Raw genomic sequence first — 42,152 nt, forward strand, 5'->3', positions numbered from 1 at the left:
TAAGCGGCTTACTAACTTCTCCAAGAAAATAATATCGATTTTCTCGGATTCGTGTCGTAACCCGCTAAGAAAATTTCGTTGAATATGCGACGAAGTCGCAAGGGGATAGTTTCCGCCGTGGTGAAAGTCATAGAATGTTTACATTCTATGACTAGGGCTTGGCAAGACTTAGGTTTGCCAAAAAGAAATGGAACTCCGCAGGAGATCGCTTTCGGCCTGCACCACTTCAGGAAACTATCGGAAAACAGAAATTCTTAGCAAACAAGATTTATTTAAAAGGGGGACATTTTTATGTCAGAACGTAAGTTGTTTACGTCTGAGTCAGTTTCGGAGGGGCATCCGGATAAGATTGCTGACCAGATTTCAGATGCTATTTTGGATGCTATTTTAGCCCAGGATCCAGATGCCCACGTGGCAGCAGAGACAGCTGTTTACACAGGTTCTGTCCATGTGTTTGGCGAAATTTCGACCACAGCCTATGTGGACATTAACCGCGTGGTGCGCGATACCATTGCTGAGATTGGCTATACCAAGGGCGAATACGGTTTTGCTGCAGAATCAGTCGGGGTGCACCCGTCATTGGTGGAGCAATCACCGGATATTGCGCAAGGGGTTAATGAAGCCTTGGAGGCACGTCAAGATGCCAGTCAAGATCCACTCGATTTGATTGGGGCAGGTGACCAAGGGCTCATGTTTGGTTTTGCGGTAGATGAAACGCCGGAACTCATGCCTTTGCCAATTTCACTGAGTCATCAGTTGGTTCGTCGCTTGGCAGAGTTGAGAAAATCAGGCGAAATTGCTTATCTTCGTCCAGATGCCAAGTCTCAAGTAACTGTTGAGTATGATGAAAATAATCAGCCTGTTCGTGTTGATACAGTAGTTATTTCGACCCAGCACGACCCAGAAATCAGTCAAGAACAAATTCGTCAAGATGTGATTGAGCAGGTCGTTAAAGCGATTATTCCGGCAAATTATCTGGATGATCAAACTAAGTTCTTTATCAATCCTACAGGGCGCTTTGTGATCGGTGGTCCGCAAGGTGACTCTGGTTTGACTGGTCGTAAAATCATTGTGGATACCTATGGCGGTTTTGCTCGTCATGGTGGGGGTGCCTTTTCTGGTAAAGATGCGACCAAGGTTGACCGTTCAGCATCCTATGCAGCCCGTTATATTGCCAAAAATATTGTCGCGGCAGGATTTGCCAAGAAGGCAGAAGTCCAGCTAGCCTATGCTATCGGTGTGGCCCAGCCTGTTTCTGTCCGTATTGATACCTTTGGCACCAGCACTGTTTCTGAAAGCAAATTAGAGGCGGCTGTGCGTCAGATTTTCGACCTGCGCCCAGCGGGAATTATCCAAATGTTAGACCTCAAGCGTCCGATTTATAAGCAGACGGCGGCTTATGGACACATGGGACGGACAGACATTGATCTTCCGTGGGAACGACTGGATAAGGTGGATGCTTTGAAAGAGGCCTTGGCCTAGTTGATAGGGAGGTCTTGTGATGAAAAAAGCCCTGATTGTATTTGCCCATCCTCGAAAAGAAAGTTTTACCCATGCCTTGGTGGCACGGGTTGAGCAGGCTTTACGCAAAAATGGGATAGAAGTGACTGTGCGTGATTTGTATGCGCTGGGTTTTGATCCTGTATTGCGTGGAGAGGATGCCATCCATATTGAAAATGGTCAGTTTGTTCGCGATGCAGCTGCCTATCCAGCTGATGTTCAAGTTGAGATGGACTTGATTGCGGAGAGTGATTTGCTGGTTTACATTTTTCCGTCTTGGTGGAATGGGATGCCGGCTATCATGAAAGGCTACGTTGACCGTGTTTTTCAGCATGGATTTGCCTACAGCTTTGAATCCGATGAACCGCGCCAGCTATTTTCCACGAAAAAAGCCATGTTCTTTACTCCAACAGGGCAACCGCAGAATACAGATGGCAGCTTGACACCGATTGACCAAGCCATGAAGTTTTTGACCTCTGATTGGCTCTTCAATAGCAATGACGCCCAAGTTCTTGGCCATGTTTTTTATGGCCGTGTGCCTTATTTGACACGGGATGAATTGGAAGTCTACTTGCAAGATGCAGAAGAGCGTATCCAGAAAATATTCGATTAAAGCAAAGGGGGCCTGCAAGGGCTACCCTTTTCATTTCAAATAACTAGCATTTTCACTAAGCTTGTGGTAAAATAAAACGTATGCCTTTTTGGGCAAAGTTAGAAATGAGAAATTCTAGTATGAGAAAAATTGTAATTCAAGGCGGGAAACCTTTAAAAGGGACTGTTACAGTCAGTGGTGCTAAGAACTCTGTTGTAGCATTGATTCCAGCCATTATTTTATCGGATGGGATTGTAACTCTGGATGGTGTGCCAGCTATTTCCGATGTAGATAGTTTGATTGATATTATGGAGACTATGGGGGCAACGGTCAAACGTGACGGCGAAACTCTTGAGATTGACCCGCGTGGTGTGCAAGATATGCCCATGCCTTTCGGGAAAATCAATAGTCTGCGGGCCTCTTATTATTTCTACGGTTCGCTGTTAGGTCGTTTTGGACGGGCAGTGGTCGGTCTACCAGGTGGTTGTGACCTGGGGCCTCGTCCCATTGATTTGCATCTGAAAGCATTTGCTGCTATGGGCGCTGAAACGACCTACGAGGGCGAGTATATGCGTTTGGCGACGGATGGTTCTCGTATCCGTGGGGCTCATATCTTTATGGATGTTGTCAGTGTTGGCGCGACTATCAATACCATTTTGGCGGCTGTCAAGGCTGAAGGGCGGACAGTTATCGAAAATGCGGCGCGTGAGCCAGAAATCATTGACGTAGCAACTCTTTTGAACAACATGGGAGCCCATATTCGCGGTGCTGGTACAGACATCATTACCATCGAAGGTGTTGACCGTTTGAATGGTACCCGTCACCAAGTCATTCCTGACCGGATTGAAGCAGGTTCCTATATCGCACTTGCAGCAGCAGTTGGGGAAGGTATCCGCATTGACAATGTGCTCTACGAACACTTGGAAAGTTTCATTGCCAAATTGGAGGAAATGGGCGTTAGGATGACTGTTTCTGAGGATAGCATCTTTGTTGAAAAACAGGAGCAGCTTAAGGCAGTCAGCATAAAAACAGCGCCTTACCCAGGCTTTGCGACGGATTTGCAGCAACCCATTACCCCACTCTTGCTCAAGGCAGAGGGGACTGGGACAATTACCGATACAATCTATGAAAAACGTGTCGGACATGTTCAGGAATTGTCAAATATGGGTGCCAAAATCATGACCCGCAGCAATCACATTGCCTTTGAAGGTCCAAACAATTTGGTTGGAGCGCCTGTTAAAGCAACGGATTTACGTGCAGGTGCGGCCATGGTCATCGCTGGTTTGATGGCACAAGGGCGGACAGAAATCACCAATATTGAATTTATCCTTCGGGGCTATTCCAATATTATCGAAAAACTAACAGAACTGGGTGCGGACATCCAGCTAGTAGAAGAATAAAAGAAGGAGGCTGGAAGTCATTCCAGCCTCTCAAGATAGATGATGACTATATGGATGGGCTTGGCAGCGACTGCCAGATTTGAAACAGAACGCCTCATCTTACGGCCTTTTCGCTACGAAGATGGGGATGATTTTTACCAGATGGTTTCTAAGCCAGAAAAGATGCCTTTCATTTTTCCGGCTTTGCCCGACAAGAACTTGGCAGTAGCGACCATGGTGGAGAAATTTATGCGCCAACCCTTGGGCAACTGGGCTTTGGTGGACAAGGTTTCCCAGCAGCTAATCGGTGCGCTCTGTTTTGAAAAAATGGACGAGAGCAAGCTGACTGCGGAGCTCAGCTATTTCCTTAAAAAAGAAAAATGGAGGCAGGGTCTGATGACAGAGGCCGTGCGCAACCTAGTCTTTTTGGCCTTTTATGAATTGGGCTTGCGTGAGCTGACCATCATCACCCATCTGGAAAATGCTGCTAGTCAGGCTGTGGCCAGAAAGGCTGGCTTTGTGCAGGTTGACCACTATCGAGGGAGTGACCGTTATAGTCACAAGACGCGGGACTACCTGAAATTTAGCTTGAAAAAAGCAGACTTTAGATTAGAAATCAATGAGGAGAACCAATGATTACCATTAAATCACAGCGTGAAATTGATGCCATGAATCGTGCAGGAGACGTCTTGGCTGGAGTGCATATCGGATTGCGTGAGCTGATTAAGCCGGGCGTAGACATGTGGGAAGTCGAAGAATATGTCCGAAAGACTTGTAAGGAAAAGAATGTTTTGCCCCTTCAAATCGGTGTAGATGGCGAAATCATGGACTATCCTTATGCCACTTGTTGTGGTCTTAATGACGAGGTGGCTCATGCCTTTCCGCGTCATTACAAACTCAAAGAAGGCGATTTGCTCAAGGTGGACATGGTTCTGAGTGAGCCATTGGACAAATCAGTTATCGATGTGTCAAAACTCAATTTTAACGATGTAGCAGCCATGAAGAAAATCACCCAAAGCTATCGCGGTGGTGTGGCGGATTCTTGCTGGGCTTACGCAGTTGGTCAGGTGTCCGAAGAAGTGACTAAGCTGATGGAAGTGACTAAAGAATGTCTCTATCGTGGAATGGAGCAGGCTGTTGTTGGCAATCGGATTGGTGATATTGGCGCAGCGATTCAAGAATATGCCGAAGGTCTCGGCTACGGTGTAGTCCGTGACTTGGTTGGTCACGGGGTTGGTCCAACCTTCCACGAAGAACCAATGGTGCCTCACTACGGAATTAAAGGCCGTGGTCTCCGTTTACGCGAAGGTATGGTCTTGACCATCGAGCCTATGATCAATACAGGTACTTGGGAAATTGACACCGATATGAAAACAGGTTGGGCTCATAAAACTTTGGATGGCGGTTTATCTTGCCAATACGAGCACCAATTTGTCATCACCAAAGATGGTCCTGTTATCTTGACCAGTCAAGGCGAAGAGGGAACTTATTAAACAGACTCATGCTATAAAAAAGGAGGACAGAAGATGAAGGAGGAAACACTTTTTGAGAAGGTCAAGTCCTTTTTCGGGTCCTTCTTTTCTTTTTATCGATCAGCAGAGGTGGATTTGACCAGCGTGGCAGTGGCCTATTATTTGCTGATTTCAGGCTTTCCCATTTTGCTGACTCTGGCTAATCTTCTGCCCTACTTTCCCTTTGATGTGGAAGAAATCCTGGTCATTCTCAAAGAATTTATTCCAAGTCAGTTTTCTGGGACAGTTTTGCCAACGGTGCGGTTGCTCCTGACCCAACGTTCCTCCTCTTGGCTAGGAATTTCAATTATGACAACGCTCTGGACGGTCTCTAAGAGCATGATGATTTTGCAAAAGGCGGTCAACAAGGCCTACGGTGTCACAGACCACCGCAATGTAATTCTTGCACGGATTGTAGGTGTCTTGATGGGGCTTGGTCTCCAAACCATTCTCATTTTGTCCATTACGCTCTTGACCTTTGGCCAAGCCATTGTCCAATTTATCCGGTCCAATCTGGGTATTGCCAATGATTGGTTGCTGGGGATTTTTAGCCAGGTCCAGTGGATTGCTTATCTAGCCCTGGCGGTTAGTTTGATTATGTTTTACTATGTTTTACCTAATGTAAAAATTCCCAAGCTACGCTATGTTTTGCCAGGACCTGCTTTTGTTCTGGGAGTCTTTATTAGTCTGGGGAATATGTTAGCGACCTATGTTCAGCGTTCGGCAGATAAGATGGTCGATGTCCGCCTGGTGACTAGTTTGGTCTTTCTGGTTGTCATGATTTGGTTCATTCTCTTGAGCCATCTTCTCATAGTGGGAGCAGTTCTCAATGCCACTGTCCAGAGCAGACAGGAGGGCGAATTTGAACAGCGGTCGGGAGATATGAAAGAAACCTGGAAGGCCCTGAAAAGATTTTTTACAAGAAAGCAGAGTACATGACCAGCGAGAGTTGGTCTTTTTTGGTGCGTTTTTCTGGATTTTATGAATAATTAGTGATACAGTTATAAAAAAAGTTGGATACAGGAGGTTGATATGAAATTTAGCCGAATTTTATTTTTATCCTTGTTCAGTTTGATCCTTGTAGCCTGCGGGCTTAGTCAAGGTCAGAATTCTGCACAATCATCAGATTCTGAAGCTACTGTTACTGGGACTTCAAGCAGTGGAACAGCTGAAACTTCTAGTCAATTGCCTTCAAAGCAAGCATTAGAGGCTGATCCCACACCCTTGGATATTGCGAGTGTAGTCAATCTTGCAAATTTGGGTCAGAATCTGTCAGACGGAGGCTATGTTTTTGTTTTTCGCTATACAGGGGCTGGCGGAGAGCGGACAGCAGTTCCGGAGAATCTACAAGGTCAGGTTATCGATGATGGCCAGCGGATTTCTGATTCTAGCGTAGAAAAGATGGGACTCTATGGGCAAAAATACCGGGATTTAGGGGTAGAAGCTGACCATATCCTTACTTCTGAATATTACTTCGTCTGGCAGCATGCCCAGGCTGCATTCGGTGATAATTTGGAAATCAATCGAGATTTGACAGGGTCCTTGAATTTTTCTGACGATCAGGAATTGGAGCAATCCTTACAAAACTTGCGGAATCGGACCATTCAAGTCCCTGAAGCTGGAAAATCAACGATTTTATTTACCCACCAGGGCAAGTTTGACAAGGCCTATGGCTACTATATTCCAGCAGGGACGACCCTGGTATTCAAGCCGGATGGCAGCAACTAACCCAAGCTCATTGCTGTTCTGACTTTTGAAGAGTTTTTGAATGTATAAATTAGATACTTAAAGCAAATAGGTTTGGACCCGCCAAACCTATTTTGTATTTTTAAAAATAAATAATTTACTAAGGACATAGTTGAGGACGATGACCAAGACCTGCGAAAGAGCAGTTGCGATAGCATTGACTTTTTGAATGTCCTGTTGAACAAATTGGCCGATGATGTGAGGGAATTTTTCGACCAGGAAATAGGCTAGAGCCATATCGAGGACCAGGGTAGAAATACGGGCACCGATAAATTTGACCAGCCGTCCCTGCCAACCATTTCTTTCCTGCTTGAAGACATAGCGGTCATTGGTCCAAAAGGCAAAGAGAATGGCAACTGTGTTGGCAATCAGAGTGACCATTAAAATGTTGGGCCAGATGTAAAAGAGGCTGGTTCGCGTGATGATATAGACCAGGGTTGCGGCGACGCCTGCGATTAGATAGAGGATGACTTCATTTTCTAAGAATGTTTTTACTAGTTTTTTCATAAGAACTAGTCTATCATTTTTTTGAAAATTATGCTATACTGGAAAACGTTGTAAATACAACCCTTGGGACTTGCTCACTTTACCCAAGCATATTTCAGGCGGTCAACCCGCTAAAGGAGAATTTTTTATGAAGACATCTACCTTTTCTGTCAGAGATCTGGCAGAGATTGCTATCGTTGCGGCCATTTATGTGGCTTTGACCCTCACACCACCCTTGAATGCTATATCCTTCGGTGCCGTTCAATTTCGGATTTCAGAAATGCTGAATTTTCTAGCCTTTTATAATCCTAAATACATCATCGGAGTGACCATCGGTTGCATGATTGCCAATCTGATTGGCTTTGGGGTCATTGATCTATTTGTTGGTGGTTTTTCAACCCTTATCTTCGTGACACTTGGTGTGAAATTATTTTCAAAATACAAGGACCAATATCTTTTCAATGGTTTGATCAATAAGGCTTTCCTCTATTTTTCCTTGTTTTTCTCATTTACCATGTTTACCATTGCTTTAGAGCTAAAGTTCTTGTACGATTTGCCATTTTTCCTTACCTGGTTGACAACAGCGGCTGGGGAATTGGTTTCGCTCTTGGTCGGGGCAGTCATTATGGATAAATTGGCTAAGCGATTGAATTTGTAACAGAACGAGTTAATGTGAGCAGGGTCTGGACTGAAGTCCAGGCTCTTTTTGCATGTAAGATAGAATGAGCTCATTTAGTTAATCAAAGACAATAGGATTTTCTGGACTATAGCAATAAAAATTGCTCCGCAGACCGGATCTTTGGCTCTCTTTTTGAGCTGTTCAGGTCTTTTTTCATGGTATAATAGAGCTTATGGAAGAAAAATACATGAAGATTGCCCAAGAATTGGGTGTAAGTTTGAAACAGATTGATACGGTATTGACCCTGACAGCTGAGGGCAATACCATCCCCTTCATCGCTCGTTACCGCAAGGAAGCAACGGGTAATTTGGACGAGGTTCTTATCAAGGCTATTATTGACCGAGATAAGGCTTTGACGGCTTTGGCTGACCGCAAGGCGACGGTTCTGACCAAAATTGAAGAGCAGGGCAAGCTGACTGACCAGCTCCGTCAGGCCATTGAAGAGGCTGAAAAGTTGGCGGACGTTGAAGAGTTGTACCTGCCATATAAGGAAAAACGTCGGACCAAGGCGACGGTGGCGCGTGAGGCTGGTCTCTTTCCACTGGCACGCTTGATTTTGCAGTATGGTGCAGACTTAGAAACTCAGGCGGCAAGCTTTGTCACTGAAGGCTTCGATACGCCGACCGCTTGCTTGGTCGGTGCAGTGGACATTCTCGTGGAAGCTCTGGCTGAGGACGCCAAACTCCGTTCTTGGGTCTACCATGAAATCCTGACCAATTCCAGACTTATATCAGAAGTCAAGGACCAGGACAGCGATGAGAAGGCTGTCTTTGAAATCTACTATGAATTTGCCGAGAAAATTGCGAAGATGCAAGGCTATCAGACTCTTGCCATCAACCGCGGTGAAAAATTAGGCATTCTCAAGGTCGGTTTCCAGCACAATCTGGACAAGATGATCCGCTTTTTTGAATTGCGCTTTCCGCAGCAAAATGCCTATATTCAAGAAGTTATCAGTCAGGCCCTGAAAAAGAAGATTATCCCAGCTATGGAGCGCCGTATTCGTACGGAATTGACTGAGCAGGCGGAAGAAGGGGCCATCCAACTCTTCTCGAAAAACCTCCGCAACCTGCTTTTGGTTTCACCCCTGAAGGGCAAGGTAGTCCTCGGCTTTGACCCTGCCTTTCGTACAGGGGCAAAACTAGCGGTCGTTGACCAGACAGGAAAACTCCTGACGACACAGGTTATTCACCCCGTCAAGCCGGCCTCACATGCTCAGATTGCCCAAGCCAAGCAGGATTTGGCGAATCTGATTGGTCAATACCAAGTCGAAATCATTGCCATCGGAAACGGTACGGCCAGCCGCGAATCAGAAAGCTTCGTTGCTGATTTGCTCAAGGACTTCCCACAGGTCTCCTACGTCATCGTCAATGAAAGCGGAGCCTCAGTCTACTCTGCCTCCGAACTGGCCCGTCAGGAATTTCCAGACCTAACTGTCGAAAAACGCTCTGCTATTTCCATCGCCCGCAGGCTCCAAGACCCGCTGGCTGAGCTGGTCAAGATTGACCCGAAGTCCATAGGTGTCGGCCAGTACCAGCACGATGTTAATCAGAAACTTCTGTCCGAGAGTCTGGATTTTGTCGTCGATACGGTGGTCAACCAAGTCGGTGTCAATGTCAATACGGCTAGTCCCGCCCTCCTTGCCCATGTGGCTGGTCTCAACAAGACCATTTCGGAGAATATCGTCAAGTACCGCGAGGAGCATGGCGCTCTGACCACCCGTCAAGAGCTCAAAAAGGTGCCGCGTTTGGGCGATAAGGCTTTCGAGCAGGCGGCTGGCTTCTTGCGTATTCCTAACGGCACTAATCTTTTGGATAATACTGGCGTGCATCCCGAGTCTTACAAGGCTGTCGAGAACTTGCTTGCTCATCTAGCTATCGACCACTTGGACTCTGCTGCGCAGGAAAAATTAGCGACGGTGTCAGTTGCGGACATGGCTGAAACCTTGGGCATCGGTCAGGAAACACTGAAAGATATTATCGCAGACTTGCTCAAACCGGGGCGGGATTTACGGGATGATTTCGAGGCCCCTGTTTTGCGTCAGGATGTCTTGGATGTCAAAGACTTGAAAGTCGGTCAAGAATTGCAGGGAACGGTACGTAACATTGTGGACTTCGGTGCCTTTGTCGATATTGGTGTCCATGAAGATGGGCTTATTCACATTTCCCGCATGGTCAAACGTAAGCGTGACGGCAAAGGTCGTCTTATGGCGCAACCTCACCCGAGTGAAATCCTTGCGGTTGGCGAAATTGTCACTGTCTGGGTGACAGAAGTAGATATAAAACGCAACCGCATCGGTCTGAGCCTCTTGAAACCTCATGGACTTGACTAAGTACGTAGAGCTGGTGTCCAGAGAGGACTTCGGCAAGGAATTTCGTCATGTAGCCATCTGGAATCGCCGTCTGCGCTCGACAGGCGGACGCTTTTTCCCGCAGGATGGGCACTTGGACTTCAATCCCAAGCATCTGGAAGAGTTTGGTTTGGAGGTCTTTCGGCAGATTGTCCGCCACGAGCTCTGCCATTATCATCTCTATTTTGCGAAAAAGGGCTATCGCCACGGGGATAGGGATTTTCAAGAACTCTTACAGGCTGTCGATGGACTTCGTTATGCACCTAAATTGGCACAAGCGCAGAAACCAAATCCCCGCTACAGTTGCACGGCCTGTGGTCAAGTCTACATGAGAAAGCGCAGGATTGACCTCAAGAAATACAGGTGCGGCAAGTGCAGGGGGATGCTAAAACAGCTAAAAAACGAATCATGATAGTTTCGTCATCACGATTCGTTTTTCTTTTTATAGGGGTAAAATCAATTCTTCCTCTGTAGGTTCGCCCCCAACGGCCTTGATTTCAATCATGAGGTTGTGGGGCAGGCAGACGGAGAGTTGACCGGGTTTGCTAATCCAGCCTGTCATGACGGCAATCTGGTCCGGGCTATTGTCTTCCTTGACCCGGATACTCTGACCGTCGACTTCGATGATATTGTATTGGCCAGGATTGGGATAATAGGTGATTTCCTGATGTTTGGTATCGGCAGCTAGTTCAAATTCATCCACGACCTCTCCGTTGATGCGGACATAAGCAATGATTTTTGCTTCTTGTCCCTGCTCTGATAGCTCTGCATAGGTGAGGATAGCAGGTGTGAAGGACAGAACCAGGGCCAGTCCGATGAGCAGGTAGTCGAATAGTTTTAGCTGCTTGAGAATAGTCTTGAACGTCATAGCTCTATTGTATAGAAAAAATCCAGCTTTGTAAATTGCTGGATTGATTTTATTCTGGGGACAGCTTTATAACTGAGTAGCTGACTTGATGATGCCTAATCCAACTCATTTTTCATATCCAGGTGTTGGGCCAGGATACTCCAGCTTGGGTTTTCTTGCCAGTTGGCTTCAGCGGTAATTTGGCTAGCCAGGCGCCTAGCTTCTTCTAGGATAGGATAGTCATCAATGATATTGGCAACCTGAAATTCTGGCAGACCGGATTGGCGGGTACCAAAGATCTCACCAGAGCCCCGCATTTTCAGGTCTGCTTCGGATAGGACAAATCCGTCTGTAGTTTCTGTCATCAGTTTCATCCGTTCCTTGCCGGACTCGGTTTTGGGATTGGCGACCAGGATGGCGTAGGATTGCTTGTCTCCCCGACCCACCCGGCCCCTCAGCTGGTGGAGCTGGCTGAGACCAAAACGATCCGCATCCATGATAACCATAATGCTGGCATTGGGAACATTGACACCAACCTCGATCACCGTTGTTGAGACCAGGATATCTGTTTTTCTTTCCTTGAAAGCCTGCATGATACTGTCCTTTTCCTCGGAGGACATCTTACCATGTAGGAGGTCAATCGTGGCCTTCGAGCCGAAATAGTCCCTCAATTCCTCCGTTAAGGCAACCGCATTTTTCAAGTCCAGGGCTTCGGATTCCTCAATCAAGGGAGAAACGAAGTAGACCTGGCTTTCTTTTTTTAGCTCCTTTGTCATCCAATCCAGTACTACTGGTAGCTGCTGGTGTTTGACCCAGCGCGTGATAATGGGTTTTCGTCCGGCTGGAAGTTGGTTGATGATGGAGACGTCCATATCGCCAAAGGCTGTGATGGCTAATGTCCTTGGAATCGGTGTAGCCGTCATCATGAGAACATCTGGATTGCTCCCTTTTTGACGGAGAAGTTTTCGTTGCTTGACCCCAAACCGGTGTTGTTCGTCTGTGATGACCAAGCCTAATTTATGATAAGTGACTGCATCCTGAATCAAAGCATGGGTCCCGACGATCAAGTCGACCTGATTTTCCTCGATAGCCTTGAGCGCGGCCCGTCTAGGGGCAGCCTTCATTTTACCGGTTAACAGGGCTATGGACAAGTTGGGAAAGAGTCCCTGTAGGCTTTGATAATGTTGCTCGGCTAGAATTTCCGTTGGAACCATGAGGGCAGATTGAAAGCCAGCTGTGTGAGTGGCGTAGATGGCCAAGCCTGCCACAACCGTTTTTCCGGAACCGACATCACCTTGCAGTAGCCGATTCATATGGCGACTGGATTTCATATCTTCTAAGATATCCTCCAGGACCTGATTCTGAGCCTGGGTCAGAGAGAAGGGGAGGGCCTGGATGGCTTGCTGGACAGCTGGTTGGTTAAATGGAATGGCTAGTCCCTTAGATTGGTCACGGTTTTGCGCCTTGAGTTGCTGGAGCTGTAGCTGGAAATAGAAGAGTTCTTCAAATTTAATACGGCGCAGGGCTTGTCTATACTGGTCTAAGTCTTCTGGGAAATGCATGGCCCGTACAGCGTCGACCCGTCCCATGAGCTTGTAGCGTTCCAGTATAGGGCTGGGGAGATTCTCAGTCAGGAGGTCTAAATAGCCTAGGTCTACGGCGGATTTGACCAGTTTGACCAGCTGGGTCTGACTAATTCCTTGGGCGACATGATAGACAGGCTGCAAATCATCTGCTTGCTGGGACAAGATTTTCATTCCCGTCAAGCTAGCCTTGGCTTTATCCCATTTACCCCAAATGACTATATCTTGTCCTACTTCCACCTTGTCGGCCAAATAGGGTTGATTGAAAAAAGAAACGGATACCACCACCTGGTCCTGCTTGATAGAAAAACGAAGGCGGTTGCGTTTGAAGCCATAATATTGCACATTGGCTGGAGTGACGACCTGCCCCATAATCACGGCCTTTTCGCCGTCCATAAGCTCTAAGATGGACTTTGTCTCGTAATCTTCGTAGCGGAAGGGATAGTAGCACAGGACATCTTCCACGCTATAGAGGTCTAGTTTTGTAAATTTCTCTGCTGACTTGGGTCCAATTCCAGGCAAGACAGACAGCGGGTCCTTCAAGTGTTTCATGCTTGTATTATAGCAAAAGTTTGACCAATTTCCCAAAACAAAAACACCCAGTGTCGAACTAGGTGTTTGCCATGGCTTGTTTAAGCCGTTTTCTGTAAATTAGGCTACTAGGTATGAGGACGAGAATGCTGCCAATCCAGGCTGCAGGATTAGCGGCCGCAACGCCATTGAAGCCAAAATAGTGGAGGCCAACAATGGCCACGAGAGCCCGCATGATCAATTCTCCGAAACCAGCCAGCATAGGTACGGCACCATTTCCCAGCCCCTGGATGAAGCTCCTAAGGATAAAGAGGCTGGCCACAATCCAATAACAGGAGGCATTGATAATGTAGTAGGCCAGTGCTAAGTCAAGAACGGTCTCGCTGGCGTCTGCGATGAAGAGACCTGAGAAGAACCGATTTCCCCAGATAAGAACAAGAGCGAACAAGATAGACCAGGCCAAACTGATATAGAGGGTCTTTTTGACCCCTTCCAAAATGCGGTCATATAGTTTAGCACCATAGTTTTGGGCCGTAAAGGTTGAGATAGCCAGTCCCAGATTCACCATGGGCAACATGGCCAATTGGTCCGTCCGTAGGGCAATAGATTGGGCAGCGATGGCATCGGTTCCCAACTGGTTCATCATGACCTGGAAGGTCAAGGAGCCAATGGCAATAACGCTGGCCTGTAATCCCATTGGAAAGCCAATATTGGCATGTTTGATTAACTCCTCTTTTTCAAGTTTCAAATCGCCTGGTTTTAAGTGGTAATGGGGAATTTTTCTCTTGATGTAAATGATGAGGAATATAACGGAGAAGGCCTGGGCCAAGACTGTTGCAAAGCCAGCTCCGAAGACGCCCCATTTCATGGTTAAAATAAAGAAAAAGTCAAGGCCGATATTGATGATGCAGGCGATGATGAGGGCGATAAGCGGAGTTCGCGAATCTCCCAGACTACGGATGGCACTGGACAAATAGTTATAAAAGATGGTAAAGGTCATTCCGCCATAGATAGCTAGAAGGAAGTCGTGGGCGTGCTCGATGATATCAGCAGGTGTCTGCATGAGTTCCAGGGTTGGGCGGAGAAAAAGAAGGGAGACCGTCGTCAGTACCAAACTAACGATGGCAGCATAGAAAAGTCCGTGAACAAAGCTTTTTTTGAGGCCAATCAAGTCCCCTGCACCAAAGCGTTGGGCACTAATAATGGTGAGGCCATTAGTTAAGCCTTGGGCAAAGCCTAGAATCAAAAATGTCAGCCCAACAGTGGCTCCTACACTTGCAAAGGCCGTTGTCCCAAGGGTATGGCCAACAATCATGCTATCAGCAAAATTGTAGGTTAACTGGAAAAAGGAGCCGATTAAGAGAGGGATAGCAAATTGTAAAATAACAGTTAAGGGTTTCCCCTTGGTCAAATCGTTCATATAATCTCCTTAAAATATGAATGATAAATCAGTCAAAACTTGTCACCTTAACCTGTGAACTCTTCAAAATGATCGACCGTGTTGTGGTCCGTTACAGCCATAACGACCTCGTCTTCATTGAAAACATAGTCAGGCGATAACTGGATATTGAGTTCCTTGGTGGTTTTGAGGCGGTAGCCGATAATGTTCATCTTGTAGTTCTGACGCAGCTGCAACTCTGCCAAAGTCTTGCCCAGCCATTTTTTAGGCGGGTAAAACTCAACAATGGACACGTTACCATCCAGCTGGACTAGGTCCGTCGTATTGCGGTGGAGGAGGTGCTTGGCCAGGGAAACGCCTGTTTCTCTTTCTGGTGAAATAATCTTATCAGCACCAATTTTTAAGAGGACCTCTTTAGCGGTCTTGCTCTTCACCTTTGCGATGACCTTTGGAACACCCAGTGCCTTACAGTGGAGGACGGCTAGGACGCTAGACTCCAGATTGTCACCTGTTGCGACGACGACGGTATCACAGCTGTCAATACCTGCGGCCCGCAAGAGGGATTTATCAGTGATATCTCCGACAATACCGCGGGACAGGATAGACTCCAATTGGTTGATTTGATTTTCATGATTATCGACGGCGATAATGTTGCAGTTGTAAGGATGTAGAGTCTTAGCGATAGTGGTACCAAAAACACCTAGACCTAAAATACCGATAGTAAATGATGACATGGTTTCTCCTTTAAACAATCATGGTTGATTTTGCATATTGCAATTTATCCTTCTTGTCAGGTTTGTGACTAGATAGACTGACTAGAATGGAGATAGGGCCGATTCTGCCAAAGAACATCAGGAACATGATGATAACTTTTCCAGCCAAACTGAGGAAGGGGGTTAAATTGGCTGTCACACCGACCGTTGCCAGGGCTGACATGACCTCAAACATGAGGAAAATCAAAGGTTGCTTAGCATCTGTCACACTGAGTCCAGCCAAGCCTAAGATAAAGACAGACGTAAAGACGATGAAGGTTGCAAATGCCTTGCGGATGGTCAGATGGTCAATGGTATGGTGGTTGAAATTAGTATGGGGAAGCCCCAGAATTTCGCTGCGTGCATAGAGTAAAAGCGTTAGGAAGGCTGTGATTTTAATACCTCCTGCCGTACCACCAGGGGCTCCTCCCAGCATCATTTGGAAGATATAGAGGAGGAGGGTGATAGGTTCGGCCTTGGTATAATCAATACTGGCAAAGCCTGCTGTCCGCATGGTCACCGTTTGGAAAAAACTGGTCAATAGTTTGTTGCCCAGCGACATGGAGCCAATAGTGGCAGGATTATTGTATTCTGTGATAAAGGTTAAGACTGTCCCCGCTGCAAGAATGAGTACAGTCAGAGCCAGCACTACCTTGGTATGGAAATGGAGTTTTCTGTGGTGGAATTTCTTGCCTATTTGAGAACGTAAGTCAAACCAGACGGAAAATCCCAATCCTCCCATGATAATCAGAGCAGCCAAGGTTAGATTGATGAGGGGATTTTCAGCGTACTGGACGATGCTGCTGGCCCCTAAATTATCAAAACCAGCATTACAGAAGGCAGAGACAGCCACAAAGACAGAAGAAAATAGACCGTCCTTCCAGCCGTATTCTGGAACAAATTGAAAGGCCAGGAAGAAGGCGCCCAGGGCCTCACTGGCAAAGGTAAAGGCAAAGACAGATTTGATAAAGCTGGAAAAATGCTTGGTGTCCGTTCGCGACAGGGCCTCCTGTAAGGTAGAAGCATTGACAAAACTCAATTTCCGTCCTCCTCGAAGGGAGAAGAGACCGATAAAACTAATTAAGCTCAATCCGCCGATTTGAATCAGGACCATACAAATCAATTGTCCAAACATGTTGTAGGTTTCAGCCACAGGCTTGGTAAATAACCCCGTCACGCAGACCATGGATACCGTAGTAAACAAATGGTCCAGGTAGCTAGCAGTAGAGCTAGCCTTTTGAGCAATTGGTAAACTGAGCAAAAATGAGCCAACCAGAATTACAGCTAGGAAACTGGCGATAATCCGTTGACTAGGTGAAAATTTCATTTTCAAAGCCCCATTCTATTCTATAAAATATGAAGCCATTTTAGCATAATTTTTCCAAAAAGTAAGGAAAGAAGTGGCGAGAAAGCAGAAGAACCAGCATTTTGGAAGAAATAATTCATTAAATTTTCAGAATATTTAATAAAATCCTTTACAAGTCCATGAAAATGGGTATAATAGGGAGTATAGAAAAAATTAGGAGGTTTAGGTATGAAGAAAAATTTCATTCATCAGCAAGAGGAGATTTCTTTCGTCAAGAATACATTTACCCAGTATTTGAAAGACAAGCTAGAAATCGTTGAAGTGCAGGGACCGATTTTGAGTCGTGTCGGGGATGGTATGCAGGATAATTTGTCTGGCGTGGAAAATGCCGTTACCGTTAATGTCAAATTGATTCCAGATGCGACCTACGAGGTAGTGCATTCCCTTGCAAAATGGAAGCGTCATACCTTGGCTCGTTTCGGTTTCAATGAAGGCGAGGGACTCTTTGTCCACATGAAGGCCCTCCGCCCGGATGAAGAAGATTTGGATGCCATCCACTCGGTCTATGTAGACCAGTGGGATTGGGAAAAGGTTATTCCAGCTGGTCGGAGAAATCTGGCTTATCTGAAGGAAACAGTTGAGCAGATTTACAAGGCCATCCGCCTGACGGAGTTGGCAGTCGAGGCGCGTTACGATATCGAATCTGTCTTACCGAAGAAAATCACCTTTATCCACACAGAAGATTTGGTCAAGAATTTCCCTGATTTGACACCTAAGGAACGTGAAAATGTTGTTGCCAAAGAATACGGCGCTGTTTTCCTCATCGGTATCGGTGGTGAATTGGCCGATGGCAAGCCACATGATGGTCGCGCACCTGACTACGATGACTGGACGACACCGTCAGAAGGTTCTTACAAGGGTCTCAACGGAGATATTTTGGTCTGGAATGAAGCTCTAGGTTCTGCCTTTGAATTGTCCTCAATGGGCATTCGGGTGGACCAAGATGCTCTCAAACGCCAAGTAGCTATTACCGGCGATGAGGCTCGTTTGGCCTATGATTGGCACCGTGCTCTCTTGGACGGCCAGTTTCCGCTATCTATCGGTGGTGGTATTGGACAATCGCGTCTGGCCATGTTTCTCCTTCGTAAAAAACATATCGGTGAGGTTCAATCCAGCGTCTGGCCACAAGAAGTCCGAGATAGATTTGAAAATATTTTGTAAGAGATTGGTGACAATCTCTTTTCTTTCGCTTTCATTGACTCATTGAAAACATTTACAACATGATTATCTGTGATTTTTGCGCCAAACTGTGATATACTTTTTTAGTTACATTAAATGATTTAGAGGATAATATGACAAAACTTAGAGAAGACATCCGTAACGTTGCTATTATTGCCCACGTTGACCACGGAAAAACAACCCTCGTTGATGAGCTTTTGAAGCAGTCACAAACCCTTGATGAGCGTACGCAGTTAGACGAGCGTGCCATGGACTCAAACGACATCGAAAAAGAGCGTGGGATTACTATCCTTGCTAAAAACACTGCTGTAGCTTATAACGGTACTCGTATCAACATCATGGACACACCAGGACACGCGGACTTTGGTGGTGAGGTTGAGCGAATCATGAAAATGGTTGACGGTGTTGTGCTTGTCGTAGATGCTTACGAAGGTACCATGCCACAGACTCGTTTCGTATTGAAAAAAGCCCTTGAACAAAACCTGACACCAATCGTTGTTGTCAACAAGATTGACAAGCCTTCAGCTCGTCCAGAAGAAGTAGTGGACGAAGTGCTTGAGCTCTTCATCGAGCTTGGTGCGGATGATGACCAGTTGGAATTCCCAGTTGTTTACGCATCTGCTATCAACGGAACATCTTCTCTGTCAGACAATCCAGCTGACCAAGAAGAAACAATGGCACCAATATTCGATACCATCATCGAGCACATTCCAGCTCCAGTTGATAATTCAGACGAGCCACTTCAGTTCCAGGTTTCGCTCTTGGATTATAACGACTTCGTTGGTCGTATCGGTATCGGCCGTGTCTTCCGTGGTACGGTAAAAGTTGGTGACCAAGTTACCCTTTCTAAACTCGACGGTACAACGAAGAACTTCCGCGTAACTAAGCTCTTCGGTTTCTTTGGCCTTGAGCGCAAGGAAATCCAAGAAGCTAAGGCAGGTGACTTGATTGCCGTTTCAGGTATGGAAGACATCTTCGTCGGTGAAACTGTAACGCCAACGGATGCGGTTGAAGCACTCCCAGTTCTTCGTATCGATGAGCCAACTCTTCAAATGACTTTCTTGGTCAACAACTCACCATTTGCAGGTCGTGAAGGTAAGTGGGTAACTTCTCGTAAAATCGAAGAGCGTCTTTTGGCAGAATTGCAGACAGACGTGTCTCTCCGTGTAGAAGCGACTGATTCACCTGACAAATGGACTGTTTCAGGGCGCGGTGAATTGCACTTGTCCATCTTGATTGAAACCATGCGTCGTGAAGGCTATGAGCTTCAAGTTTCACGTCCAGAGGTTATCATCAAGGAAATCGATGGCGTGAAGATGGAGCCATTTGAGCGCGTGCAAATTGACACACCAGAAGAATACCAAGGTTCTGTTATCCAATCTCTTTCAGAGCGTAAGGGTGACATGTTGGATATGATTTCAACTGGTAATGGTCAAACTCGATTGGTCTTCCTTGTACCAGCCCGTGGTTTGATTGGTTACTCAACGGAATTCCTTTCTATGACTCGTGGTTACGGCATCATGAACCATACTTTTGACAAATACTTGCCAGTTGTCCAAGGTGAAATCGGTGGTCGCCACCGTGGTGCCCTGGTTTCCATCGATCAAGGTAAGGCAACGACTTACTCAATCATGCGTATTGAAGAACGTGGTACCATCTTCGTCAACCCAGGTACTGAAGTGTACGAAGGTATGATCATCGGTGAAAACTCACGTGAAAATGACTTGACAGTTAATATTACAACAGCTAAGCAAATGACCAACGTTCGTTCAGCAACCAAGGATCAAACATCAGTCATCAAGACACCACGTATCTTGACTCTTGAGGAATCACTTGAATTCTTGAACGACGATGAGTACATGGAAGTAACGCCAGAATCAATCCGTCTTCGTAAGCAAGTCTTGAACAAGGCAGAGCGTGACAAGGCTGCTAAAAAGAAAAAATTAGCAACGGAAGAATAGAAATCTCAAAGGGGATGGTCATGTTTTATCTGATACTAGCAATATTATTGGTGCTCTTTTATATCTTTTTAGCCCCCAATAATGTACGAGGGACTATCAACCTCATGGTAGCAGTTGTTGCCGTTGTAGCCCTCTTCATCTTTTTAATGCTAGCCTTCCTAAAAATCTTGCAGGTATCTTCAGATATTTGGGTAGGATTTATCGTCATCTTCATCGGCCTATGGGCCATGAGAGACATCTATTATTTAGATAAACCGAGTCGAAAAACAGTGAGAAAATAAGAAGAAGCAGGATTGGAAAGAGTCCTGCTTTTTTGTTATATTAAAAGCCCGACTTACTGTCGAGCTAAGATATTATTCTTTATCAATTTTCTTTTCTAATTTTTCCAATTGTTTGGCTGCGAAGTCACGACCACCGAGACCGAAGGCCAGGGCAAAGGCAACAGCCAAGGCTCCCAGAACAATCGTGAAGGTCGATTGAACGATATTCTGTGCGAATTTCAATTGGTCAAGAGCCATGAAGGCTGCAAAGACAATGAGGCCATAGCGGACAAGGCCAGCTAGGAAGGCATTGTTGGTCACCTTGCTCAAGAAACCAGATAGAATGTTGCCACCAATGACTGCCAAAACAAGAATGGCAATGGCACTAATCAGGGACGGAAGGTAGGCAAGAATGGCTGTACCAACAGCGTTAAAGACTTGCAGGTTAAGAACTTGGATAGCTTGAACAAAGAAGAATACAATAATGATGCCACGAACCAATTGAGCCAGGATAGAGGAAAGTTGGAAGTTGGCATCTTCTTTGTTTGTCAAATACTTAGAGTAGGCATTGATACCAGCAGTTTCAAGAAGATTTTCCAAGAGGTTGCCCAAGAGCTTGGCAATGAAGCTACCAAGAGCGACTAGGACAAGGGCTACCAGGATATTTGGAAGGAAGCCAATGACCTGGTTGAGAATGGTGACGATTGGTTGAGAAATGCTGGTGATACCCAGAGTTTCCAAGGCCAAGGTCAAGATTGGAATGAAGATAAGAACGTAAACGACTGTTGCTAAGACAGTGATGAGTTGTTTAGTGTCAAATGGCAATTTTTCTTGGCCAGTAACCTTGGTGTACCATTTGTCAATTTCCAGACGCTCCAAGAAGGCTTTCAGAAGACCCTTAATGAAGTTACAGAAGAAGGTTCCTACAAAGAGAATCAATCCAGCTGCAATCAAATTAGGAATAAAGGCAAAGAATTTTTGGAACATGCTCGAAATCGGGTCAACAGTACTGCTGATATTCAAGCCCGAAAGGATAGAAGGCAGGAAGAAGAGAATGACCAAGAAATAAACCAGTTGACCGAGGTTTTTAATGATGGCCTGTCCATTATCTTCCGGCTTGAGGACACCCCATTTTTGCAATTTTTGAGCAAATTGAATCTTGTTCAAACCAGCCAGGGTTAATTTACGCAGGAGACCTGCAAGGACAAAGGCAATGATCAAGAGAACGATCATGCGGACAACTCCTGGCAAGGCCGAAACCAAGGGCAGGAAGAGTGTATCGAAAATATTAGACATATAGATACTCCTTAAAAATATATTTCTATTTTAGTCTAACATTTTTATAGGTAGGGTGCAAAGAAAACGCTTTACAGTCTGCTTTTTGTGGGATAAAAGGTAGTATAGGAGGCGTTAGCTTGTTGCTATGGCTTGAAAAAGCCGGGCTTTCAAGGTAAAATAAAGTGTTAGAAAGTTGAGAGATAGGAATTGTAAGATGAAACAAATTGATAGTGTCAAAAATAAAAAGGTCCTGGTTCTGGGACTGGCTAAGTCAGGCGAGTCGGCAGCTCGCTTGCTCCACCAGCTCGGTGCCATTGTTACAGTCAATGACGGCAAGCCGTTTGAGGATAATCCCACAGCTCAATCTCTCCTGGAAGAGGGGATTCGTGTCATCTGTGGCAGCCACCCCCTAGAATTATTGGATGAAGAATTTGCCCTCATGGTGAAAAATCCAGGTATTCATTATCAAAATCCTATGGTAGAGAAGGCCTTGAAAAAAGGGATTCCAGTTTGGACAGAGGTGGAGCTGGCCTATTTGATTTCAGAAGCGCCGATAGTGGGTATCACAGGTTCAAATGGCAAGACTACGACTACGACCATGATTGCGGAAGTTCTCAATGCTGGCGATACATCTGCTAAACTGTGTGGGAATATCGGTTATCCAGCCTCATCAGTGGCTCAAACAGCGACAGAAGAGGACACCTTGGTCATGGAATTGTCTTCCTTCCAGCTTATGGGGACGGAGTCCTTCCGACCACACATTGCTGTGATTACCAACTTGATTGCCAGCCATATTGATTACCATGGGACCTTTGATGCCTATGTTGCTGCAAAATGGATGATTCAGCGTCAGATGACGGCTGACGATTTTATTGTGCTGAATTTTAATCAGCAGGAAGCCAAGGATTTGGCTGCTCAGACTTTAGCGACCGTGGTGCCTTTTTCTACGCTAGAGGTGGTAGATGGGGCTTATTTGGCAGAAGGCAAGCTGTATTTCAAGGGTGAATATATCATGGATGCTGATCAGATTGGTGTTCCCGGCTCGCACAATGTTGAAAATGCCCTGGCGACGATTGCGGTTGCCAAGTTACTGGGTGTGGCGAATCAGTCTATCCAGGAAAGTTTGGCTGCCTTTGGTGGTGTCAAACATCGCTTGCAATTTGTAGGAACGATCAACGATATTTCCTTCTACAATGACAGTAAATCTACTAATATATTAGCTACCCAAAAAGCTCTATCAGGTTTTGACAATAGCAAGGTCATTTTGATTGCCGGTGGTTTGGATCGTGGCAATGAATTTGATGACTTGGTGCCAGATTTAGTTGGATTGAAACAGATAGTGATTCTCGGTCAATCTGCTGAGAGAGTCCAGCGGGCTGCAGACAAAGCGGGAGTGGATACCATTTCAGCGACAGATATTGCTGATGCCACTCGCAAGGCCTTTGAATTGGCTCAAGCAGGAGACGTCGTTCTCCTTAGTCCTGCCAATGCAAGCTGGGATATGTATGCCAATTTTGAAGTTCGAGGGGATGTTTTCCTCGACACCTTTGAGGAGTTGAAAAACAAATGAAAAAAATCGTATTTACGGGTGGGGGAACAGTCGGTCATGTGACTCTCAACCTCCTCCTAATCCCGCGTTTTTTGGAAGAAGGCTGGGAAGTTCACTATATTGGAGATGAAAAAGGGATTGAGCATGAACAGATTAGCCAGTCTGGTCTGGACGTGACCTTCCATTCCATTGCCACAGGTAAACTGCGCCGTTACTTTAGCTGGCAGAATATGCTGGACGTCTTTAAGGTTGCCTGGGGGATTGTCCAATCCTTAGTGATTATTGGCAAAATCCGTCCTCAAGCCCTCTTTTCAAAAGGTGGTTTTGTATCCGTTCCGCCTGTCATTGCTGCCAAGGCTCTCGGCGTGCCAGTTTACATTCACGAATCAGATTTGTCTATGGGACTGGCCAATCGCATTGCCTATAAATTCGCTACAACCATGTATAGCACTTTTGAGCAACCACTGTCACTGACAAAGGTTAAACATGTGGGGGCAGTGACCAAGGTAGGTCAGACCAAGAAGAAAGTCACCCCTATTCAACTGCCGGAAATTCTGAAACAGTTTGATAAAGAGCTGCCAACGTTACTTTTTGTTGGTGGTTCGGGTGGTGCCAAGGTTTTTAATGACCTGATTAGTCAGCATAAATCGGCCTTGACCGAGCGATTTAACATTATCAATCTGACTGGAGATAGCAGTCTCAACAGTCTGGAACAGCACCTCTATCGTGTGGACTATGTGACGGAGCTCTATCAGCCCTTGATGGATTTGGCGGATGTGGTAGTGACCCGTGGTGGCTCCAATACCCTCTTTGAGTTGATTGCCATGAAAAAGCTGCATCTGATTGTCCCGCTTGGATTAAAGGCCAGTCGAGGAGACCAGATTGAGAATGCCAATTATGCGGTCAATAAGGGCTATTCACGAAAATTGGATGAAGAATTTTTGACGCTGGAGTCACTTTTTGATGAAGTGGGTTATTTGTTGACCAATAAAGACCAATTTGTCACACAAATGGAAAACTCCAATGAAATCCAGTCGGTAGATAGTTTCTATGCTATTTTGATGTCAGATATTGAGGGTGGAGGTGCCAATGGGCCACAAAGATGAACAACTGATTTCTGATGAAAACGAAAAACTTGTAGAGGTCCAAGAGATGGAGGAAACTGAAGACCAGGAGGTAGAATCTGAGTCCTTTTCAGAAGAGCAAAGTGATATAGAGCGAGCTGATGAACATTCGCATGTAGAAGGCGATGAGGAAAGTTCTTCTGAGGATGAAGAGACCGATGCTGAACCTATAGCATTGGAAGACTTGGATCCAGATGAAGCCAGCGAATTTTTCAGGAACTGGAAGGAAAAGTTCAAAGAGCACCAACAAATCCAGGAAGAGGAAATCAAGCAGGCAGAAGACCAGACAGAGACTGAAGTAACACCTGTTTCAAAAAGGTCTTTCTTTCCATTTGGACGAAAAAAAGCAGGAGAAAAGAGTAAGAAAACAGAAGCTAGAATTCCTAAGGATGCCCTCCTTAAATCTATTCCGCTTTATTTAGCTGGGCTCCTCATCATTCTCTCTTCTGCCTATCTGATTAGCCCTTTTGGTAAATTGAAAGATATTCAGGTAAAAGGAAATGAGCATATTTCGGAAGAATTGGTAAAAGAGTACAGTAATATCCATGAAAAGGACTATGTCCTATCTGTCCTTCTCAACCGAAAATCCTACACCAAGAATATCGTCAACAGAAGTAATCTAATCAAGGACGTATCTGTTCAATTCCAGCTGCCTAATCGCTTTTTGCTAGAATTAGAAGAATATAAAGAGCTTGGTTTTATCACAGAGAATAATCAATTTTACTCCATCTTATCTAGTGGCGAGGTTTCAGAGGTTCCTACTGAGGAAGAAAATATGCCTCTGAATGCAACAATGGTTCACACAACTGACAGGGAATTGTTGAAAAAAATGGCTTTACAGCTAGCTGAAATTGATGAGAATATTCGCGCCAATATCCTGACTATCGATTTGACACCTACTAAAGCAACCAAGGATTTGTTGACCTTGACCATGGCTGATGGCAACGTCGTCCTGGTGCCAGTTTCAGAGCTAGATATCAAGCTTCCCTACTATCCAAAAATTGCTCGCCAGCTCATTTTGCCGAGTATGATAGATATGGAAGTTGGAGTTTACAGTTATGCTTTATAAAGCAAGGAAATGAGAAAAAATCTTTTAGAAATAAGCATGAAAAATAGCCATTTTAGAATGTTATATGGTATAATTAAGGATGAATAATTCTATTTATCTAAAAAATGGATGCTTTTTTAAAATGAGATGAAAGTAAGAGAGGACTGACAGAATGGCTAGAAACGGCTTTTTCACGGGATTAGATATTGGTACAAGCTCCGTTAAAGTCTTGGTTGCGGAATATATTGATAATGAAATGAACGTTATTGGAGTAAGTAACGTTAAGAGTGCTGGGGTCAAGGACGGGATTATCGTTAACATTGATGTTGCAGCCGCAGCAATTAAAAAGGCCTTAGAACAGGCTGAAGAAAAATCTGGGATTCGCATCGATAAGGTAAACGTCGGTTTGCCAGCAAACCTTTTGCAAATCGAGCCTACTCAAGGGATGATTCCAGTCACAACAGATTCCCAAGAAATTACAGACTTGGACGTTGAAAATGTTGTTAAATCAGCCTTGACCAAGAGCATCACACCAGAGAGAGAAGTGATTTCTTTTATTCCAGAGGAATTTGTGGTGGATGGCTTCCAGGGAATCAAAGATCCCCGTGGAATGATGGGAATCCGTCTAGAGATGCGGGGTATGCTCTACACAGGTCCAAGAACTATTTTGCACAATCTACGTAAAACCGTTGAGAGAGCTGGAATCCAAGTTGAACATGTTGTGATTTCTCCTCTGGCCCTAACAAGGTCCGTTCTCAATGAAGGTGAACGTGAATTTGGTGCTACGGTGATTGACCTCGGTGGTGGTCAGACAACTGTTGCAGTTATGCGTGGCCAAGAGCTCCAATACACGAATATCTACCAAGAAGGTGGCGACTACATCACCAAGGATATCTCTAAAGTCCTTACTACATCTCAAAGTATTGCTGAAAATCTTAAATACAACTACGGTATCGCTTATCCAGCAGATGCAACTGAAAAAGAAACATTCACTGTTGAAGTGATTGGAGAAAGCAAGCCTGTTGAAGTAACAGAATTGTACTTGTCAGAAGTGATTGCTGCTCGTCTTCGCCAGATTTTCAATAAAATCAAACAAGATTTGGAAAGAACACGAGCATTGGAATTACCAGGCGGGATCGTTCTTGTCGGTGGTGGAGCAATTCTTCCAGGTGTTGAAGAATTAGCAGAAGAAGTTTTTGGTGTAACGACAAAAATCTTCGTACCAAATCAAATTGGTATCCGTAATCCATCCTTCGCACATGTGATTAGCCTAGTTGAGTATGTCGGTCACCTGAGTGAAGTGGAAAAAATTGCACAATATGCTGTAAACGGTGAGGCTCAGCTACGTATCAAACCAGTTGATATTCAACCAACAAGTCGAGTTCAAGTTCAACAGCCTGTAAGAGATTTTGAAGATGAAATCGCTGATGAACCGGTATATGATACGACCGTAAAACCATACGGACAAGAAGAATATGGTCAAAACGAGGAACCAAAAGTTAAGTTGACCGATCGTATCCGTGGTCTCTTTGGAAGTATGTTTGAATAATGAATGAAGGAAAAGGTAAATAATCTATGACAATTTCATTTGAAACGGCAAATACTGGTGCTGTAATTAAAGTTATTGGTGTCGGCGGTGGCGGCGGAAATGCTATCAACCGCATGATTGAAGAAGGTGTAGCTGGCGTAGAATTTATTGCGGCTAACACAGATGTTCAAGCTTTGAGCAGTTCAAAAGCTGAAACAGTCATCCAATTGGGACCTAAGTTAACTCGTGGTCTTGGTGCTGGAGGTCAACCTGAAGTTGGTCGTAAGGCTGCTGAGGAAAGCGAAGAAACTCTGAAAGAAGTTCTTTCAGGTGCAGATATGGTCTTTATTACAGCTGGTATGGGTGGAGGCTCTGGTACAGGTGCTGCACCAGTTATCGCCCGTATCGCCAAAGAGTTGGGTGCCCTTACTGTAGCAGTTGTAACTCGCCCATTTGGTTTCGAAGGAAACAAGCGTGGTAACTTTGCTATCGAAGGTATTGATGGTCTGCGTGAGCAAGTAGATACTCTCTTGATTATTTCAAACAACAACCTCCTTGAGATTGTTGATAAGAAAACTCCGCTTTTGGAAGCCTTGAGTGAAGCAGACAATGTCCTTCGTCAAGGTGTTCAAGGGATCACAGACCTCATCACTAACCCAGGTTTGATCAACTTGGACTTTGCGGATGTGAAGACTGTGATGGAAAATAAAGGCAACGCCCTTATGGGTATTGGTATCGGTACTGGTGAGGACCGTGTCATTGAGGCGGCTCGCAAGGCGATTTATTCACCATTATTGGAAACAACTATCGATGGTGCTGACGATGTCATTGTCAATGTGACCGGTGGTTACGATATGACCTTGACAGAAGCAGAAGAAGCTTCAGAAATCGTTCATCAGGCAGCCGGTCAAGGTGTAAACATTTGGTTGGGTACATCAATCGATGAATCGATGAAAGATGAAATCCGCGTAACCGTTGTTGCGACAGGTGTTCGTCAGGATGGACCTTCTGCTAAAACATCGCCATCAGGTACAACCAAACATCACCGTCCTGAGGTCGTTTCTGCAGCCCGTTCTGCGGCTCGCTTTGACTACACCTCAACACCGGCACCAACTCCTTCTTCTGTTCAACAAGCAGAAGTTCCAAAAGCTTCAGCATTTGGTGAATGGGATTTACGTCGCGAGAATTTGTTGAAATCTTCTGAGCTTGAAGCACGTCCTAGTATTTCGGTTGAGAAATTTACAGTCGAAGAAGATGAAGATGAGTTAGACACTCCACCATTCTTCAGAAATCGCTAGTATGACCATAAAAGAAAACGTTGCAAGGGTGGGCCAAGCAGTTGAACAAGCCTGTTTGGAAGCTGGTCGCCCATTAGAATCGGTAAAGGTAATAGCTGTCACAAAGTATGTTGACAGCTCTATTACTAGAGAATTGATTGAAGCTGGTGTGACAGATATTGGGGAAAATCGGGTGGACAAGTTTCTCGATAAGTACCATGCCCTGAAAGACCAGGCAGTAAGCTGGCATCTGATTGGAACCCTGCAAAGAAGAAAAGTCAAGGATGTTATCAATTTTGTTGATTACTTCCATGCCTTAGACTCTCTTAAGTTAGCAGAGGAAATTCAAAAACGGGCAAAGAAACCAATCAACTGTTTTTTACAGGTCAATGTTTCTAAAGAAGAATCAAAACATGGTTTTTACGAGGAAGGGATTGAACCGGCATTGGTTGAATTGGCTAGGTTAGATAAGGTAAGATTGGTCGGTCTCATGACCATGGCACCTATCAATGCTGATAAAGAACAGCTCAGTCAAATTTTTCATCAAACAAACGCAATCAGAGAAAGATTAGCAAATTTGAATCTCCCTAATATGCCTTTTACGGAATTAAGTATGGGAATGAGTGGAGATTTCAAGGAAGCAATTGAGGCGGGCTCGACTTTTGTTCGCATTGGGACAGCATTTTTTAGTAAGGGAGAGTAAAAGTGGCATTCAGAGATACATTTAAAAATTTTTTCACCTACTTTGAAGTGGATGATAGTGCTGAATTAGAAGATTCAACCGGCCATCAAATGCCCAATGAACAGCCCAAATTGCAAGTTGCTAAGAAAGAAGTTACAAGAGAGCAGGCTTTACCATTGGAAAAAAGAAGAGGAACTGGGAGTCATTCTTCGGAATCCGTTGCCAATATTCAACGGTTGAATGAACGGCAGCAAGAATTGCTCGCAATCAATGGTCCTGAGAGAGAGAAGAAGACAACCATCGACATTAAGTTTCCTAAGCGATACGAAGATGCACCTGAGATTGTGAATCTATTGTTAGAAAATGCAAGTATTTTAATTGATTTCCAATTTATGACAGAGCAGCAAGCTAGGAGATGTTTGGATTATCTGGATGGGGCTCGGTCAGTCTTGGCCGGAAATCTTAAAAAGGTTTCCAATTCTATGTGGCTATTGACCCCGGTTAATGTTCGGGTAAATATTGATGAGTTGAGAAATGTGAACTCTGGCCAACATTTGGACGGGCAGTTCGATTTCGATATGAAGCGGTAAGACATCATGTGGTTACTAGTACAAATCCTGCTAAAGGCTATTGATGTCTATGCAAGCATTTTATTGATTTATGCACTCATGACTTGGTTTCCAGCTCTTGTCCAATCTAGGATTGGTCAACCAATTAGATGGCTTGTTGAGCCCATTTTGATACCGTTCAGAAGATTGAACCTACAATTTGGTGGATTCGATTTCACTATCTTGGTGGCCTATCTGTCTCTTCAAATCTTATCGAGAATTCTAATAGGATTGGTAATTTTATGAAGGATAGGCAAGTCATCCTGCAACACTATCAAAAGTCGGAGCAAGATTTTGTTGAGCGGATTTATGAAATGTGTCAATTTGTAGATAGGACTTCCATCGACAGGTTGACAGATTTTCTTAATCCAAGACAGGTCATGATTATTGAAGCAATTGCCGGGAAGTTTAATCTCTTTGCTCATTCGAGTGGGCATCATCTTCCGACGGAATATAGCAGGCTCATTATTTCAACAAGCGATCAATTGCCAGAGTTTGCTGACTATGAAATTTCGATTTTAGAAGTTGATTTTAACAGAAAGTTTCATCAGCTTAGTCATTCGCAGATTTTAGGAACACTCTTAAATCGTTTGGGTATTCAGCGGAAATTTCTGGGAGATATTTTTATCAATGATCAGGAAATTCTCCTGTTTATTGATGAAAAATTTAGCACCATTCTCTTAATGGATGTTGAAAGGATTGCCAAGGTTCCTGTAAAATGGAAGATGCGGACAGCTGAATCAGTGTGCTTGGAGCACCATATCCAGGTTGACAAGAGGGTCATTCTGGCCTCCAGTTTGCGATTGGATAAATTAGTAGCTGCTGCTTTTCAACTATCTCGTTCAGCAGTTGTGAAGCTAATTGAGTCAAACAAGGTCAAGGTTGACTATGCTGAAATTAGTCAGGTCTCAAAAACTCTTGAAATAGGTCAATTGGTTAGTGTGCGTGGCTTCGGAAGATTCCGATTGGTAGACCTGCTCGGAACATCCAAGCAGGGGAAATTTAAAATAGAAATAGAAGTGACAAAAGTATAGGGGGAAATATGGCCTTAACAACACTTGAATTAAAAGATAAGACCTTTGGGACAAAATTCAGAGGCTATAATGCTGATGAAGTTGATGAGTTTTTGGACATTGTCACCAGAGATTATGAGGAATTGGTTCGTCTGAAGCAAGAGCACGAAGCAGAATTGAAAGCCTTGCGCGAACGCCTCACTTACTTCGATCAGATGAAGGAATCGTTGAGCCAATCTGTCTTGATTGCCCAGGATACAGCTGATCGTGTAAAAGCAGCAGCGGAAGAGCGCGCCTTTAATATTAAGCAACAGGCTGAATATGATGCGCACAATCTTCTCAACGAAGCCAAAGAGAAGGCAAATGAAATACTTCGTTTGGCGACAGACAATGCTAAGAAGGTTGCAGTAGAGACTGAGGAGTTGAAGAACAAGACACGTGTTTTCCATCAACGTCTTCGCTCTACTTTGGAAAGCCAGCTTGCCCTTGTAAATAACGCTGAGTGGGAAGAAATTCTCCAACCAACGGCGTCTTATTTGCAGACAAGTGACGAAGCTTTCCGTGAGGTCCTGGTTAAAGCGATTGATGAAGATGTGGAGTTGGAAGAGTTAAACCTTGATTATACTCGCCAGCTTACAGCTGAAGAAATTGCTGAACTCAATCGCCAGGCAGCTGCTATTGAAGCAGAATTGGAACAATCAGCAGACTAATTACATACTGATGAAGCAAAAACACAACGAATATTGATAGGTTTAGCGAGCAGGTGACGGTGGAAGACTTGTACTCACTCAATAGGAGTTATCATTTTGCGTATTTTTCCTTGAACTCAAGTAGGGGAAAACGTCTGTTCACGTTACGAACGTAGAGGGATAGGGGAAACTCTGTCTAAACTAAGGTGGTACCACGAACTTTCGTCCTTATTGGCGGGAGTTTTTTTGATGCTTATGATACGATTAGAAGAAGTAACGAAAGAAAATTTTGATGCCGTGCTAGATTTAAGTCTGGCAGAGGAAGACAAGCGTAAAGTGGCTCCGGTGGAGTATTCGCTTGCTCAAGCCTGGCTTTATCGAGAGGAAGAGAGGCTCTATCCCCTGGCTGTTCGTCTTGGCAAAAGGATTGTCGGTTTTGTCCTCCTTTCGGTAGATAAGGACAGGCAAACGGTCTTGCTCTGGCGCTTGCTGATTGATAAATCCTATCAAAACAAGGGCTACGGCCAGGAGGTTATTCGACAGGTAATGGTCCTAGCTAGGCAAACATTTTCTTGCCACCAGCTAGTCACTAGCTATGTCATCGGCAATCATAAAATGCGGTACATCTTAGAAAAACTCGGTTTCCAGTCAGCTGGAATGACTGGACATGAAATAAAAATGGTAATTACCCTATAAAAAAGGAGAAATGATGAAATTAAAAGAAACACTCAACCTAGGTCAAACAGCCTTTCCAATGCGTGCAGGCTTACCAACACGTGAACCTGAATGGCAAAAAGCTTGGGACGAGGCAAACTTGTATGCCCGTCGTCAAGAACTCAACGCAGGCAAGCCAGCCTTTCATCTTCATGATGGACCTCCATACGCTAACGGAAATATCCACGTTGGGCATGCCCTGAACAAGATTTCTAAAGATATTATCGTTCGCTCTAAGTCAATGTCAGGCTTCCGAGCACCTTATGTACCAGGTTGGGATACACATGGTCTTCCGATTGAGCAAGTCTTGGCGAAACAAGGGGTCAAACGCAAGGAAATGGACCTGGTTGAATATCTTGAAATGTGCCGTGACTACGCTCTTAGCCAGGTTGACAAACAACGGGATGACTTTAAACGCTTGGGTGTTTCTGCAGACTGGGAAAATCCATACATCACCTTGACTAAAGACTATGAAGCAGCTCAAATCCGTGTTTTCGGTGCTATGGCAGACAAGGGTTATATTTACCGAGGGGCTAAGCCAGTTTACTGGTCATGGTCATCTGAATCTGCCCTTGCAGAAGCTGAAATCGAATACCATGACATTGACTCAACATCTCTTTACTATGCTAACAAGGTCAAAGATGGCAAGGGACTCTTGGATACAGATAGCTACATCGTTGTCTGGACAACGACTCCATTTACAGTAACGGCATCTCGCGGTTTGACAATGGGAGCAGACATTGACTATGTCTTGGTTCAACCAGCTGGTTCTGAGCGTAAGTATGTCTTGGCAGAAGCCTTGGTTGATAGCTTGGCAGTTAAATTTGGTTGGGAATCCTTCGAAGTGATTTCAAAACACAAGGGTGCTGAATTTGAATATATCGTGACCGAACACCCATGGGATAGAGAAGTGGATGAATTGGTCATCTTGGGTGACCATGTTACCACAGACTCAGGTACTGGAATCGTCCATACGGCTCCAGGATTTGGTGAAGACGACTACAATGTCGGTGTCAAATATGGCTTGGAAGTTGCTGTAACTGTCAACGAACGTGGCTTGATGAATGAATCTGCGGGTCCTGATTTTGAAGGGCAATTCTATGACAAGGTTGTGCCAACTGTCAAAGAAAAATTGGGTGACTTGCTTCTTGCTAGTGAAGTGATCAATCACTCCTACCCATTTGACTGGAGAACCAAGAAGCCAATCATCTGGCGTGCAGTGCCACAGTGGTTTGCCTCTGTTTCTAAATTCCGTCAGGAAATCTTGGATCAAATCGAAGCAACAACTTTCAATCCATCTTGGGGTAAAACACGTCTTTACAACATGATCCGTGACCGTGGGGACTGGGTTATCTCTCGTCAACGTGCTTGGGGTGTGCCACTCCCAATCTTCTACGCAGAAGATGGCACAGCCATTATGACAAAGGAAGTAACAGACCATGTAGCATCTCTCTTTGAAGAACATGGGTCAATCATCTGGTGGAAATCAGAAGCTAAAGATCTTCTTCCAGCTGGATTTACTCATCCAGGTTCACCAAATGGCGAATTTACCAAAGAAACAGATATCATGGACGTATGGTTTGACTCTGGTTCATCTTGGAATGGTGTCATGAACGCCCGTGAAAACCTTGCCTACCCAGCAGACCTCTACCTAGAAGGTTCTGACCAATACCGTGGTTGGTTTAACTCATCCTTGATTACCTCTGTAGCCGTAAATGGTCATGCCCCATACAAAGCTATCTTGTCACAGGGCTTTGTATTGGATGGTAAAGGCATGAAGATGTCTAAATCTCTAGGCAATACCATCCTTCCAAGTGATGTTGAGAAACAGTTTGGTGCAGAAATCTTGCGTCTATGGGTGACATCCGTTGATACTTCAAACGATGTGCGTGTGTCTATGGACATCCTTGGACAGGTTTCTGAAACCTACCGTAAAATTCGTAACACCCTTCGCTTCTTGATTGCCAACACTTCTGATTTCAATCCTGCAAGTGATGCGGTGGCCTACGAAGAGCTTCGTTCTGTTGACCAGTATCTCTTGGTGAAATTTAACAAGTTGGTAGCTCAAATCCGTGAAGCCTACGACAATTATGATTTCATGGCAATTTACAAGTCTGTCGTAAACTTTGTAACCCTTGATTTGTCAGCCTTCTACCTCGATTTTGCCAAGGATGTCGTCTACATTGACGGTGCCAAATCCCTTTCTCGTCGTCAGATGCAGACAGTATTCTATGACATCTTGGTGAAAATTACCAAGCTCTTGACCCCAATCTTGCCACACACGGCAGAAGAAATCTGGTCATACTTGGAACACGAAGCAGAAGACTTTGTACAATTGGCGGAAATGCCAGAGGTGGAAACCTTTGCCAATGAAGCGCAGCTTTTGGCTGACTGGGAAAACTTTATGGTCTTCCGTACAAAAGCTCAAAAAGCATTGGAAGAAGCACGCAATGCCAAAGTGATTGGTAAATCGCTAGAAGCACATCTGACTGCCTATGTCTCAGCTGAAACCAAGTCCTTCTTGGAGAGCTTGAATGCAGACCTTGCTCAGTTGCTCATCGTTTCAAACTTGACAGTAACCACGGAATCAGTTCCTGCAAGTGCGCTTGTGGTGGATGAAGTTGCCTTTGAAGTAGAACGTGCAGCAGGTGAAGTATGTGACCGTTGCCGTCGCATTGATACTAGCGTTGTTGAGCGTAGCTATGGCGCAACCATCTGCGACCACTGTGCAAGTGTTGTAGAAGAAAACTTTGCTGAAGCAGTAGCAACTGGATTTGAAGCATAATGATATGACAAAGTCTATCGAAAGATAGGCTTTTTCGTCTAAAAAAAGAAACCGTTCTGGTTCCTTAGATTTCGCTGACGATTGGGAAGGACATCTCAATCAATTTATCTGTGTGGATTGTGCGAATGGCTGCTTTGTTTATCTTCCGTTCATCAATCTTGCGATGAAGGAAAAAATCACGGATTTTTTCAATTTCTGACTGTTGGACAGAGCGGTATTTATTGCTGATGAGGAGTTCGTAGTGGCGGGGAGCCTGAGTGAAGATAACATCAGTATTTCCCGCAGAATAAGTCTCTACCAAAAATGCATCCGTATTGGCCAGTTGATTTTGAACCAACTGGCTATGGCTATTGGTTGTATTTATAATTTTCATGCAAAACCTCCTCTAACTCTATGGCTTCATTATAGCACTATCAGCAAGATTTGACTAGTCTTTTATAGTGTTTTTTGATCTAAAATCCATTGTTGCACGCCCCATTTATGGCTACCTCGTTTTAATTTTTCAAGGGCTTCTTGGATGGGAAACCAGGCAAGATGATTAAAATCTTCTAGTGGTTGTCCGATTTGATGATAGCTCTTAACCTGGTAGATGTAGGCAGGGTTGTGGAAGTGGGTATCTCGGTGGCTGGAATAAAAATATTCATCCGCCTGTCCATAATAATGCCCAATTTCAGCTGTAAATCCCAGTTCTTCCATCAATTCTCTTTCCAGGGCAATGAGGTGGTTTTCGCCTTTTTCAATTTCTCCACCCGGTAAAAACCAGGCGCCATTTGGTGCTTGAACCAGGATAATCTTATCATTTTCTTCATTTGGAATAACAGCATAGACTCCCTGGCGTAATTGATAGTCGACTCCTACTTGTTTTTCTCCAAATACTGCAATCTGTTCCATATTTTCCTCGCTTAATGTTTAAGAGCTTGAATTGTTAACATTATACCATTTTTTCATTATTTTTCCTTATGGAAGATGTTATCAAGTGTAATAATTTCAAGGCTCTATAATGTGCTATACTTAGATTATGGAAAACGATTACAAAAGGAGGGGCTCATGAAGGAAATCTATCCAAATATTTATACTTTTCCCATTGTATTGCCCAATAGTCCATTGAGAGAAATCCATGTTTACGTGATAAAAAGTCCGGAAAGGTCGGTCTTGATTGACACGGGCTACAATCATCCAGAATCTTTTGAAGCTATGTTAGCAGGATTGGCTGAATTAGGATTGGAAATGAAGGATGTTGACCTGGTTTTGACCCATCTCCATGCAGATCACACAGGGCTAGCGACAAGGTTTTATCAGGCTGGCGCTAAAATTTATGCTGGTCGTGTGGATGGGATTTTGATGAATGAGATGGCAACGGGTCCTTATTGGGACAGGATGAATGATTATCGTCAGCTATATGGTATCTCCAGGGATGAGATGGCTGTGGAGGACAACCCTGGTTTCAAGTTTCATCTACCTAGTCAGGTCCCTTTTGATATCCTTGAGATTGGCAAGTATTTCAAGGTTGGAGGCTTTAAATTTGAAATTATAAATCTCCAAGGCCATACACCAGGGCACATCGGTTTATTGGACCGTCAGAAACAGCTCTTAATTGGCGGAGATACGGTTCTGGATCCGATTACTCCTAATATTACCTTTTGGGGATGGGATTATCCCAATATCCTAGGAACCTATCTAGCAACCCTGGATAAATTAAGACGAACACCGCTGCGTTTAATCTTGCCTGGCCATCGTAAGCCTATTGAAAATCATTTGGAGCGGATTGGAGTTTTAGAAACCCATCATTTTGAACGTTTACAGGAAATTTTAGATAGCATTTCGGAGGGTGAAAAGGTCACTGTCAGGGATGTATCGGCACGGATTAGTTGGCGCATTAAGGCTGATAGTTGGGAGGCCTTTCCAAAGGCTCAGAAATGGTTTGCTAGCGGTGAGACCATGGCCCACCTAGATTATTTGGTGCATACGGAACATCTAACTATGACTATCGAGGATGGCGTTGCCCAGTTTGTCAAATTGCGTTCCAACATCACTCCTGTTGATTGATTTCTTCATCAGTTATAGGGCGGGCAAGGATGATTGGTTGCACATAGGCGCGCTTGCGATTATCTCGATGTTCGCGATGATTTAGTTTTTTCTCTTTCAAAAACAGAACCTGTTAGACAGGCTCTGTTTTCTTTTTATAGACGAAACTAGACTGAGTATCCCTTTAGACTTCTTTGACTTTGGCGACGGTTTGCGCCTTAATCTGAATGTCTCCCTTGCTGGACATGACAGCGCGGAGATTTTTCTCCGTTGGATGTTCCAGATAGAAGTCCGTAATAGCATCTTCAATCTGGTCTTGAATGGTTCGGCGGAGCGGACGGGCACCCATTTTTGGATCATAGCCCAGGTCGACCAATTTTTCCTTGACCTTGTCTGTCACATGGAGGCTGATGCCGTTGGCAGACAAGCGCTTGTTGACATCTTCCAGCATGAGGCTGACAATTTCAAGCAGATTATCCTTACTAAGCGGCTGGAATTCGATGATACCGTCGAAACGGTTCATAAATTCTGGGCTGAAGAAGTTACCAAGCTGACCGAGGACTGATTGAGCCCGCCCTTCCATAGCAGCACCGAAACCGACAGAGGCCTCAACCTTGCCAGTACCGGCATTGGAGGTCATGATAATGATAGTATCTTTGAAGGAAACAGTCCGACCTTGCCCGTCTGTCAAGCGACCGTCATCCAGGACCTGCAAGAACATGTGCATGACATCTGGATGGGCCTTTTCTACCTCGTCCAGGAGAATGAGCGAGTAGGGATTGCGGCGCACTTTCTCAGTCAATTGCCCGGCCTCTTCATAGCCGACATAGCCTGGAGGGGCACCGACCAATTTGGCAACGGCGTGTTTTTCCATGTACTCAGACATATCAAAGCGAATCATACTATCAGCTGAGCCGAAGAGCTCGATGGCCAGCTGTTTAGAAAGCTCGGTCTTACCGACACCGGTTGGACCAACGAAAAGGAAGGAACCGATTGGACGGTTGGGCGCACCCAATCCGACGCGATTGCGACGAATGGCCTTGGCAATCTTATCCACGGCATCGTCTTGGCCAATCACATGAGCCTTGAGGTCGCTAGCTAGGTTGATGAGTTGAGATTGTTCTTTCTCCTTCAAATCGCCGACAGGAATATTGGTTTTCTGCTCGATAATGGCCTCAATTTCCTTCTCAGTAATGAGTGGAATGTCCTCTTCACTGATAGTCGCCTGCTGCATTTCCTTGTATTTAGCAATCTGGTCGCGGAAGTAAGCAGCTTTTTCGTAGTCTTCATCACGAGTAGCCTGGGCTTTGCGATTTTCAGCATCGATCAGGCGTTGGTCAATCTCTTTCGGATCAATGAAATTGAGAGTCAGGTTCATCTTGGAACCCGCCTCATCCAAGAGGTCAATGGCCTTGTCAGGCAGGAATCGGTCCTGGATGTAGCGGTTGGAAAGGACAGCTGCAGCTTCAATAGCCTGATCTGAATACTTAACGTGGTGGTAGTCCTGGTACTTAGCCTGGATGCCCTTGAGAATGGTAATGGTCTCTTCGACGCTTGGCTCCTCAACCTTGACAGGTTGCATGCGGCGTTCCAAGGCGGCGTCCTTCTCGATAATACGATATTCATTGAGGGTGGTTGCTCCGACCAGTTGCATTTCGCCACGGGCAAGAGCTGGTTTGAGAATGTTGCCGGCATCCATGTTGCCGTCGCCAGCAGAACCTGCTCCGACAATTTCATGGATTTCGTCGATAAAGAGGATGACTTCCTTACGGTTGCGAATTTCCTCCATTAGTTTTTGCATGCGTTCTTCAAATTGTCCACGGATACCTGTTCCTTGCACTAAGCTAACAACGTCTAGGCGGATAACTTCCTTCTTTTGGAGTTTATGTGGGACATCTCCGTCTACGATTTTCTGGGCCAGACCTTCGACAACGGCCGTTTTACCAACACCGGGCTCACCGATGAGGACGGGGTTGTTCTTGGTCCGGCGGTTGAGAATCTCAATTACGCGAGTGATTTCTTGGTCGCGTCCGATAACCGGGTCAATATCTCCACGGCGAGCAATCTCGGTCACGTTAATACCAAATTCTTCCAAGAGGCCGTTTGGCTGTTGCGGTGCTTGCGGGATACCTCCGCCAGGCTGATTGGAGCGGCCGCCGCCTCGGTTCCCTCCTCCAGACTGGGTCGGAGGTGTCTGGTTGCGGTCACGTCCAGCTGGTGTGTTGTCAGGGTATCCTCCCAAATGATTGAAAAATTCACTGAAGGGATCCATGTTGTTAGGGTTGAAGTCGCCTAGGCCACGGAGAATGGCGTTGTTGGGGTCAGTCTTCATGATTTGGTAGCAGTTGTGGCAGAGGTCGACCTGCTGTTGTTTGCCGTTGAGGTTGGTGTAGAGATGGATGGTTGCGTCATTGATGTTACAGTTTTTGCAGAGCATAATTCTACCTCTTTCTTTGAAAAAATGTGACCTTTGTTCAAATGGTCAATAAAGGTCAAATGTAATTTAATTATAACAAGTTTTAGGAAAAAATCAAGAAATTGCTATTTGCTAGTCTATTTGCAGAAAAATGTGCGGGTGTATGCAACAAAAACGTGTAAAAAAGAGACTTTTCAGTTACTTTGTGGTAAAATATACCTATACTAAGAAGAGGAGAAAGATTATGGAATCACACTTAGTGAGAATCATCAATCGTCTGGAAGCGATGGCGGGTGATGGTGGTACCCTCAAGCGTAATTTTGAGCGTGAAGGTGTTGTCGTTGCTGAAGTTGCCTACAGCTACGATGAAGAAAATGGTTCAGTATATACCTTGCGTGATGTTGCTGCTCGTGAAACCTATACGTTTGACAGCATCGACTTGATTGCAATGGAAATCTACGAATTGTTGTACTAATAAGTAGTAGAATGCACCTTCGGGTGCTTTTTAGTTTAAATGATGAATATTTTAGACAGGGATGTTGCATATTTATTCAAGACGTGGTATAGTAGTGAGTATATGAAAAAATGGAGTAGTGGATGAAATGAATTTTTCTTTTTTGAATGATTATATTGCTTATTTTAATTATGGGGCCTTGGTAACTCTCATCATTGCCAGTTTTGTCGTCCTTTTCGGGAGCATCATCGGTGTCTTGTTAGCCTTTGCCCAGCGGAGCAAGTATAAAATTTTGGCCTGGTTTGCCAATATCTATGTATGGATTTTCCGTGGTACGCCAATGGTGGTGCAGATTATGATTGGTTTTACCATGACCCACATTGCAGCACCGACCTTCCAGTTGGGGATTTTGTCTGTTGACTTGACCCGTCTTTTGCCAGGTATTATTATCCTATCTATGAACTCAGGTGCCTATGTGTCAGAGGTGGTCCGGGCAGGTATCAACGCGGTTCCTAAAGGGCAGCTGGAGGCGGCCTATTCTCTAGGGATTAGACCAAAACAGGCCATGCGTTATGTCATCATGCCACAGGCCATTAAGAATATCCTTCCAGCCTTGGGAAATGAATTTGTGACCATTGTCAAAGATAGCTCACTCCTGTCTACGATTGGGGTTATGGAGCTTTGGAATGGGGCAACGACGGTTTCGTCTACGACTTATATTCCTTTGGAGCCACTGATTTTTGCAGCATTTTATTACTTGATTTTGACCAGCTTGCTGACGCTTGTCATCCAGCATTTTGAGAAGAAAATGAACAAGGGAGGCCATTAAGATGGCGGAAACAATTATTTCAATTAGAGATTTACACAAGTATTTCGGGGAAAATGAAGTTCTGAAAGGAATTGACTTGGATGTGGAGCAGGGAGAGGTAGTGGTTATTATCGGACCGTCAGGATCTGGGAAATCGACTTTCTTGCGGACCATGAACCTACTTGAGGTACCAACCAAGGGGACGGTGACCTTTGAGGGCGTGGATATTACGGATAAGTCCAACGATATTTTCAAGATGCGAGAGAAGATGGGCATGGTCTTCCAGCAGTTTAATCTATTTCCCAATATGACTGTTCTGGAAAATATCACCCTTTCGCCCATTAAGACCAAGGGGATTGCCAAGGCAGAGGCTGAGAAAAAAGCCTTGGAATTGTTAGAAAAGGTTGGTTTGCCAGACAAGGCCCAGGCCTATCCACAAAGTCTCTCAGGTGGTCAGCAACAGCGGATTGCCATTGCGCGTGGTCTGGCTATGGACCCAGATGTGCTCCTCTTTGATGAGCCGACATCTGCCCTTGACCCTGAAATGGTTGGAGAGGTATTGGCGGTTATGAAGGATTTAGCCAAAGCTGGGATGACCATGGTTATCGTGACCCATGAAATGGGCTTTGCCAAGGAGGTCGCAGACCGAGTTATCTTCATGGATGGGGGCTATATCGTTGAGATGGGCAGTCCTGAAGCAGTCTTTGACCAGACCAAGGAAGAGCGAACCAAGGACTTTTTATCTAAGGTACTATAGACCAGTAACTCCGGCATTGTTCGGGGTTTTTCTTATTTTTTTGAAAAATAGCAGAGCAGGTTGGGAAATTGTCCCTGTTTTTTGTATAATGAAAGAAAACAATAAGGAGTTGGCATGACAATTATTGATGGTAAAGCCCTGGCGGCGAAATTGCAGACGGCCCTGGCAGACAAGGTTGCAGAAATGAAAGAAAAGACAGGCTTGGTTCCAGGTCTTGTGGTCATTTTGGTTGGTGAAGATCCTGCCAGCCAGGTCTATGTACGAAACAAGGAACGTTCGGCTTTGGCTGCTGGTTTTAAGAGTGACGTTGTTCGCCTTCCAGAGTCTATCTCAGAGAATGAATTATTGGACCTGATTGACAAGTACAATCAAGATGAGAATTGGCACGGTATCCTGGTCCAACTGCCTCTACCTGTTCATATTGATGAAGAAAAGGTGCTCTTGGCTATTGATCCTGACAAGGATGTGGATGGGTTCCATCCGACCAATATGGGGAAACTCTGGTCTGGTCATGCAGTCATGATTCCTTCAACTCCTGCTGGAATTATGGAGATGTTTAAGGAATACCAGATTGACTTGGAAGGTAAATCAGCTCTAGTCATTGGCCGTTCAAATATTGTTGGTAAGCCCATGGCCCAGCTCCTCTTGGATGCCAATGCGACTGTGACCATTGCCCATTCTCGGACCAAAAACTTGCCAGACTTGGCTCGTCAGGCGGATATTTTGGTGGTAGCTATCGGCCGTGGACATTTTGTCACCAAGGAATTTGTCAAACCAGGTGCAGTTGTCATTGATGTGGGGATGAACCGTGATGAAAATGGCAAGCTGATTGGCGATGTCAAGTATGATGAAGTTGCCGAACTTGCTAGTCACATCACCCCTGTTCCAGGTGGTGTCGGTCCGATGACCATTACCATGCTGATGGAGCAGACTTTCGAGGCTTTTAAGCGGTCATTATAGAAGATGGAAGGGCAGGTTATTCTGCTCTTTTATTACTGGTTAATATACATTTTTATAAATTCAGCCTTTGGACTGATTATAATTTATATGTAAAGGTTTACAATAAGGGTGTTCCTAGTAATGGGAACACCCTTTTACCCCAGGATTCAAGAATGCTTACAGTGGTTTTCTTGAATTTTCCTAATCTCCTTTAGGTGTCGACTGAGGTCGGCGCCTTTTCTGTCACAAAAAAGGGAGCGGGAAAGACATCCATGATGGCTTCGCCCTCACCCACAGAATAATGAAAACGAACATAAAGCCCTCACTAGGTGTATAATCT

40 protein-coding genes and 1 riboswitch are annotated in these 42,152 nt (G+C 44.9%); of the genes, 30 read left to right on the forward strand and 10 right to left on the reverse strand.

Features of this window, described 5'->3' with window-relative positions:
- Positions 1 to 291 precede the first annotated feature (291 nt).
- From metK to ACHBIE_RS08875, 7 genes are all read left to right on the forward strand, one after another.
- Positions 292 to 1,482, forward strand: coding sequence for a methionine adenosyltransferase (gene metK / locus ACHBIE_RS08845; RefSeq protein WP_394733169.1), 1,191 nt, complete (start codon positions 292 to 294; stop codon positions 1,480 to 1,482).
- Positions 1,483 to 1,513: 31 nt separating this feature from the next.
- Positions 1,514 to 2,113, forward strand: a complete 600-nt coding sequence (locus ACHBIE_RS08850) for an NAD(P)H-dependent oxidoreductase (RefSeq protein WP_105110231.1) — start codon at positions 1,514 to 1,516, stop codon at positions 2,111 to 2,113.
- A gap of 119 nt (positions 2,114 to 2,232) precedes the next feature.
- On the forward strand, positions 2,233 to 3,492 hold the full coding sequence (locus tag ACHBIE_RS08855; protein WP_105110226.1) for a UDP-N-acetylglucosamine 1-carboxyvinyltransferase: 1,260 nt from the start codon (positions 2,233 to 2,235) through the stop codon (positions 3,490 to 3,492).
- Positions 3,493 to 3,534: 42 nt separating this feature from the next.
- Positions 3,535 to 4,107, forward strand: a complete 573-nt coding sequence (locus ACHBIE_RS08860) for a GNAT family N-acetyltransferase (RefSeq protein ID WP_105123561.1) — start codon at positions 3,535 to 3,537, stop codon at positions 4,105 to 4,107.
- On the forward strand, positions 4,104 to 4,964 hold the full coding sequence (locus ACHBIE_RS08865; protein WP_105123481.1) for a methionyl aminopeptidase: 861 nt from the start codon (positions 4,104 to 4,106) through the stop codon (positions 4,962 to 4,964). The genes ACHBIE_RS08860 and ACHBIE_RS08865 overlap by 4 nt, the downstream gene beginning before the upstream one ends.
- Positions 4,965 to 4,997: 33 nt before the next feature.
- Positions 4,998 to 5,921, forward strand: coding sequence for a YhjD/YihY/BrkB family envelope integrity protein (locus tag ACHBIE_RS08870; protein WP_172073777.1), 924 nt, complete (start codon positions 4,998 to 5,000; stop codon positions 5,919 to 5,921).
- Positions 5,922 to 6,014: 93 nt separating this feature from the next.
- A complete protein-coding gene (locus tag ACHBIE_RS08875; RefSeq protein ID WP_394733170.1) occupies positions 6,015 to 6,710 on the forward strand; it encodes a hypothetical protein in 696 nt (231 codons plus the stop codon).
- Positions 6,711 to 6,797: 87 nt separating this feature from the next.
- Here the strand turns inward: ACHBIE_RS08875 and ACHBIE_RS08880 are convergent, their stop codons facing one another.
- Positions 6,798 to 7,235, reverse strand: coding sequence for a GtrA family protein (locus tag ACHBIE_RS08880; protein WP_394733171.1), 438 nt, complete (start codon positions 7,233 to 7,235; stop codon positions 6,798 to 6,800).
- A 29-nt stretch (positions 7,236 to 7,264) separates the two neighbouring features.
- A riboswitch (PreQ1 riboswitch) is annotated at positions 7,265 to 7,362 on the forward strand.
- On the opposite strand from ACHBIE_RS08880, the gene ACHBIE_RS08885 reads away from it, so the two are divergent.
- The 3 genes from ACHBIE_RS08885 (at position 7,363) to ACHBIE_RS08895 (ending at position 10,652) form a co-directional block, all read left to right on the forward strand.
- The gene (locus ACHBIE_RS08885) at positions 7,363 to 7,872 is read left to right on the forward strand and encodes a QueT transporter family protein (protein WP_394733172.1); all 510 of its coding nucleotides are present in this window, start codon (positions 7,363 to 7,365) and stop codon (positions 7,870 to 7,872) included.
- Positions 7,873 to 8,065: 193 nt separating this feature from the next.
- Positions 8,066 to 10,222 (forward strand): Tex family protein, encoded by a 2,157-nt coding sequence (locus ACHBIE_RS08890; protein ID WP_105123485.1) that lies wholly within the window; start codon positions 8,066 to 8,068, stop codon positions 10,220 to 10,222.
- A complete protein-coding gene (locus tag ACHBIE_RS08895; protein WP_105160853.1) occupies positions 10,209 to 10,652 on the forward strand; it encodes a SprT family protein in 444 nt (147 codons plus the stop codon). Before ACHBIE_RS08890 ends, ACHBIE_RS08895 begins: the two co-directional genes overlap by 14 nt.
- A 30-nt stretch (positions 10,653 to 10,682) precedes the next feature.
- On the opposite strand, the gene ACHBIE_RS08900 is transcribed toward ACHBIE_RS08895, so the two are convergent.
- The 5 genes from ACHBIE_RS08900 to ACHBIE_RS08920 form a co-directional block, all read right to left on the reverse strand.
- Entirely contained in the window at positions 10,683 to 11,108 is a 426-nt protein-coding gene (locus ACHBIE_RS08900) for a NusG domain II-containing protein (RefSeq protein ID WP_105160852.1), read from the reverse strand.
- Positions 11,109 to 11,203: 95 nt separating this feature from the next.
- The gene (recG, locus tag ACHBIE_RS08905; RefSeq protein ID WP_394733173.1) at positions 11,204 to 13,222 is read right to left on the reverse strand and encodes an ATP-dependent DNA helicase RecG; all 2,019 of its coding nucleotides are present in this window, start codon (positions 13,220 to 13,222) and stop codon (positions 11,204 to 11,206) included.
- A gap of 58 nt (positions 13,223 to 13,280) precedes the next feature.
- Entirely contained in the window at positions 13,281 to 14,621 is a 1,341-nt protein-coding gene (locus ACHBIE_RS08910; RefSeq protein WP_105110216.1) for an MATE family efflux transporter, read from the reverse strand.
- Positions 14,622 to 14,668: 47 nt separating this feature from the next.
- Positions 14,669 to 15,334 carry a TrkA family potassium uptake protein gene (locus tag ACHBIE_RS08915; protein ID WP_105123488.1) on the reverse strand — a complete coding sequence of 222 codons (666 nt, stop codon included), beginning with the start codon at positions 15,332 to 15,334 and terminating at the stop codon, positions 14,669 to 14,671.
- A 10-nt stretch (positions 15,335 to 15,344) separates the two neighbouring features.
- The gene (locus tag ACHBIE_RS08920) at positions 15,345 to 16,679 is read right to left on the reverse strand and encodes a TrkH family potassium uptake protein (RefSeq protein ID WP_105110214.1); all 1,335 of its coding nucleotides are present in this window, start codon (positions 16,677 to 16,679) and stop codon (positions 15,345 to 15,347) included.
- Positions 16,680 to 16,886: 207 nt separating this feature from the next.
- Between ACHBIE_RS08920 and asnA the strand changes: the two genes are divergently transcribed.
- The 3 genes from asnA (at position 16,887) to ACHBIE_RS08935 (ending at position 20,139) form a co-directional block, all read left to right on the forward strand.
- Entirely contained in the window at positions 16,887 to 17,879 is a 993-nt protein-coding gene (gene asnA, locus ACHBIE_RS08925) for an aspartate--ammonia ligase (RefSeq protein ID WP_105123490.1), read from the forward strand.
- A 131-nt stretch (positions 17,880 to 18,010) separates the two neighbouring features.
- Complete coding sequence (typA, locus tag ACHBIE_RS08930) at positions 18,011 to 19,858, forward strand: translational GTPase TypA (protein ID WP_105123491.1); 1,848 nt, start codon at positions 18,011 to 18,013, stop codon at positions 19,856 to 19,858.
- 20 nt (positions 19,859 to 19,878) lie between these two features.
- A complete protein-coding gene (locus tag ACHBIE_RS08935; RefSeq protein ID WP_105110211.1) occupies positions 19,879 to 20,139 on the forward strand; it encodes a DUF3165 family protein in 261 nt (86 codons plus the stop codon).
- A gap of 72 nt (positions 20,140 to 20,211) precedes the next feature.
- Here ACHBIE_RS08935 and ACHBIE_RS08940 read toward each other — a convergent pair whose 3' ends face one another.
- A complete protein-coding gene (locus ACHBIE_RS08940; RefSeq protein WP_105123492.1) occupies positions 20,212 to 21,414 on the reverse strand; it encodes a mechanosensitive ion channel in 1,203 nt (400 codons plus the stop codon).
- A 196-nt stretch (positions 21,415 to 21,610) separates the two neighbouring features.
- Here ACHBIE_RS08940 and murD point away from each other — a divergent pair, with 196 nt between their 5' ends.
- The 12 genes from murD (at position 21,611) to ileS (ending at position 34,413) form a co-directional block, all read left to right on the forward strand.
- Complete coding sequence (gene murD / locus ACHBIE_RS08945; RefSeq protein ID WP_105123493.1) at positions 21,611 to 22,966, forward strand: UDP-N-acetylmuramoyl-L-alanine--D-glutamate ligase; 1,356 nt, start codon at positions 21,611 to 21,613, stop codon at positions 22,964 to 22,966.
- Positions 22,963 to 24,051: a UDP-N-acetylglucosamine--N-acetylmuramyl-(pentapeptide) pyrophosphoryl-undecaprenol N-acetylglucosamine transferase gene (locus ACHBIE_RS08950; RefSeq protein ID WP_105110208.1), complete on the forward strand. Its 1,089-nt coding sequence runs from the start codon at positions 22,963 to 22,965 to the stop codon at positions 24,049 to 24,051. Before murD ends, ACHBIE_RS08950 begins: the two co-directional genes overlap by 4 nt.
- Entirely contained in the window at positions 24,035 to 25,138 is a 1,104-nt protein-coding gene (locus tag ACHBIE_RS08955; RefSeq protein ID WP_105110207.1) for a cell division protein FtsQ/DivIB, read from the forward strand. Before ACHBIE_RS08950 ends, ACHBIE_RS08955 begins: the two co-directional genes overlap by 17 nt.
- 151 nt (positions 25,139 to 25,289) lie before the next feature.
- Positions 25,290 to 26,666, forward strand: a complete 1,377-nt coding sequence (gene ftsA / locus ACHBIE_RS08960) for a cell division protein FtsA (RefSeq protein WP_105110206.1) — start codon at positions 25,290 to 25,292, stop codon at positions 26,664 to 26,666.
- 26 nt (positions 26,667 to 26,692) lie between these two features.
- A complete protein-coding gene (ftsZ, locus tag ACHBIE_RS08965) occupies positions 26,693 to 27,943 on the forward strand; it encodes a cell division protein FtsZ (RefSeq protein ID WP_105110205.1) in 1,251 nt (416 codons plus the stop codon).
- 1 nt (position 27,944) lies between these two features.
- Positions 27,945 to 28,625: a YggS family pyridoxal phosphate-dependent enzyme gene (locus ACHBIE_RS08970; protein WP_172073771.1), complete on the forward strand. Its 681-nt coding sequence runs from the start codon at positions 27,945 to 27,947 to the stop codon at positions 28,623 to 28,625.
- A 2-nt stretch (positions 28,626 to 28,627) separates the two neighbouring features.
- Positions 28,628 to 29,194 carry a cell division protein SepF gene (locus ACHBIE_RS08975; protein ID WP_238140793.1) on the forward strand — a complete coding sequence of 189 codons (567 nt, stop codon included), beginning with the start codon at positions 28,628 to 28,630 and terminating at the stop codon, positions 29,192 to 29,194.
- 6 nt (positions 29,195 to 29,200) lie between these two features.
- Complete coding sequence (locus tag ACHBIE_RS08980) at positions 29,201 to 29,458, forward strand: YggT family protein (RefSeq protein ID WP_394733174.1); 258 nt, start codon at positions 29,201 to 29,203, stop codon at positions 29,456 to 29,458.
- Positions 29,455 to 30,246, forward strand: a complete 792-nt coding sequence (locus ACHBIE_RS08985; RefSeq protein ID WP_105110202.1) for an RNA-binding protein — start codon at positions 29,455 to 29,457, stop codon at positions 30,244 to 30,246. Before ACHBIE_RS08980 ends, ACHBIE_RS08985 begins: the two co-directional genes overlap by 4 nt.
- An 8-nt stretch (positions 30,247 to 30,254) precedes the next feature.
- On the forward strand, positions 30,255 to 30,935 hold the full coding sequence (locus tag ACHBIE_RS08990; RefSeq protein ID WP_105110201.1) for a DivIVA domain-containing protein: 681 nt from the start codon (positions 30,255 to 30,257) through the stop codon (positions 30,933 to 30,935).
- A gap of 234 nt (positions 30,936 to 31,169) precedes the next feature.
- On the forward strand, positions 31,170 to 31,610 hold the full coding sequence (locus ACHBIE_RS08995) for a GNAT family N-acetyltransferase (RefSeq protein WP_105123562.1): 441 nt from the start codon (positions 31,170 to 31,172) through the stop codon (positions 31,608 to 31,610).
- Between the two features lie 13 nt (positions 31,611 to 31,623).
- Entirely contained in the window at positions 31,624 to 34,413 is a 2,790-nt protein-coding gene (gene ileS, locus ACHBIE_RS09000; RefSeq protein ID WP_394733175.1) for an isoleucine--tRNA ligase, read from the forward strand.
- Positions 34,414 to 34,477: 64 nt separating this feature from the next.
- On the opposite strand, the gene ACHBIE_RS09005 is transcribed toward ileS, so the two are convergent.
- Entirely contained in the window at positions 34,478 to 34,786 is a 309-nt protein-coding gene (locus ACHBIE_RS09005; protein ID WP_105110199.1) for a DUF1827 family protein, read from the reverse strand.
- A 62-nt stretch (positions 34,787 to 34,848) separates the two neighbouring features.
- Entirely contained in the window at positions 34,849 to 35,304 is a 456-nt protein-coding gene (locus tag ACHBIE_RS09010; RefSeq protein ID WP_105110198.1) for an NUDIX hydrolase, read from the reverse strand.
- A gap of 156 nt (positions 35,305 to 35,460) precedes the next feature.
- On the opposite strand from ACHBIE_RS09010, the gene ACHBIE_RS09015 reads away from it, so the two are divergent.
- The gene (locus ACHBIE_RS09015) at positions 35,461 to 36,459 is read left to right on the forward strand and encodes an MBL fold metallo-hydrolase (protein ID WP_105110197.1); all 999 of its coding nucleotides are present in this window, start codon (positions 35,461 to 35,463) and stop codon (positions 36,457 to 36,459) included.
- Between the two features lie 163 nt (positions 36,460 to 36,622).
- On the opposite strand, the gene ACHBIE_RS09020 is transcribed toward ACHBIE_RS09015, so the two are convergent.
- A complete protein-coding gene (locus ACHBIE_RS09020; protein WP_394733176.1) occupies positions 36,623 to 38,875 on the reverse strand; it encodes an AAA family ATPase in 2,253 nt (750 codons plus the stop codon).
- Positions 38,876 to 39,098: 223 nt separating this feature from the next.
- On the opposite strand from ACHBIE_RS09020, the gene ACHBIE_RS09025 reads away from it, so the two are divergent.
- The 4 genes from ACHBIE_RS09025 (at position 39,099) to ACHBIE_RS09040 (ending at position 41,833) form a co-directional block, all read left to right on the forward strand.
- Positions 39,099 to 39,329: a DUF1797 family protein gene (locus ACHBIE_RS09025; RefSeq protein WP_105123499.1), complete on the forward strand. Its 231-nt coding sequence runs from the start codon at positions 39,099 to 39,101 to the stop codon at positions 39,327 to 39,329.
- A gap of 127 nt (positions 39,330 to 39,456) precedes the next feature.
- On the forward strand, positions 39,457 to 40,137 hold the full coding sequence (locus ACHBIE_RS09030) for an amino acid ABC transporter permease (protein ID WP_105110194.1): 681 nt from the start codon (positions 39,457 to 39,459) through the stop codon (positions 40,135 to 40,137).
- 1 nt (position 40,138) lies between these two features.
- The gene (locus ACHBIE_RS09035) at positions 40,139 to 40,873 is read left to right on the forward strand and encodes an amino acid ABC transporter ATP-binding protein (protein ID WP_105110193.1); all 735 of its coding nucleotides are present in this window, start codon (positions 40,139 to 40,141) and stop codon (positions 40,871 to 40,873) included.
- A 114-nt stretch (positions 40,874 to 40,987) separates the two neighbouring features.
- Entirely contained in the window at positions 40,988 to 41,833 is an 846-nt protein-coding gene (locus ACHBIE_RS09040; RefSeq protein WP_125265334.1) for a bifunctional methylenetetrahydrofolate dehydrogenase/methenyltetrahydrofolate cyclohydrolase, read from the forward strand.
- Positions 41,834 to 42,152: the final 319 nt, after the last annotated feature.

The sequence above is a fragment of the Streptococcus sp. A23 genome, from assembly GCF_043674155.1.
Taxonomy (GTDB): domain Bacteria; phylum Bacillota; class Bacilli; order Lactobacillales; family Streptococcaceae; genus Streptococcus; species Streptococcus suis_V.

Bases quoted from the DNA above. Each gene is read 5' to 3' on its own strand.
- ACHBIE_RS08855 (WP_105110226.1), top strand. From the start codon at position 2,233: ATGAGAAAAATTGTAATTCAAGGCGGGAAACCTTTAAAAGGGACTGTT.
- ACHBIE_RS09020 (WP_394733176.1), bottom strand. From the start codon at position 38,875: ATGCTCTGCAAAAACTGTAACATCAATGACGCAACCATCCATCTCTAC.
- ACHBIE_RS09040 (WP_125265334.1), top strand. From the start codon at position 40,988: ATGACAATTATTGATGGTAAAGCCCTGGCGGCGAAATTGCAGACGGCC.
- ACHBIE_RS08985 (WP_105110202.1), top strand. From the start codon at position 29,455: ATGAAGGATAGGCAAGTCATCCTGCAACACTATCAAAAGTCGGAGCAA.
- ACHBIE_RS09030 (WP_105110194.1), top strand. From the start codon at position 39,457: ATGAATTTTTCTTTTTTGAATGATTATATTGCTTATTTTAATTATGGG.
- metK (WP_394733169.1), top strand. From the start codon at position 292: ATGTCAGAACGTAAGTTGTTTACGTCTGAGTCAGTTTCGGAGGGGCAT.
- ACHBIE_RS08955 (WP_105110207.1), top strand. From the start codon at position 24,035: ATGGGCCACAAAGATGAACAACTGATTTCTGATGAAAACGAAAAACTT.
- ACHBIE_RS08920 (WP_105110214.1), bottom strand. From the start codon at position 16,679: ATGAAATTTTCACCTAGTCAACGGATTATCGCCAGTTTCCTAGCTGTA.
- ACHBIE_RS08880 (WP_394733171.1), bottom strand. From the start codon at position 7,235: ATGAAAAAACTAGTAAAAACATTCTTAGAAAATGAAGTCATCCTCTAT.
- ACHBIE_RS08970 (WP_172073771.1), top strand. From the start codon at position 27,945: ATGACCATAAAAGAAAACGTTGCAAGGGTGGGCCAAGCAGTTGAACAA.
- ACHBIE_RS08950 (WP_105110208.1), top strand. From the start codon at position 22,963: ATGAAAAAAATCGTATTTACGGGTGGGGGAACAGTCGGTCATGTGACT.
- ACHBIE_RS09015 (WP_105110197.1), top strand. From the start codon at position 35,461: ATGAAGGAAATCTATCCAAATATTTATACTTTTCCCATTGTATTGCCC.
- ACHBIE_RS08890 (WP_105123485.1), top strand. From the start codon at position 8,066: ATGGAAGAAAAATACATGAAGATTGCCCAAGAATTGGGTGTAAGTTTG.
- ACHBIE_RS09005 (WP_105110199.1), bottom strand. From the start codon at position 34,786: ATGAAAATTATAAATACAACCAATAGCCATAGCCAGTTGGTTCAAAAT.
- ACHBIE_RS08935 (WP_105110211.1), top strand. From the start codon at position 19,879: ATGTTTTATCTGATACTAGCAATATTATTGGTGCTCTTTTATATCTTT.
- typA (WP_105123491.1), top strand. From the start codon at position 18,011: ATGACAAAACTTAGAGAAGACATCCGTAACGTTGCTATTATTGCCCAC.
- ACHBIE_RS09025 (WP_105123499.1), top strand. From the start codon at position 39,099: ATGGAATCACACTTAGTGAGAATCATCAATCGTCTGGAAGCGATGGCG.
- ileS (WP_394733175.1), top strand. From the start codon at position 31,624: ATGAAATTAAAAGAAACACTCAACCTAGGTCAAACAGCCTTTCCAATG.
- recG (WP_394733173.1), bottom strand. From the start codon at position 13,222: ATGAAACACTTGAAGGACCCGCTGTCTGTCTTGCCTGGAATTGGACCC.
- ACHBIE_RS08995 (WP_105123562.1), top strand. From the start codon at position 31,170: ATGATACGATTAGAAGAAGTAACGAAAGAAAATTTTGATGCCGTGCTA.
- ACHBIE_RS08870 (WP_172073777.1), top strand. From the start codon at position 4,998: ATGAAGGAGGAAACACTTTTTGAGAAGGTCAAGTCCTTTTTCGGGTCC.
- ACHBIE_RS08895 (WP_105160853.1), top strand. From the start codon at position 10,209: ATGGACTTGACTAAGTACGTAGAGCTGGTGTCCAGAGAGGACTTCGGC.
- ACHBIE_RS08885 (WP_394733172.1), top strand. From the start codon at position 7,363: ATGAAGACATCTACCTTTTCTGTCAGAGATCTGGCAGAGATTGCTATC.
- ACHBIE_RS08900 (WP_105160852.1), bottom strand. From the start codon at position 11,108: ATGACGTTCAAGACTATTCTCAAGCAGCTAAAACTATTCGACTACCTG.
- asnA (WP_105123490.1), top strand. From the start codon at position 16,887: ATGAAGAAAAATTTCATTCATCAGCAAGAGGAGATTTCTTTCGTCAAG.
- ACHBIE_RS09010 (WP_105110198.1), bottom strand. From the start codon at position 35,304: ATGGAACAGATTGCAGTATTTGGAGAAAAACAAGTAGGAGTCGACTAT.
- ACHBIE_RS08940 (WP_105123492.1), bottom strand. From the start codon at position 21,414: ATGTCTAATATTTTCGATACACTCTTCCTGCCCTTGGTTTCGGCCTTG.
- ACHBIE_RS08990 (WP_105110201.1), top strand. From the start codon at position 30,255: ATGGCCTTAACAACACTTGAATTAAAAGATAAGACCTTTGGGACAAAA.
- ACHBIE_RS08980 (WP_394733174.1), top strand. From the start codon at position 29,201: ATGTGGTTACTAGTACAAATCCTGCTAAAGGCTATTGATGTCTATGCA.
- ACHBIE_RS08915 (WP_105123488.1), bottom strand. From the start codon at position 15,334: ATGTCATCATTTACTATCGGTATTTTAGGTCTAGGTGTTTTTGGTACC.
- ftsZ (WP_105110205.1), top strand. From the start codon at position 26,693: ATGACAATTTCATTTGAAACGGCAAATACTGGTGCTGTAATTAAAGTT.
- murD (WP_105123493.1), top strand. From the start codon at position 21,611: ATGAAACAAATTGATAGTGTCAAAAATAAAAAGGTCCTGGTTCTGGGA.
- ACHBIE_RS08865 (WP_105123481.1), top strand. From the start codon at position 4,104: ATGATTACCATTAAATCACAGCGTGAAATTGATGCCATGAATCGTGCA.
- ftsA (WP_105110206.1), top strand. From the start codon at position 25,290: ATGGCTAGAAACGGCTTTTTCACGGGATTAGATATTGGTACAAGCTCC.
- ACHBIE_RS09035 (WP_105110193.1), top strand. From the start codon at position 40,139: ATGGCGGAAACAATTATTTCAATTAGAGATTTACACAAGTATTTCGGG.
- ACHBIE_RS08910 (WP_105110216.1), bottom strand. From the start codon at position 14,621: ATGAACGATTTGACCAAGGGGAAACCCTTAACTGTTATTTTACAATTT.
- ACHBIE_RS08860 (WP_105123561.1), top strand. From the start codon at position 3,535: ATGACTATATGGATGGGCTTGGCAGCGACTGCCAGATTTGAAACAGAA.
- ACHBIE_RS08875 (WP_394733170.1), top strand. From the start codon at position 6,015: ATGAAATTTAGCCGAATTTTATTTTTATCCTTGTTCAGTTTGATCCTT.